Genomic DNA, 57,671 nt, shown 5'->3' with positions numbered 1-57,671 from the left:
ATTTATTCTGCTCTATTAAATTCCTAAATTATTTATATCTTTTGTAATCTTTTTTTACTAATTTGGAGAATATAAGTTTGAGGTGATTATTTTGATGAAAAAAAATTATATAAATAAAATACTTATAGTTATTATATCTATGTTGATTCTATCTCTAATTGGTTGCAATGGTAATTCTGAAAATAATCCTGAAAATGATAATAACAATAATCCTCCCGAGACACCAAAGGTTTTAGAAGAAATGGATGAAATTTTAAAACAACTCTGTTTTGACCTTGATGCTGTTCCTGGTTTAGAAGTAGCAATCGCGGAAAAAGAAGAAAGAAAAGCAGAAATATCCGAAGAATCAGATACAGACCTAGGTAGTGATGAAAAAGAAGAATCCGCAGAAGATGATGTTAATCATAGAAAGCACATATTACAAAATAGCATTTTGATCCATTCTTTATTCGAGGAAGAAATAGAGGGTCATGCTTCAGATATAGAAGTATTACCTGGAAGTATAGATGATATATGGTATGAAATAACTAAGAAGTTTAATGAGCTACATAAAAAGTGGAATATTTTAGAGAATGAATTACAAGAAATAAACCTTGCAGACACTGCGATTACAGATTTTGAATCCCTATTAGATGACGCAACCTTGTATATTCAAAATCGTGCCCAATTTGAAAGCCTAGAAGTTATTAATGATTTAACCTATGAGTTAGCTGGTTTTATGGATTTCTTCGATGATAAAGTTCCCAGTGATGTTTATAAAATGGCATCCCTAAATAGAAAGATACTTTTGTTATCCTATCTAGATGCGTACAATGAGGCAAGAAATCTTTTGGAAACTCAAAAAGAGCTGGTAAATAATTTTAGAAGTGAACTAGTACAACAAGATGAAGCGGTATTAAACATGCTTGAATTATCTATCAAAGATTTAGAACAGGAATTAGATAAAGAAGAATTTGAGTTAGTTCAAGTAAAAGCTGCAGTAGTTGTTAAAAACATTAAACTTGTTCAAGAGACCTTTGAGTCCCAAATCGCACAATAGTCTAAGGACCAATAATTTAATATTAAATGTACATTCCAGTATTGCATTTACGTCCAAAAAAAGAAGTGATTTTAGAATCACTTCTTTTTTCGTAGCATGGCTATTTCTTCTTTATATAAGTTTGTCTTTTTATCTAGCCAAGGTGTTTCTAATATGCATGGTTTTCCTTTAACTGCTTCGTGATGAACGATATTATGCAGCGCATCAAACCCGATTTGGTCTTTTCCTTTTGGATTATTCTCGTCAGCACCAATGTTTGCATGTCGGTCCTTTTTTGCTCCTCTTGGATTTAATGACCCATTAATATGGTACACCTCTATCCAATCCAGTCCGACAGTTTTATCAAAGGTTTCCAAAACACCATCAAAATCATTTACAATGTCATAGCCTGCATCATGTACGTGACATGTATCAAAGCAAACAGAAATTTTATCATTGTGCTTTATCCCATCTATTATTTTTGCTGTATGATTAAAATCATAGTTTATTTCAGTCCCCTTTCCAGCCATAAGCTCTAAAGTTATTTTTACTTTTTGGTCTTTATAAATGATCTCATTTAAACCCTTAATAATTTTTCTAATTCCTTCTTCTTCTCCTGACCCTACATGGGAACCAGGGTGAAGAATTATATGGTTAGAGCCAATAGCTTCTGTCCGCTCAATTTCAGTTTGAAGAAAATCAACGGCAAGTTTTAAGGTAGCAGGTTTAGCTGAAGCTAAATTAATAATATAAGGTGCATGAACAATAATGTCTGCTATTCCCTTCTCTTTCATAAAATCTTTACCTTCTTGAATAAATAAATCTTCTATTTTTTTTCTTCGGGTGTTTTGTGGTGCCCCAGTATAGATCATAAATGTATTTGCATCATAAGCATAAGCTTCTTGTGCTGCTGATAAAAGCCCTTTACCGGACATTGAAACATGTGATCCTAATTTCATATGCAAGTTCCTCTCTAACTGTTTTTTAACTACAATAGGACAATTAAATAAATTTATTTAATTGCCCTAATATCTTATACCCTTTTTATATAATTTATAATCTAAATCTAAAATCCAGATACAATAAGTAGTCCTAAAATAATGGTTAACAATATTGCGTATATTAATACATCACCAAAGATAATTCTTTTTTCATATTTTGTTACACAGTAATCCGAGAACTTATCGCAAAATGTTGTTATTGGCGTATAAATGTACCTTTCAGCACTTGCCCATTTTGGTAAATGTACATGGAACAAATGATACTTCCATCCAATAATAAACATTCCAAATCCAAAGGCATACACACCAATCATTGCAATAAGATCTTTTGCATTCCAAAAGTTCATTCCCATTATATAATTATCAATAAAGTTTAAATCATATTGAAAGGCAATCGCAGTTGGTGCCAATAAGTTTTCTAAAAAGAATGACGGGAATATACCGATTATTACAATAAATGTTGCTAAAATCCCCATAGCTATAGACATCCTATGAAAATCTCCCTTTACATCTTTGTGTTTTTCAGAAAGATCCCCTAAGAAAATAAAGCTAAAGAACTTGATAAAGGAACACACTGTCCCAGCACTTACTAATTTGAAAAATAGCTCAGCGTATTTAAAGGAAGAATGTCCGTATTCATATGCCTCTATTATCGCATGATGAAGAACTGATTTACTTGCAAAGCCATTAAACCCTGGCATACCTGTAATACCAAGTACAGCTATTAAACATAATATTGCGGTTATGGGCATCTTCCGCCACAGTCCACCTAGATTATACATATTAGACTCTTTCGTTCGCATGTAAACGACTCCGGCAACCATAAACAGAACGACTTTAAAGAAAGAATGATTTACCATATGGAATACACTTCCGACAAATCCCATAGCACCTTGATACCCAAGATAACCTGCTACACCGATCCCCATAATAATATAACCCATTTGACTTACACTGTGATATGCAAGCATTCGTTTCATATTTCCTTGTAAAAGTGCCATAAACACACCAACAAGCATGGTGGCAATCCCCACCCAAATAATAACTGCACCTACATTACTTCCAACTTGCCAAAGCATAATATCAACAAAATCTATATTCGTTACATCTACATAAAAAACCACTGAAAACACTTTAAGTATTCCAAAAGCACCAACCTTCATTAACATACCGGAAGAAATTGCAGCCATAGAAACCGGCGCTCCTTGATATATTCTTGGTACCCAAAAATGAAATGGTACCATACCTGCTTTAATTCCAAAGCCTGCTATTAGGAAAAATGCTATTAAATACTTTATTGCTCCCATTTCACTAAATTGTACAGCAAGGTTTGTCCATTGGAAAGTACCAGTATAAACGGAAAGCATTATTATTCCGCTCAGTATACTTAGACCACCGATAATCCCCATGTAAATGTATACATAACCGGCTTCTGCTTGTTCGTGGCCTCGGTGTGAAACCATTAGTGCATAGGAACTAAAAGTCATAATTTCGAAGAATAAGAAAAAGCTAATTAAATCTCCAGCCATCAGTGTCCCAATAGTCGCAATGTAAGTTAATGTATAGAAAAAGTAATTTATTTTTTCAAAATCGTATAACCCAATTGTCAACCAAAGAATTCCCGCTAAAATAATTAGCGTATAATTTAATAAATCTATTCTAAAAATCATACCCGTTTCAAATACTTTTCCTATTTCGTATACAATTGGCTCAGATCTGACTTCTCTAAAAGTAAGGGCAATAAATAAGGTCATTAAAAATATAAAACCTTTTACAACTGCTTTTCTAATTGTCACACTTTTTTCGCCAAATAAAGGTAAAATAAATACTTCTAGTACGATAAATCCTATGATTAATGCGGGTAGCCCGAACCGTATAACTATTTCAGATAAATTCATCATAAGCCTCCTTAAAATTCAGGTGCGTTCAAACATATCTATTTTTATTAAACAAATTTCATTAATAAAAAGATTATACCAGTCAATACACATGTGTATATAATTATATCACTTTTTATAATTGCAATTTCATAATGCTTTGTAATATTGTTTGAAAACATAATTACACCCCTAGCCATTGGTTTATAAAAAGCTGTTTCAATATTAAACCACCTTGGCAAGTGTAAGTGGAACAAATCAAATTTTGTTCCTAAAATAAATATACCAATACCTATTAGATAAATCCATAACATACCTAACACATCTTTTGCATTAAAAAAATCCATTGAAACCAAATATTCGTTAATAAAAGCTGGATCAAAGGTTAAACCCTCTGTTGCAGGGATTATAAACTGATTTAGTAAGTAATTAGGAGCCTGCCCAATGGCTATAATCATTAATGCCAGTCCTCCCATTGCTAAATCCATCATACCCTTTTCACCGTCGATGTTTTTATACTTTTCAGGACATGCACCACAAAATACATATTTAAATAATTTTATAAACGAGCATACTGTTCCTGCACTTACAAGTGTAAAAATAAATTCTGCATATTTAAAAGATGGGTGACCATACTCATATGCCTCTATAATTGCATGGTGTAATATAGATTTACTAGCAAAGCCATTAAATCCCGGCATGCCTGTAATCCCCAATATTGCAATTACACACACAAAGGCAGTAAAGGGCATCTTTTTCCACATTCCACCAAGCTTATACATATCAAGTTCTTTTGTCCTCAGATATACCAATCCAACGACCATAAATAATAAAGCTTTAAATAGTGCATGATTTACAATATGGTATATACTTCCAGAAAAGCCCATTGCTCCGTTATACCCTAAGTAAGATGCAACACCAATCCCCATAATTATATATCCCATTTGACTAATACTATGATAAGCTAACATTTTTTTCATATTACTTTGTTGTAGTGCCATGAAAACGCCTATCGCCATAGTTATAACACCAGTCCATATAATTATAGCTCCAAGCCTTTCAGAAACTACCCATAGTGAATCTCCAAAACTTACTATTTCATTAGCCGCCGGTACAAAAAAGCTTACTGCGACTCTTAACATGCCATAGGCCCCGACTTTAATTAGTATTCCAGAGAGAAGTGCACTAGCTGGTGTTGGTGCAACGGGATGGGCTTTGGGCAACCAAATATGCAAAGGTAACATGCCTGCCTTTACTCCAAAACCAAGTACAAATAAGCCTGTAATTAAATATTTACGCCATCCTAATTCTGCGAGCTGTGAAGCGAGGGGAACAAAATTTAGCGTGCCTGTATATGCGTATAAAAGCATAATTCCAAGTAAAAGACTTAACCCTCCTGCTATGCCCATATACAGATAATTATTACCTGCTAAAATTGACTCCTTCGATTGGTTATGTGCAACTAACATATATGAACTAAAGGTCATAATTTCAAAGAATAAAAACATCGTTAACATATCGCCTGCTAAGACGGTACCTAACACACCACCATAGGTAACAGACATCCAAAGATAAAAACGATTTCTATGCTCTTCAATTCCCATATAGTCATGGGCATATATTGTTACCATTAACCATAGTACTCCTGAAGTTGCGGCCATTATAAAACTTAACATATCTACCCTAAATGAAAGCCCGTGGCCAAATACACCGGGTATAAAATAATTCATTGTCCCTCTTGATACTTGTGGGTACATAGCTAATATTGCTATAAAAGTTATAAATGTCGTATCAACAACCGTTGAATCTCTTAAGTTTTCTGACTTTCTTCCTATCAGTGCTTCTAAGGGACCACCTATTAAAGGAAACATAATGATAAACAAGGGTAAAGGCTTTAACTTTAATATATATCCAATCGTTGTTTGAATGGAACCACTTCCAATAACGTTACCGTCAGATCCTGTCAAAGTTGATGCAACAAATAATAAAGTAGATACTGCTGCGACTAAAAAAATCAAAACACAATTTATCGAAAAATAATCAAAAGTCTTCTTTGTCCCCTCTTTTCTAGAGGGTTTTACTATATTCATTTTTATACTCCCTTTACTCCATTCTATAAAAATCTATCTATAAAAATGTTGGTATTGCTCTTGAAACTACATCCATCACTATTTGTGGGAAAAACCCTGTTATAATACAAAATGAGGCTATTAAGACCATTGGTATAGACATAGTTTTAGGTATGTCTTCTAGTACCATTATATTACGTTCTTCACCTTCTGTTAAAAATGCAGATATGATAATCGGTAAGTAATATATGGCATTTAAAAAACTACTTAATAGAATAACAATTAGATAAATCGGTTGGCCTTTTTCTAGAACTGCAAAGCCTAAATACCACTTACTCATAAATCCATTAAGTCCTGGTATCCCAATCATTCCTAGTGCCCCAACCGTGAATAAAATCATCGTTAAAGGCATTTGATAACCGATTCCCTTAAAGGTACGTATATCTCTTTTCCCTGTTTTATAAATAATTGCTCCTGCACTTAAGAATAATAATGATTTCATAAATCCATGACTTACTACATGGAAAAGTCCAGCAGATAAACCTAGTTCCGTTGCTAGCCCTACGCCTAAAAAAATATAGCCGATTTGGGCTACACTAGAATAAGCAAGAAGCCGCTTGATATCCCTTTGTCCAATTGCAAAAACAGAACCCATAATCATACCTACAACTGCAAAATAAGTGATAAAGCTTGGTATATTAATCGTATCTATAATCTCTAACCCAATCACCCTAAATAACAGTTTCATAGCTGTAAAAATGTATACTTTTACAACTAGGCCTGATAACAATGCACTAGATGGTGTTGGTGCCGTTGAATGGGCATCTGGGAGCCACACATGTAGTGGAAAAACAGCCGCTTTTATCCCTAAACCTGTTAACATCAGACCTAAAGCTAACAATAAATTTGTCGGATAAAGTTCCCATACCTGGTTAATTCTAATATATATCTCGCTCATATTTAAATAACCAGTAACCATATAAAGTAATGCAACACCAAACAAGAAGGATAGTGATCCTAAAGTATTCAGTATTAGGTACCTAAAGGATGCCATATAATTTTCTTTTTTACGTTTAATCGAAATAATTGCACAAGATGTAATCGCAAGTATTTCCATGAATACATAAGTATTAAATAAATCATTCGTAACGGTTATTCCTACCATGCCTAATATAAGTAATAATACTAAACTATAGTAAACAGAAATTTGTTTAAAATATATTTCATGCTCGATGTCTTTAAGCGAATAAATAATAACAAGTATAGATAAAGAAAGGATAAATAAAGACATAGATGTTGAGAATATATCAATATTAAACTGAATTCCAATTTTAGGACCCCAGTTTCCGATATTATATAAGTACGGTCCTTCTCTTAGTACATTTATAAAAGTACTAAGCATCATCCCCCAAGAAAGTACTAATGTACCTAAGATAACTGTTTTAGCTTTCATATTAAATTTTTCTGTTGTTAATGGTATAATGACAGATCCCATTAATAACAGCAGTAACACATATAAAGGAAATTGCATACTATTCAACGGCCTTTTCACTCCTTAACTCCATAATCTCATCTACTTCTATTGTTCCGTAGGCTTCATATATTTTAACAATTAAACTAAGTGAGTACGCTGTAATACTAACTGCAACAACAATTCCCGTTAGAATCATTGCAGTTGGCAAAGGATTTACATAAAGCTCTGAAGTTTGTTCTTTTGTTAGTCCCAATATAGGTGCATTACCCCCTGCGACATAACCAACTGAAACCATTAGTAAAAAGACAGCTGTCTCCATAATGTTAATTCCGATTACTTTTTTAATTAAATTCGGATGAGTTAATACAGTGTATAGGCCTATTACAAATAATATTGCAGCACCAATATAATTAATTCTGTCTATTATTGCTTGTACGATCTCCACAGTATTTATCCTCCTTAATAAAGATGTGAAAAAGGCTCATTAAAGTTACTGCAACCATAGCCCCTACCCCAATAGTTGATAAAGAGAGCAGTCCAGGTTCAAGGCGTTCTCCAACTTCAATTACATAAGCCCCGGCCTCTCTAACTTTTTGTACATCGTATCCCATAAATATCACGATAAATGCCATTAGTACAAAACATAATAATCCCTCTATATTTCTACCGAATATTCTGGTAGGGATTTTGCGTTTTGCCTTTTCTAACCCAAATACTAAGGTATATAACACAATTGCCGATCCAATGATTGCTCCTCCAGCAAAACTTCCCCCTGGTGAAACACTTCCATGTATAACTACATAAACTCCGTAAAGATAGATAAAAGGAATAACCATTCGCGCAATGGTTTTCACTATTAAATCATCCACTAACTACACCTTCTTTTCTGTTAATGTTTTATTCCCTCTTAATACTGAAATAACTGCAATAATAGAAGTAAATAACACAGCTGCCTCTAATAATGTATCTACTCCTCTATAATATTTTAAAACTGCTGTAACTGTATTAGGACTCTTTGTATCCTCTATAGCGTTCTGTGTATAATATACAGCTACCTCATTATAACTTGGATTATCAACATGCCCTATTTCTGGCATTTCCAACATGCCCATTACCATTATAATTAAAAGTCCTACTAAGACAAAAGCCATGAATATTTTATTCACCTTTCAAGCCTCCTAGTTCTACTTATAGTAGCGATTAAAAGTATTGTTGTCGCCCCTGCTCCAATAGCGGCCTCCGTTAATGCAATATCAGGAGCCTTTAATATTAGCCATAATATCGCCATCGTTAAACTATATGCTCCAAAAATAATGACCGCGCCTAATAAATCCCTTGTTTTTTCAACTGCTATTGCGCAAATAATTAAGAAAACAATTAGGACAACATTAAGTATTACCATGCACTACACCTCTTTCTATAAATCCTATAATTCTTTTTGTTTATTCCACTCCGCTTTAGCAATAATATGAGCAGCTGTTGGATTTGTTATCCATACAAATGCAATCACTATAATGATCTTTAATGAAATCAAGCTAATGCCATGATATATTGCTAATGCCAATAAAATTAACCCTGCGCCTAGTGTATCACTTTTTGTAGTTGCATGCATTCGACAAAAAACATCAGGCATTCTTATCAGCCCAACTGTTCCAACTAAAAAAAAGAAAGCTCCTACTATTAACAGCAATACCATTATCACATCTAATACTAACTCCATATCTTCACTCCTTAAAACAATTTACCCTTCTCAATATATTTCGCAACACACACGGTCATAATGAATCCAATCATGGCATATACAAGTGACACATCTACAAAAGTATCTTCTCCAGTTATAATTGCAAGTAGTGCGATCAACGTTGTAATTTTTGTTGATATAACATTTATCGAAACAACTCTATCTGCAGAAGTTGGACCAACATATGCACGATACAGACAGACTATTGTTAATAATGCTAAGAAAATCGTTATGCCTATCAACACCATATTCATTTTTCAAACCTCCTTCTTTAACTTTAGTCTCTTATATCATCCATTTTAGTACAGTAATGCTCTATTATTGAGTCTGTCATTCCATCTGCTGCATCTTTTGTCAAAGCATGTATCAAAAATCCATCTTCCTCAACATCCACCGTTAATGTACCTGGTGTTAATGTTACAGCATTTCCATAAATCACTTTAACAATATCATTATTAATTTTTAGTGGTACTTTTATAAAGCATTGACTTAAAGGTAGCTTGGGATTCAACACAATTAAAGCAACTTCAATATTCGCTTTAACTATTTCGACCAAAAGTCTTAAAACAAATTTTACGTATATTACTAAGTTCTTTAAACTATATTTAGGAATTTCTTTATTTGTAAAAGCAATATCCCTAGCATAAAAAACAATAAGTATTGAGGCAATACTACCAATTAAAATTGATTGAATATTTAATAGTGGAGATAGTATTAACCAAAATATAATTAAAAATAAAAAAACAGTTACATTGTACTTACTTTTCATAATAACACCTCAATTTACAATTTTTATCCAAAAAAAATACAATTTTCGAAAAAATTATGGATGAATGCCTATATTATTATAACAGAACACTCATCCAATACCTAGAATTGTTATTTATTTGTCAATGATTTAAGATCATTCTTGTGCATAGGCCTTAATAATATCTCTACGACTAACGATACCTGTAAGTCTTCCGTCTTTTGTAACCGGAATACGATTAACTCGTTTTGTCGTCATCAATGTAGCTACATCTTCTATAGTTGCATCTTCTTCCACTGTAAAAACTTCCGTTGTCATTATATCCTTTATTTTGTAAGCCGCCATTTTTTTTATATCTTTTTCAAGATTTTTCGTACTTTCTAGAAAAATGTAACTATCTAATATCGTAAAATATGTAGGAATTTGTAGTTTTTTACTTTTAAAGATTAAATCTCCTTCTGTTACGATTCCAATTACAACTTCCTCTTTATCTATAACTGGAACACCGCTTATATTATGTTCTAACAACAGTTTAATCACAGTTTCAACTGTCTCATCTTGAGTAACACTTATAACCTCTGTATTCATTATTTCTTTCGCTAGCATAAACATCACCCTTTCATATTTAATTACTATTTTTAAAATTTTGATTGTTATTTAAAATTTTAAAATAGTATCTTATTAAAATTTTATACCCAAATTACTCTAACTTAATAAGTTATTCGTATCTAATTATATCTTCATTTACACTTTGAATGTGTTCTTCAGCTTCTAACACATTTTGTTTTGTTGCTTCTAAGTAACTTAACGTTAACATAATAATAACAAGTAAGCTGATATACAGTAAACATCTATACTTCGAATCGATTTTTCTCATATATATCCTCCGAAAATATACGTTCCTTTCTTTTATAAAAAGTATTTTTATTTAATGTACCCTATTTTTTTTATGCCATACTGGGGGAATGTTTTTAGATTGCATCATACTTCATACCTTTTTAAAAAGTAGAATAATCTAACCTAGATTATTCTACTCTAATAGCTTTGTCTATATGAAACATATAAAGATAGCTCTCTTTAACCTTTTTATTTAATATTTTTTCTAATGCTGTTTTATAAAAGTGTAGTTGATCTTTGTAGGCATTTACGATTCTATCTAAATTATTTTCTGTAATTTCATTGTTTTTGTAATCTACTAATACAATTTCATCATTTTCTTCAAAATAACAATCGATTGTTCCTTGTACCAATAAAGTCTCTGTTGATTTATCCAGTCCATGTATCACATCTTGTGCATTACATTTCATATTAAAAGGCACTTCCCTATAGACCTTATTTGAGGCTAACATTCGTCTACCAATAGGACTTTCAAAATAGTTTTGGATCTTAGTCAAGTTTACTTCGTCTACCTCTTCTTCGCTTAATAATTCTTTTTGGATCATTTCATTTACTTGTATTTTTATTTCATCCAAGCTGTTGATCCTGTTGTGATCAATATGTTGCATAATAAAATGTATGATCGTACCTACTTCAGCAGATGTAAAATTTTTAGCGCCTTTATCTAAAAACTTAGGTTGAGAGATTAAACTAGGTATGTTATAACCTAAATGGTCTAGACCCTTAACATTGGTTTTCTTTATTTCTGAAACAGAAAGTTTAGAAGGTATTCCAACACCAGCTTCATAAGCATATTGCCAATTTAATCGTTTTGCTATTGTTTCGCTATACTTCGTTGTATTTTTATGACAATAATCTAATAATGTATCTTTTAAGATTGCATCTTTTTTCTCTTCTTCTAGTGTCTTATTTAGAACATCTTGCCTTGAGTACAGATTAACTGTCCATTTCGAGTCGTCCCTTAAGTAATTCTCAGAAGGCATTGAAACACCTCCAGCTTTTCTTAAAACTTCGCTAGAAGGGTGCTTTGTTAAAACCATCCCGATCCAATCCATGTAGCTTTTTGCTGAGGACAATCCATAATGGTTGATTGGTCTACTCCACTTATTTATTTTACCTTCTAATCCCCTGGTGGATCCGAAAATAATCAATTTATCTACAGGCCTTGTTAAAGCAACATAAAGTATACGCATCTCTTCAGATAAGCTTTCAATTTTCAGTCTATCCTTCATGGCAAGCTTACTAATCGTATCTCTATATACTCTCAGTTTAAGGTCTACAAATTTGGGTCCTAATCCTAAATCTTTATGGAGCAACACATCGGAACTTGTATCTCTTAGATTAAAATTTTTACCCGTCCCACATAAAAATACAACTGGAAACTCCAAACCTTTACTTTTATGAATACTCATTATACGTACAACATTATCATTTTCACCTAAGGTTTTTGCATCCCCCATATCACCTTTACTATTTTGAATTTTTTCTATAAACTTTATAAAATTAAACAATCCTCTAATAGATGTCTTCTCAAATTGCACAGCCCGGTCAAGCAGTATCCTTAAATTTGCCTGACGTTGTTGTCCCCCTGGCATTGCACCAACATAATAGTAATAACCAGTATCTCTAAATAATTTCCAAATAAAATTGTCAATTTTCATATATCTACTTTCTCTAGCCCACAATTTTATTTTTGTTAAAAATTCATTTAATTTTATCCCAAGTAGTTCATGTTCTTTTTCTTCCTCTACAAACTTAGTCATGGCATCAAAAAAACTGCCATGCTTCTGTGTCATTCTAATTTGTACTAATTCTTCTACAGTAAATTTCCCAATTGGCGATTTCATTACACTTATTAAGGGCAGGTCTTGTCTTTTATTATCAATTATTTTTAAAAGGTTCAGAAAAATACCAATCTCAATAGATTGAAAGTAACCAGAGCCTGTATCTGCATAAGTTGGTATGTTTTCCTTTATAAGCGTTTCTAAAAATACATGGGCCCAGTTTTGAGTTGTACGCATTAATATAACAATATCTTTATACTGAACTTCTCTGTAAACTTCCTCTTTTGTATCATAGATTTTCGTTTTAAGGATATCCTGTATTCTTTGTGCTACCATTTTTGCTTCTACTTCAATATCACTTAGTTCTTCTAAGTCCTCTGACAATTCTTCTGTAGCCTCTTCATCAATGGCTTTTTCAATTAAGTTCAATTCAATTGAAGGATCTTCTATAGGCTCAAAACTGCCTCCGGGATAAAGATATGCCCGCTCATCATAATCTATTTCTCCAAGTTGCTTCGACATAATGTTTTTAAAAATATAATTCACACCGTTAATGATTTCTTCTCTACTTCTAAAGTTTTTAGATAAATCAATCCTTCTATTTCGTTTTCCTTTTTCTGAGCTAAATGTTTCATACTTTTCAATAAATAAAGATGGATCAGCAAGTCTGAATCGATATATACTCTGTTTTACGTCACCAACCATAAATCGATTATTTTCTCGTTTTATATAGCCAATAAGTGTTTCTTGTACGATGTTACTATCCTGATACTCATCAATAAATAAATATTCAAACTTGTCCCGATAAGCATTAGCTACATTTTCATTTGCTAATATCTCTAAAGCATAGTGTTCCAGATCATTAAAATCAACTAAGCCCTTATCTTTTTTCTTTGCCATAAATATATTGGCATAGTTAGAAACCAAACTAGCTAAATATTGCATCAGTGGATATATACTAGTCAAATCATCAATATATGCCTCAGGGCTACGACTGAAAATTCCTTCTGTTATTCCTTTTATTAGCGCTTTAGCCTTATCCCTTTGGTCTTTTGCCTCTTCTTTTAGGTCTTGATCTGTCTCCTTCGATACACGACCTAGTCTCTTAAAGGTTACTTGATTAACTGTTTCATAAAACACTTCGATATTATGATGTAAACTAGATTTTAAATGGTTAACTTGATTAAGATCATCATCTATCGCATCAATATATCCTTCCGGCCCAGCAGGTTTCATACATAATTTTTTAGCATTAACTAAAAGGTCACATGCTGCTGTTAAATGGAGATCTATGCTTTTTAAAATTGTATCCGCCCAAATACATTCATTAAAATCCTCTATATCTATATTAAAGGCCTCCACTTTTTCCGAAAGCCAATCAAAGGGCTTAGGCTGACTTTGGATAAAATTAAATATTTTACTGATTAGGTCTTTTAATGGTTCATCGTCTTTACTTCCAGCAAAGCTTTCGACAAGATCTAAAAATAATTTATCTGCTTTTTCATATTCCTTATCTAACAGTTCTTCCATTGCTTCCATCTTCATAATATTAATTTCAGATGTATCCCCTATTCTAAAAGAAGGATCAATATCAATCACATGAAAATACTGTTTAACAACTTCTATACAAAATGCATGAATGGTTGTTATTGAGGCACGGTTAATTAATGTCATTTGTTTTCTTAAATGAGCTTCATTTTCTTGGTTATTATCCAGCGCTTTCAAAATTGCAGCGGAAATACGTTCTCGCATTTCACCTGCAGCTGCATTTGTAAACGTTACAATTAGAAGTTTATCTATATCGATTTTATCTTCAATAATCAAACGTATTATTCTTTCTACTAATACCGCTGTTTTCCCTGATCCTGCCGCTGCGGCTACTAATAGATTACTTCCCCGATCTTCTATCGCTTCCTGTTGCTGACTTGTCCAATTAGGCATTATCATCACCGCCTTTTTTATCTTGAAGTATCTTGATAACCTCTTCGTCCTTTAATTCTTTAATATGCTTATACTGATTATCCTCAAATTTTTGATCGAACTGACACATCGTACTAAATTTACAGTATTGGCAAGCATCTTGTTTGCCTTTTTTAACCGGTTCTATTTTAATGTGTCCTTCTGTTATTTGATGTCCTGCGTTTTTAACCAAATCCTTTGTATGATCAAGTAGTATTCTAAATTGCGCCTCTGTGGCTACACTAGAACTTTTCGTTACGCCTCTATCTTTGTTTAATGCTACTGGAATAATATCAGAATGTTTTTCAATACTTCGGTCCATCCGCTGTATTAAATTTACATCATTTAATACTAATCCCTTCATCTTAAGCTTTTTGTTGATTTCTTTAAGAATTTTATCTTGGTCATACTCTACTGATTTGATCATTGGATCATCTATTTTGAAGTAAAACAGCCCTCCCGGCTTGATATTTCTTTCATCGTGAGACATAACTGCGTCTAAATAAATCATCAATTGTAATTGAAAGCCATAATAAATATCTGATAAATTTAAATCTTTATTACCAGATTTGTAATCAATTACCCGATAGTATACCTCTCCAGATTCATCCTCAAACACATCCACTCTATCAATTCTTCCCTCTAAATATAGTACTTCTCCATTTTCTAACACAACTTCAATTGGAGGGATACTTTGATTTTCTCCAAAGCGCACTTCATGTCCATAGGGCGTAAAGTCTCCCCGTTTTATATGTTCAATTAAAGTCCATATGGCACGCTTCGAAATCCTTTCTAAACGTTTTATCAAGTACTTATAACTATAAGTACTGTGTAAGAGACCATTTTCAAATTGGTCTGCAACTTCATTTATTATTTCTTCTATAAACAGATAACACTGTTCTTGGCTAATATGCTTCCAGTCTATCTCTTTTTCTTCTGTAATTGCAGCAAAACGATCTATTGTTTCATGAAAGATCATTCCCATATCAGGGGTTTTAAGCTGATATTCTTTTCGCTCTTGGGGTTTAAGTCCGTACTGAACAAAATGTGCAAAAGGACAGTTCATATAAGATTCTAGTCTTGATACACTAGTCTTAATAGGCTTATCATAGAACAACCCTTTTTGCTTTCCATCAATAGAATAAACTTGATTTTGGTAAAACAATGCAGAGACAATGTTTAGAACTTCGTCCTTCCACTTTGGATGCGTAAAGTACCATTGATACACTTCCCACCAAAATTCAAAAATCTTCTCATCATCTACCGCTTTTCTTATATTCTCTATTAAATATTTAAATGTACTTTCCGGTTTTGATACAAGTTGTAATTGTTGATCCTCATTAGGGATAATATCCCCTCTACTTTTTAAATTAGGAAATAGTTTTTTAACTTGATCTATTAATATTGAAGCCCTTAGTGCTTTGCCTTCGCTATCTGCTAAAGGATAGCTTAACCACAGATAATTTGTTGGCTTAGATAAAACTGTATAAATCGCAAACTTTTCTTCAAGCATTTTCATATCACTATTTGGGCTCAATACGAGTCCATTTTCTTGTAGCGTGTTCTTTTCTTTATCTAAAAGAATACCTGCTTCATCATAAACCCCTGGCAAAACTCCGTCATTTACACCAACTACAAATAATGCTTTTATGTTTTGACTTCTAGACCTTTCTAAGTTACCTACTAATATTTGATCTACTGTAGAAGGAATAACACCTACTTCACTAGCAGCAAAACCTGATTCCAATATTTTATAATATTCATCTAGTCTAACTTCCGTATGTCCTAAAATTTCAGAGAGCTGATTAAATAGATCCATCACAATGTTCCAAATTTGCGAGTTTTCATGGGCATAATCATAGTACCCCTTGTACTTTAACTCTTCAATCCATGTTTCTAATGCATCTTTAATTTCGATATTTTTCAAAAAGTAAAATAATGCTTCAGTAATCTCTCTAACGGATTTTTTCCCTTTTACCTTTGTTTCAAAATCTCTAAAAGGTTCAATTAACTTCACTCTAATTTGATTTAAGGTTGATAAATCTTTCCCTTCTGGAATTGAAAAATCCTTAAACCATAGGGTACCTTTAATCCCGTATCTAAGTACATAATTTTCTAGAACTTCCCCCTCATCTTTACTAATAGATGAAAACCCGGTTTTTATAAATCGAAAAACATTTTCATATTGATATCCTGTTGAGACCATTTTTATTGATGTTAGTATGAATTCTATAATTGGATTTGTCATAATATCTCGTTTTTCATCAATAAAAATAGGCATATGATACTCATCAAAAATTCGTTTAATAATGGGTCCATATATATCCATATTACCTGATACAATAGCAATATCCCTATAGCGGTAATCTCTATCCCTTAAAAGACTTATAATTTTAGAAGCTACATTTTCTACTTCACTGTATAAGTTGCTTGCTTGAAAAATTTCTATATTAGATACATTCTCCGTATATGGTTTAATTGGAAAATTAAATAAGCGCTTTTCAATATGGTTAATTTCTGATGACCCAATAGGCCGCTCTTTTACTTTCTTGTTTAAATCAATAACTCGTTCTTTCGTGTTATTTTTGTTCGCTTTTTCTCTTAATTTTGACAAAGTGTTCAGTGGTGTAAAAAATAAATCATTATCACTGCTATTTAAATCTACTGTAGCAGTAATATATATATCTTTTGATACTAACATCATTTTATCGATAATTCGTAATGTTTGAGGTGTAAAGGTATGAAACCCATCGATAAATACTTCCTTACCTTCTAAAAACCTTGACTTTTCAATTGATTCTATAAGTAAATCCATATGATCTTCATTGTCAATATACTTCCCTTTTAAATATTCGTTAAAGCCATTATATATTAATGCCAAATCCTGTAGCTTAAATTTTAATATGTTATCATAGGCGTCACTATTTTTATTTAAATCATAAGGCATGATATCGTATTGTTTAAATTCAGTAATTGTTTCGTTCAATTTATCAATAAACCCATTTTGGTTAACCGCTTTTTTATAAATTGTAAGTTGGTCCTCTAACTCTTTTACTACTTTCTTTAATACCATACTTTTTCCGATCTCATTTATCTTAACTTTCTTTAATCCCCCAACTTCCTGCAGCACATGGTAAGCTAATCTTGTAAAACTTAATATTTCAACTTCCATGATCCCTTCTACCTGTAAACGTTCTATTATGTCTCTTTCTGCCTGAAGGGTATATTGCTCAGGTACTAAAACAATTATCTTGTTCTCTCTTTCTTTTACTAGCTTTTCTTTTACTTTTTTATATAGGTAAGCACTTTTTCCTGTGCCACTTCTACCCACAATATACGTGATCCCCATAATATCACTCCATTTTTATTTATTGAATCTATTATAACATTTAGGCGTAAAATATTTATACCTAATGACGGAGAAAAATTACATGAGTTAATATAAATACAGGTTTAAACGATTTTGAAGTCTAGATCTGTTTCATAAAAAAACCCAACAATTGTTGGGTTTTATGTAGATAATTATTTATTTTTGGTGACAAATCCAAGTATCATACTGTTTAATGTATTAGGTTTTTCAAAAATTGTCACGTGTCCACAGTCTGGAATAATTGCTAGCTCTGCGTCTTCAATATTATTAGCAATAATCTCTGAAAATTTTCTTGTTTTTAAAATATCTTGCTCTCCACATACAATAAAAGCAGGGCATTTAATTTTATGTAGCTCTTCGGTCATATAAACATCTTGTTCAAAAGTATCGTACAAGTAAACTTGTCCTGTAAAATATTCCGCCGGAGCCTTTTTAAGCGCCTCCGCTCTTTCTTTAAGTGTTTCTATATTTTTTTCTAAAAATGAATTGTGGTAAATGGTTGGTGCCATCCCCCAATAAAACTTCTCTGGATCTTTCTCAACAGCGGCTGTTCTCCATCCTTTAACGAATAATTTTAATACTTCATCAAGTTCGCTAACGGAGTCAATTACAGATATACTTTTCACACAGCCTGGAAAATCAATTGCTAATCGCATAGCTACTTCTCCACCGTATGATGTACCAATAATATGCGCCTTCTCTATTCCTAGCTTTTCCATCAATATTTTTGCTTCTTCCGCATGTTCTCTAAAGGTATACGGCCCTTCTGGCTTATCGGATAAAAGCTGTCCCTTAAAATCATGTAATAAGATTCTATAATCTTTTTCAAATACAGGAACTTGCATTGCCCAGCTATTTGTAGAGGCCATCACCCCGTTTAAAAAAACAACTGTTTCCTCTGCCTCTAAGTTCCCTTTTAATTCGTAATACAGGTTTACACCGTTAACGTCCATGTATGCCATTTAAATCTTCCTCCTCTCCTAATAGGTTCACGCCATCTTTCATTACTTCTACAAATACTTCTACAAGGTTAGGATCAAATTGCGTACCTGCACATCTTCTAATTTCTTCAATCGCTTCCTCATGACTAACTCCTTCTTTATATACTCGTCCATTTGTCATTACATCGTATGCATCAACAATTGCTAATATCCGAGAAAGCTTAGGAATATCCTCTCCTTTTAGTGCTTGGGGATAGCCCTGACCGTCCCATCTCTCATGATGGGTTAAAATATACTCAGAAATATGGGATAACTCTTTAGATGACTGGGCAATTCTATATCCTATTTCAGGATGCTGCATCATTTTTCGCCACTCATCTTCATCTAATCTAGAGGGTTTTGTTAGAATAGAATCAGAAATGGCTATTTTACCAATATCATGTAAAATACAAAATAACCCTAATTCATCTAATTGACTATTATTTAATCCCAGATGCTTGCCGATTTTTTTTGAAATTTTATACATACGTCTGGTATGCTCCTCAGTTTCAAAGCTCTTTTCAAATAAAGACTTTTCCAATGAAGAGATAATCGCTCCCCGAACACTACTACTAATTAAAAGTTTTTGCCTATACATGCGATCTTCTGCTTCTTTTATTACTATATTAATGTCTTCCCCCTTTTCTATCTTTGTACTACAACCCAAAGAAATACTCGGCTGTATCGGTTTTTTATCTGCTTTTTCACATGCTTCTGTAATACGATCACATATCTCCAGAGCCGTATTATATTCTGTATTAGGCAAGACAATGGCAAACTCGTCTCCACCCCACCGGGCAACAATATCCTCTTTTCTAACTGATTTTAATAAAATTTTCGATATCACCTTTAATAACTTGTCACCCTGCTTATGCCCAAAAACATCGTTGGCTAATTTCAATCCATTTACATCTCCTGTAATAATAGATAAAGGTAAGTACTTTTTATCCTTATACTCCTTAATTTTTTTCTCAAAGTAAGCCCGATTATACAAGCCTGTCAGTTTATCGTGATAACTTAGGTAAATGATTTCTTCTTCCGCTTTTTTTCTATCTGTAATATCTGTGTGGGTTCCAACAAATCGCAAAGGTTTGCCATCTTTCGTCCATTCCATTACTTTTCCCCTAGCTAAGAGCCACTTATAGCTTCCATCTTTACAACGGGCACGAAATTCATGTGTATATAGAGGCGTCTCACCTTTAAAATGCTTGTCATACTTTTCATTACCTTCGTCAAGATCTTCTGGATGTACAAATTTTGTCCAATCATTTCGATGATTTCCAACTTCCATCCCTTCATAACCAAGCATATCTGTAAACCTACGACTAAAATACACCTCATCGGTTTGTATATTTAAATCCCATACACTAACGTGACTTCCTTCTAAGGCAAACTGCCATCTTTCTTCATCTTCTCTTATTTTTTGTTCCATCTTTTTACGGTCAGTAATGTCAAAGGCGGATGCAATAATTGCGGGCTTACCCCGATAAGTAATTGTTGTAGCAGAAATATCCATCCATATTGGTTTTCCATTTCTTGTAACAACTTGCATTTCATAACGCTTTGGTATGTTCTTAACACCTTTTTCTCTTGCTGTAGCCCGTATTTTAGCAGTTTCTTTGTAATCTGGATGATTTACATCCCATAAATCCATTTTATAAAATTCTTCTTCACTATAACCTAGAAGTTCTTGATAGTAGGGGTTCGTATATACATATTTTCCTTCTTGACCAATGAATATTACTGTTGCTGTTGAATCGGCAAATGCCCTGAATTTCTCCTCAGCTTCCTGTAGTGCTTGAAGTAATTTTTTATTCACAACAACTTTTCCATCACAGTTTATCTTATTCAAAGCTTTGTATTCTCCCATATCTTTCCCCCCTTCTTTCATTAACCTTTATAATAGTCCGTTCCCATATTCCATAGCTTCCCTGTAAACATTTCTTCATCTTCTGAATGATCTTCTATAAATGATAAAATACTTTCTATATCTCCCGACAATTTATCAATTTGATGCAAAATCTGGGCTTCGACTGTTTTTGGTAAAACTGGAGAACCAAATTCTAATGAGCCGTGGTGTCCAAGAATTCCATTTAAAATAACTAATTTATCATTATGATTAAAATTAGGAATAGTATTAATCGCATTTAACGTATAATGTGCTCCCATAAATATATGTCCTAACATTGTTCCTTCTTCAGTAAATCCTATGTCCGGAAGCGCTTTATATTCTAGTGTTTTTGCCCAATCATGAAGCATACACATTACAATCAGACGTTCATATTGATGTTGAGTCAATTTTTTAACCTTTGCAACGGTCTGGGCATAGCTTAATAACTCTAAAGTATGATGGATTAACCCATGATAAAAATTATGATGCACCTTTTTTGCAGCCGGATATGTCATAAACTTATTAAAGTTCTCTTCCTCAAAAATCATCTTATCTAAAAGCACCTTTAAGTGTTCACTTTGTACTTTATTGTAATAGCCCTTTAATCCATTGATCATACTATCAATTTGTACGTTACTTGTAGGTATAAAGTCTTTAATAGATATGTCAGCTTTTTCGTATTTTTCAATTTCTTTAATTGTCAATTGTAGCTGGCTTTGATACTCTCCCACTTGCCCATGTACTTTAACAATGCTGTTGTTATCTAAACTTTGGAAAAAATCACTATATTTTTCATAATCCCAAAGTTTTACTTCCATCGCTTTAGAACGATCTTGTATAATAATATCCGCATATTCCTTACCATTTCTACTTACTTTAATTTTCACATCAGATAATAATACAATGCATTCTACTACTGTATGTAAATGTTCCTTACCAATATCTTTTAATTTATTTATAAACATTTCTGTCCCCCTATAAATGACGTCTAGTTAACAACGTCAAATTACCATTATTATATAATAATATAACTTTTATTCAAAATTTTAAAGGGTTGTCTTTTATAATTAATATATTATTGTTGTGACTTAAATATGAACTCTTGACTATTTCTCCATATTCCTTGAATTTCCTTTGTTATGTAAGAAAAATATTACTATTTTGTTTAAAAAAGATAGAACAGGGTAAATGTACTTTTGGAAAACTTTAATTTTAAAATTAATTAGGGGGAATAAAGCTTATGAACGCAATAACTGAAACTAACTTAAAATCAGCATTTGGAGGAGAAAGTATGGCCCACATGCGTTATATCCAGTGGGGAAATGCCGCAAAGAAAGAAGGGTTCCCAAACGTATCAAATTTATTTAAAGCCATCGCCTATGCTGAGCAAGTTCATGCTAGTAATCATTTTAGTGAATTAAAAAATCAAGTAGGGGAAGCTGCAGTGACAGCCGGAGCAGGTTTTGGTTTAACAACTACTTCAGAAAACTTACAAGGAGCAATCGAAGGAGAAGATTATGAAGTAGAGCAAATGTATCCTGCTTTTATGGCAGTAGCTGAACTTCAAGGGGAAAAAGGCAGTATGCGCTCCTTTAAATATGCTATTGAAGCAGAAAAAACCCATTCTGCACTATTTACAGTAGCCAAACAAGCTGTAGATAATGGCCAAGATTTTACTTATGATACTGTCCATGTCTGTGATGTCTGTGGATATACGCTAACAGATGATGTTCCTGATAACTGCCCTATTTGTAGAGTTAAAAAAGAAATGTTTACTGTTTTTAATACAGAAAAATAAGTTAAAATAAAGAAAGATACCTGTTTACATATTTGGTATCTTTCTTTATATAGTAGGAAAATTCTGCTTTTCTAGTTTGTCACTATTTTTTATATGCTTTATTTTAAAATTTCCTTAATTTAATCTTTTCCCTATTGTCTCTCCCATATTTACTCTAGTTTCCAGTCCATCCTCTGTATTTTTTAAAATATCCTCATCAACTTTTACTTGTCCTTTTTTCAAGAACAGTATAACAGTAGATCCACCAAATTTAAAATAGCCTTTTGGGCTTCCTTTTTTAACTCTGTTTTTAGGATTATAAGTCTGCTTTATCGTACCTACACAAGTTGCTCCTACTTCCAGCATAGTGATCTCACCAAAATTATCTGAATCAAAAACTGTCAATTCTCTTTTGTTTTCACAATATAAAGATATTACTTTCTTTAATGCCAGTGGGTTTACAGAATAAAGACTCCCATCAATATGCCTGTGTTTTTTTACCTGCCCGCTGTCTGGAAAATGGTATCGATGATAATCCGCTGGTGATAATCTAACAACAATGCATACACCACTATCAAAGGCTTCTGCTAGTTTATTGTCACGAAATAGATCTGATAACTTATAGGTCATTCCTTTTACTTGTATAACTTTATTTATATCAATATTTTCATAGGCTAACACCCTACCGTCTGCTGGGGATATAAGATCTTCTTTTTTTTCGCTTATATACCTAGCATCCGGTTTTAACTCCCTAATAAAGAAATCATTAAAACTACTATATTTATCTAAGTTTTCTTCTAGAGCTTCCTCCATATTTATCGATAATGCTTCGACAAATTTTTGAATTTTCTTCGTACTACTAGGCCGATCCTGTAGCTTTCCATAAATAATTGATGGTAACTTCCTTTTAAAAAGTATTTCTAATAAGGATTTACCTAGTTTAGTATCATAACCCCACTTTAAATATTTAAGTCCAGCAACGGTTTCTAATTTTTTTTCTCCAGTTTTCCTGTCTATATAATAAACTTTCATAAGATCCTTCCTCTCAGATACTGCTGAAAACTTTCTTATTAATGAATTACCTAAATATATTTCTAACTCAACCATTTTTTTATACTACTTATAATACTACATTTTCTATATTTTTTAAACGAAATCCCTTTGTGTATTTTTATATACTAATGTAAAATTAAAAAGTGTGAAGAATTCCATAAATAAATTTTATAAAAGCAAGAAGGTATGTTTTTTTATTTATTGGACTGAATAAATTATTCATATAATTCTATTAAACTATGTCAATCAAACAAATAAATACACTTTTTACTTTTTTCTTAAGGAGGTATTATATGATTGTTCAAAAGAAATCTTTAACCTTACCAAAACCCTTTATAACAGAACACGGAGAGAAAATAGAAAACCCTGTTGTTACATACGAAGCGTACGGCAATCCAGAAGGTGATGTTATAATGGTTTGCCATGGTGGACTTAGTAGTCAACATGCAGCGGGAAAATATACTAATCAAGATGCAGTTCCTGGTTGGTGGGATGATATCATTGGTGATGACAAAGCCATTGATACAAGAAAGTATCGAGTTATTAGTGCCAATGCATTAGGGAGTATGTTTGGTACCAGTTCACCCTTAAGTTTAAATCCTAAAACAGGCACTCATTATGGGCCTGACTTTCCATTTATAACATTAATCGATATCACTCGATTTAATAAAGCTTTTCTAGATGAGCTTGGCATTAAGAAGTTGAAATTAATAGCCGGTCCTTCAATGGGATCCTTAATAAGTTTACAAATGGCAGCCCTTTACCCAACCTTTGTTGAAAATGTTGTTGCTGTTGCAACAGCAGGACGTATGACGCCTTCTGGGATGGCCATCCACCATTTTATGATGAATACAATCAAAATGGATTCAGCATTCAATGAAGGTTGGTATTCTCTTGATAAACCTTTACCGGCTTTAAGATTGATCCATCAAATTTCTCGGATATATTACACACACGAGAGACTGCTACAACATACCTACTGGGATAATGTCCCTGAAAGTAGTAGCTCCCAATTCACTAGAAGTGAAAACTGCTTAAATTATCTAACAGATCAAATGGAAAAACAAATTCAAAGAAGAGATCCAAATTGCTTTATTTCAATATTGAGCGCAATTAATACCTATGATCTTGGTCGCGATGCAGATAGCTATGAAGCTGGTGTACAAAGGATCCAATGTCCTACCCTACTAATAAATATTAATACCGATTCTGAGTTCTCCCCTAAATGGGCACAGGAAGTTGCCAATATCCTCAATCAAAAACAAGAAGGCCAAGCAAAGGCTGTTGAGTTAGATTCTATGTGGGGACACTTGGGCTGTGTTCAAGAAGCTAAATCTATCGGGGAGGAAATTAAAAAGTATATTCATTTATAGAAAGTAAATCCTTTTCATCTATTATTAAATACTAGTACAATTTGATAATCCAACTTACTTCGTGCTGTTGAGTTCACAGGAAACAAAGCCAAAACACACCTTCTAAAAAGAAGGTGTGTTTTAATTTTACTGAACAACAAATCTTGTAATTAACTCTTGTACATCCTCCGGTCTATCTACCAATGGGGAATGACCGCATTTTTCTAGTACAATCAATTGTGCATTTTCTCCTATATCTTGGACAATTGTTTTAGCCATATCCATTGTAACAACCAAATCTCTGTCCCCTTGTATTACTAAGGTGGGGGCTTTTATATGATCTACTTCTCCAGTGCCTTTAACAGTTCCATTATGTTCGTTAGATATATTAAATAAAGTCAATGCATAGTTGATATCTATTAGATTTCTTTGCTTCGTCATTTCATCAATATAGGCTTCATATTTATCTTCAGGTGGTTTCTTATGCAAGTACATAGCTATATCTGATAATTTCCTCAATAACCATCTATTACTGTTACTTTGCATTAAATTCTTAAAAAATGGTATAATTCCATCTTTAATAGAAATACAACTACCTACATCTCCAATTCCAAAAAAAGTATTATTATACCCTCTTGTACTTGCAGATTCAATTAAAATAAGCTTTTCCACATATTTCGGATAATTTGCTGCAAATTGCATTGTTACTGCACCACCTGCTGACCAACCAACTAAAGTAAACTTTTTAAGTTTTAATTTATCAACAAAAAGCTTTAGATCGTCAGAAAAATCTTTCATATTGGTAATTGGTTTGTTATAGGTAGATTCACCAAATCCCCTTAGATCTACAGCATAAACCTTAAAACGAGAATCTAAACTTTCCATTAGAATATCCCAATTTTTTGATGAGCTTAAGTTTCCATGTACTAATACTATTACATACTCATGATGCATTGCTTCGCGATAGCTTAATGTTTCTCCATTTTTAAGATCCACTGATTTAAGTACAATTTGATTGCTCATATAACTCCCCCAATTAAACCTTTTGCTAATAGGTTTATACAATTCTCCTGATCATAGGGACTACTGTAAATTGAAATGTATACTTTATATCATTATATTTTTATATAGTTTTTCTGCTTCCTGGCTTTATTGCAGGTAATTTACCTTCTTTACAAATCGGACATTCTGCTGGGTCATAAGATATCACTTCTGTTGTTAAAGCTGCTGCAAGTTTTGTACCAAAATCAATTGTTCCATTACTTCGATCTACTAGAACCGCAACTCCCGCTACTTCAGCACCTTGCTCTTTTACAATATCCATAACTTCTCTAACTGAACCTCCTGTAGTAATAACGTCTTCTGCTATCAGCACTCGAGCTCCTTTAGGTATAGAGAATCCTCTTCTAAGCACCATTTTCCCATTTTCTCTTTCTGCAAATAAGTTTTTTACTTTTAACTGTCTTGCTATTTCATAAGATATAATAATTCCACCCATTGCAGGTCCGATCACTACGTCAATATTATCCTCTCTAAAGTTATCTGCAAGCCCTTTTGATATTTCCTCTGCATATTCCGGGTACTGTAGTAATTGTGCACATTGCATATACTGGTTACTATGTCTCCCTGAGGTTAGTAAAAAGTGTCCTTTTAATAGTACATCGGCTTTCTCTAGTATTTCAATAACTCTTTCTTTTGTTAACATTCAAATCCGCTCCCCATCATTTTAATTTAGTCTTTCAACAAATTATATATATGATAATTCTCCAACAATATGATTAATATCCTTAACATTGTACTTCTTCATATATGCTTCAATACCTTCTTTTACATCCATTGTAGCCCGAGGGTTATAGAAGTTTGCAGTACCAACTGCAACTCCAGTTGCCCCAGCTAACATAAATTCAATCGCATCTTCCCCAGTAGCGATACCTCCCATACCGATTATAGGTACAGAAACTGCTTGAGCTACTTGATACACCATGCGAACTGCAACGGGCTTTATAGCAGGTCCTGAAAATCCTCCCATAATATTTGCTAATACGGGTTGTCGCTTATGAATATCAATTACCATCCCTAATAAAGTATTTATTAAGGATATCGCATCCGCCCCACCAGCTTCTGCACCCCTAGCAATCTCGGCAATATCTGCAACATTCGGACTCAATTTTACAATCAAAGGCTGTTTTGCATATTTTTTTACCTCTTTCGTTACTTGTTCAACGGTTTTTGCATTCGTACCGAAGGATACACAACCTTCCTTTACATTAGGACAAGATATATTAAGTTCAATCATATCTATATCTGCATCTCCTAAGGTTTCTACAACTTCACAGTAATCCTCCACGCTTCGTCCCGCGATGTTTACGATGATCTTTGTATCAAATTTTCTAAGAAAAGGAATGTCTTCTTTTATAAATACATCTACACCAGGATTCTGTAGTCCAACACTATTTAACATGCCACCATATGTTTCAGCAGTTCTTGGACTTGCATTTCCCTTCCAGGGTACATTAGCCACCCCTTTTACTACCACTGCACCTAATTGATTTAAATCTACAAACTCACTATACTCTTTACCAGATCCAAAAGTTCCTGAAGCCGTCATAACTGGATTTTTCATTTCTACACCGGCAATATTTATTTTGGTATTTAAACTAGTCATCCCAGATCACCTCATCTCCATTAAATACAGGTCCGTCTTTACACACACGGCGATTTTCCCAATCAACCTCTTGTTCTCTTTGTATCTTACAAGTACAAACTAAACATGCACCTATACCACAGGCCATTCTTTCTTCAAAGGATAACTGAGAAGGTATATTCTTCTCCTTAGCCCAGTTATATACCGCTTTAAGCATTGGTTTTGGACCACAGCTGTATACAATGTCCCCTTGTGGCTCAGTTTTTGTTAATATATCCATTACATTACCTTTTGTGCCAAAACTACCATCTTCTGTTGCTACGTGTACCTCTGCGCCATGTTTTTCAAAGGCTTCTACAAGTATAGGATTTGTTCTAAACCCTAGGTATACACGTTTTTTACCTTTTAAATGCTTAACAAGCTCTAATAGAGGTGGCGTTCCTACGCCGCCACCGATGATAATATGATCTTGTTCTTTTCCTACTTTAAAGCCATTACCAAAAGGTCCCATAACCTTAATGGTTTCCCCTTCTCTCATCTGCGAAATTTCTTCTGTTCCTTTTCCTACAACAGCATATATTAATTTTAGGGTTTCGGCTTCTTTATTAATTTCACATATACTAATTGGACGGGGTAAAAGTCGTGATTCTGATTTACAGTATAAATTCATAAACTGGCCAGGTTCAGATATTTGTGCCATTTTTGGTGCTAGAATATCTAATTCATACATTCCTGGAACAATCTCTTTGTTGCTTAATATCTTTACATTTTTCCATCTATTCATTACTTCACCCCCAAGTCAATTACATCTAAATTGTAGTCTATTACTTTAGATTCAACAATATCCATCATTGCTTGTACTGTATCTAACGAAGTCAAAACATTAACAGAGGATTCAATAGCTGCTCTTCTTATTCTAAATCCATCCTTTTTCTCATCTCTCCCTTTTGTTGGGGTATTAATTACAAGATCGATCATGCCACTTCTAATAACATCTAGAATATTTGGTACTCCTTCGCTTATTTTTTTGACTTTCGTTACAGGAATATCATTTTGTTCTAAGAACGCTGCAGTTCCCATGGTAGCCATTAAATTATAGCCATTATCTATCATCTGTTTTGCTATTGGTAAAAAGCCTTTTTTATCGAAGTCTTTTAGTGTTACTAATATGTTTCCGTTCTTTTTCGGTATATCCATATCAGCTGCTAAAAAGCCTTTATACATTGCTTCTTCTAATGTTTTAGCAACTCCAAGCACTTCTCCTGTAGAACGCATTTCTGGTCCTAAGCTAACCTCTACTTTTGGAAGTTTTTGCGTAGAGAAAACTGGAACTTTTACTGATATAAGTTCAGGTTCTTTAAATATCCCTGTTCCATATCCAATATTTTTAAGCTTCTCTCCTAACATTACCTTAGTTGCTAATAAAATCATCGGTACCCCTGTTACTTTACTAATAAATGGTACTGTTCGAGAAGATCGTGGATTCACCTCTATAACATAAAGTTCATCTTCAAACTCAATAAATTGTATATTAATCATACCACTTACTTTTAGGGCCACTGCAATCTTTTGTGTATAGTCTAAAATTTTTGTTTTTACTTTAGATGAAATCTGTTTGCTTGGATATATGGAAATACTGTCACCCGAGTGTACTCCTGCTCTTTCTAAATGTTCCATAATTCCCGGTATAAAAACATCTTCTCCATCACATATTGCATCTACCTCGATCTCTTTTCCTAATAAATAGCGATCAATTAATACTGGATTATGCTTATCTCTATTAAATGCATCTTTTAAATATCTGTGTAATTCTTTTTCTTCATAAGTGATTTCCATTCCCTGTCCACCTAAAACATAGGATGGTCTTACTAAAACCGGATACCCTAGTTTATCCGCTTCTTTCATTCCTTCTTCTACTGACCATACCGCCTTACCTTTTGGACGTGGTATATTCAGTGCTTCCATAATCTCATCAAATTTTTCTCTATCTTCCGCAGCATCTATTTGTTCTGGTTTTGTTCCAAGTATTGGAATATTCATCTGTCTTAGAAATTTAGCTAATTTTATTGCTGTTTGTCCACCAAACTGCAGAATTACCCCGTCTGGTCTCTCTTTTTCAAGTATATTTAGTACATCTTCTTCAGTTAATGGCTCAAAATATAATTTGTCCGAAATATTAAAATCTGTACTTACGGTTTCCGGATTATTGTTTACAATAATTGTTTCTATTCCTACCTGTTTTAGCGCTAGTACACAGTGTACAGAACAATAATCAAATTCAATCCCTTGTCCGATTCTGATTGGACCTGACCCTAATACCATTACTTTTTTCTTTTCACTCACTTCTACTTCATCTATCTGGTCATAGGTTGAATAATAATATGGGGATATCGCATCAAATTCACCGGCACAAGTATCTACCATTTTATACACTGCTTTTATGTTTAGTTGTTGTCTTTTCTCATAAATTTTTTCTGGACTGCAATTTATAAAATCTGCAATTCCTTTATCTGAGAAACCTCTAATTTTTAATTCTCTAAGCCATTCAGGCGTCAGCTTTTCTACACTTGCTTCTTTGAGTTGTTCTTCATGTAATACAATATTTTTAATTTTTTCTAAAAAGAACATGTCTATTCCAGTAATCTGGTTCACTTTATCCGTTCTATAATTCCTTCGCAGCAACTCAGCTACGTGGAATATTCTTTCATCATCTGGTACTTGTACTTTTCTTTTTAATTCTTCAAGGGATAGTTTTCTGGAAGATTCCAATTGCATAGAGTACTGTCCAATTTCCAAAGAACGAATCCCTTTTAATAGAGCAGACTCAAAGTTATTTCCAATGGACATCACTTCTCCAGTGGCCATCATTTTTGTTCCTAAAGACCGATTTGCTTCACGGAATTTGTCAAAGGGCCATTTTGGTATTTTTGCTACAATATAGTCAATTGTTGGCTCAAAACATGCAAAAGTTTTCCCGGTAACTGCATTTTTAATTTCATCTAATGTATACCCTAGTGCAATTTTAGCCGCAACTCGTGCAATAGGGTACCCTGTTGCTTTCGAGGCAAGTGCCGAAGAACGACTTAAGCGGGGGTTTATTTCAATGATTACATACTCATAACTTTCAGGGTTTAAAGCAAACTGAACATTACAGCCCCCCTCTATTTCTATTGCATTGATGATATCAATAGCTGCTGTTCTTAGAAGTTGGTTCTCTCTATCAGATATGGTTTGTACTGGCGCAACTACAATACTATCCCCAGTATGCACCCCTACAGGGTCTACATTCTCCATATTACATACTGTGATACAATTTCCATGACTATCTCTAATTACTTCATACTCGATTTCTTTCCAGCCCTTTATACTTCTTTCTAAAATGACCTGCCCAACTCTACTTAATTGTAGTCCTTGGGTTAAAATTTCCTTTAATGCCTCTTCGTTATCAACGATACCCCCGCCTGATCCCCCAAGGGTATAGGCTGGACGAACAACTAAGGGATATCCTATTTTTTCCGCAAAATCAATACCTGCTTCCAAATTTGTAACGATTGCACTTTCAATCACCGGCTGATTGATTTGTCCCATCATTTGCTTAAATAAATCTCGATCTTCACCTTGTTTTATGCCATTTACTGACGTACCTATTACGCTTACATTGTACTGTTCTAGTATACCTTTATCTTCAAGGTCAACAACTAGGTTTAATCCTGTTTGACCACCCATACCTGCAATTATGCTGTCTGGTCTTTCTTTTGCAATTACTTTTTCTACGAATTCTAAAGTTAGAGGTTCTATATATATCTTATCTGCAATTTCCCGATCAGTCATTATTGTAGCTGGATTACTATTAATGAGTACAACTTCAACGCCTTCTTCCTTAAAGGACTGACAAGCTTGCGTTCCTGCGTAGTCAAATTCTGCAGCTTGGCCTATTATAATTGGTCCTGATCCTATAACAAGTACTTTTTTTATTCGATGATCCTTTGGCATATATCTTTCTCCCCTCTTTGTGCTATTTCTACAGTTTATCTATAAATTTATCTAAAATATAGGCGGTACTATGTGATCCTGAACTTAACTCTGGACGAAATTGAACACCTAAAATCTGTTGTTTTTCATAGACTAAACCTTCCATTGTACCATCATTCATATTCCTATGGCTTACTTTCACCTCTTCTGGAAGGCTACTTTCTTCTACAACGTATCCATGGTTTTGAGAAGTAATATATACTTTATTCGTACTTAAATCTTTCACTGGATGATTTCCTCCACGATGGCCGTACTTCATTTTCAATGTATTCCCACCTAAAGCTAGTGCTAGCAACTGATATCCTAAACAAACACCCATCATCGGTTTAACCCCGATTAACCTTTTGATATTTTCTAAGACTTCTGGTATATCCTTTGGATTTCCAGGTCCATTTGATAAAAAGATACCATCTGGATTTACATTTAATATATCCTCTGCGGTAGTATCTGCTGAAAAAATTGTTACTCTACAGTTTTCCTTTGTAAAAGACTTTAATAAATTTTTATTTAATCCTAAATCTATAATTGCTACATGAGGCCCTTCACCTTCAATTTCCACAGTTTTATTAGTTGAAACATCCATAACCCCGGGCTTGTTATTAAACGTACTCAGTTTTTTCTCAAGGACTTCTTGAGACATTTCAACATCTGTCGTGATAATGCCTTTCATCGTTCCTGCATTTCGAATCAGTTTTGTTAATGCCCGAGTATCTATCCCTTCTAGACCTACCACTTTATTAAGTTTTAAGTAGCCTTCTATGTTCATTTCACATCTCCAATTGCTTGGATTTTTTGCAGCTTCTCTTACAATAAGTGCATTCAGTTGTGGTTTTGTAGATTCCATTTCTTCTGTATTAATCCCATAATTCCCGATCATTGGGTATGTCATATTTACAATTTGTCCGTAGTATGATGGGTCAGTAAATACTTCTTGGTAGCCAGTCATACTTGTATTAAACACAACTTCCCCAACTATTTCTTCATAATAACCAAAGCTTTCACCTAAAAATCTAGTGCCATCTTCTAATATTAATGCTGCTTTCATTACTTTCACCCCTACTTATCCATTTTATTTTATAAAACACCTAATAAGTCCTTTTGCATTTCTATTACTGCGTCTCGGGCAGCATCAGCAAAGTTTTGCTCAGCATACTTTTCATCCTTTTTATAAGCTGCGATAATTCCTCTAGATGAGTTAACTATTGCCCCTAAGCCATCTTTATTAAAACATGCCTTCAAATCTTGTGCCGTTCCTCCTTGAGCACCATAGCCAGGAACAAGGAAATAGTTATTTGGCATGATTTTTCTTAATACTTCAGCTTGTTCTGGATGGGTAGCCCCTACTACCGCACCAATTGAACTATAACCACAATCTCCGATCAACGCTTCCCCCCACTTATTTACTAAAGATCCTATTTTCTCATATAGTTTTTGTCCACCTAAATCTATATCCTGAATCTCTCCGCTATTTGGGTTGGATGTTTTAACTAATATAAACATTCCTCTATCGAATTTTTTGCAATTTTCCATATAAGGTTCAATAGAATCATAACCTAAATAAGGGTTTAAAGTAATTGAATCTTGGTCAAACACCATGTGTTGCTTTTCTTCTATACTAACTTCACCGATGTGTCCATTGGAATAAGCTTCCGCTGTAGAAGCAATATCGCTTCTTTTTATGTCACCAATGATCACTAGTTCTTTTTCTTTCGCATACCGGATTGTATCTATATATGCTTGAACACCTGCTGCACCGAACTGTTCATACATTGCTACTTGTGGCTTGACAGCAGGGACAAGGTCGCATACAGCATCGATAATTCCTTTATTAAATTCATAGAAAGCTTGAGCAGCTCCTTTTGGCGTTTTCCCATACTTATTAAAAGCTTCTTCTTTAATAAAAGTAGGAACAAAATTTAACCTTGGATCTAACCCTACTACTGTCGGGTTATTTTTTTCTTGTATTTGCTTTACTAAACGATCTATCACTTAAATATCCCCCTTTATAAGCTTATAATCTTTTAATACAAAGTCTCCATTTACTAAGGTATGTCTGGCTTTACCTTGTACTTTTTTACCCTGGAACGGAGAATTCTTACTTTTAGAAACAAAATCATTTACTTCTATTTCATATGCCAATGTAGGGTCAACCACTGTTATATCTGCCATCTCTCCTACGCTTAATGTGCCTTTATTAATCCCTATCATTTTTGCTGGATTTATTGTCATTTTCGCTATCAGTTCTATTGGCGTTAATACTTTCTTATTTACAAGCTCTGTAATGCCTAGGGCTAAAGATGTTTCTAAGCCAACAATTCCAAAGGGCGCTTTTTCATAAGGTGCGTCTTTATCTTCTGCACTATGGGGGGCATGATCTGTGGCAATAATGTCAATCGTACCATCCTTTAAACCCTTAATGATGTGATCTACATCTTCCTTTGTTCTTAATGGTGGATTCATTTTTGTATTTGTATTATCTGACGCTACAATTTCATCAGATAGTGTGAAATGATGTGGTGCAACCTCTGCCCATACTTTTTCCCCCCTTGCTTTTGCTTCTCTAACAAGCTGGGTGCTTCCCTTTGTACTGATATGACATATATTTAGTTTTGTATTACTTTCCTGAGCTAATATAATATCCCTAGAAACAATTACTTCTTCTGAGTCTGCAGATATTCCTTTTATATTTAGTTCTTTAGATCTTTCCCCCTGGTTCATTGCACCACCATTTTCTACGAGATAGTGGTCCTCACAGTGGGACAATACAGGGATATTATATTTAGATGCTTGTCTTAATGCCTCTTTCATTAAAGCGGTATTCATGACGGTTTTTCCATCTTCACTTAAGGCACAAATCCCTGCCTTTACCATCGCTTCAACATCTACTAATTTTTCTCCTTTTTGCCCCTCTGTAATTGCACCAACCGGCAACACATGAACTACTGCTTCTTTTTCCGCTTTGTTATTTATTTGATTTACGATCATTGCATTGTCCACTGGCGGATTTGTATTCGGCATACAACAAATAGTTGTAAATCCACCCTTCGCTGCGCTATAACTACCAGTTTGAATTGTTTCTTTATACTCAAATCCCGGTTCTCTTAAATGTACATGTACATCAATTAGTCCAGGAACAACCCAATGGTCTGTAGCATCAATTTCCTCATCAACTGCTGCTGTAATTCCTTTTTGAACCTGCTTAATTATCCCATTTTCTACTAAAATATCTTTTACTTCATCGGTTTTACTGCTCGGATCTATGATTCTTCCATTTTTAATTAATATTCTCATGAATGTACCTCCTTCATTGATATACTTGTAAATAAAAAAGACAATAAAAAGATGCGTTCATTCATCCTTTTACTGTCTTCATATTTAGAACTAAAAAATAAGGGTAAAGTCTATTAAAAACACTTTGCCCGTATCCAAATTCTGTTTTTGTGTTGTTTTGTGCATAGCAAAAAATTGGAGTCATCTTATTCATGCTCTTCACTTCCTTCCTGGCCTCTCTGGACCAATTTAAAGGTTAATTTACATTTGAATAATTTTACCACATTTTCTGTTATTTTGTCAAATCATTATTATTAAATTGTTTTCTCTAACTAATACTCATTTTGTCTTTGCCTAACTAGGATTAATATCATCACTTTTCTTATCTGTATAGAGAAAACCTTTACCCTAACTTATCACCCTTCGTAACCTTTTGGTCCGGTTGAATTAACGCAACCCCATCTTTTGTATATACGCCTAACACTAGAACCTCGGAAATAAAATTAGCAATCTGTCTTGGCGGAAAATTTATCACTGCTAATACTTGTCTTCCAAGTAACTGCTCTTTATTGTACAACTCCGTTATTTGTGCACTAGATTTTTTTATACCTATGAACCCGCCAAAATCAATATATAGCTTATAGCTAGGGTTTCTCGCTTCCGGAAAGTCCTCTGCTTGGATAACTTCTCCCACACGAATATCTAAATCATTAAAATTTTCTATTGTCGCCATAAAGCAAACTCCTTTCAATTTATCTAATAAAATAATTATCTCCTAAGTTTAAATTAAAAAATGCTAATATCCAGAATGATATTAGCATTTTTTTAATTCTATTTACACATGTTTATAAAGTAATTATGCAAAGTTATATCATCTGTTAACTCAGGATGAAATGAAGTTACGAGCATATTTTTTTGCTTTGCCGCAACAACTTGACCATCTATTGATAAAAGTGTCTTCACGTCGTTACCCGTCTTCGTAATATAAGGTGCTCTAATAAATACTAATGGTATTTCTTTAGAATCAACGTCCTCTATTACTTTTTTTGTAATAAAACTATTTAGCTGAGCTCCATAAGCATTCCGTTTTACAGTAATGTCCATAGAACCGATATGAACAATGTTCTCACCTTCTACTTCTTTTGCTAATAAAATCATTCCTGCGCATGTACCCCAAACAGGAAGTCCTGATGCTATTGCATTTTTTAAAGGTGCTAACATATCCCTATCCCTAAGAATTTTTCCAATGGCGGTACTCTCCCCACCTGGAAGAATAAGTCCATCTATATCATTTATCTGTTCAATTTTTTTCACTTCAACTGCTTCGCAGCCCACTGCTTCAATATGCTTAATGTGTTCAATTACGCCGCCTTGTATTGATAGAACACCTATTTTCATGCTTACCAGCCTCTCTCTGCATACCTTTCATTTACTTCTTTAATTTCCAAACCACTCATTGGTTCTCCTAAGTCTTCAGAAATTTCTGCGATAACTTTTGGATCGTTATAGTAAGTTACTGCTTGTACAATCGCTTTCGCTCTTCTTTCTGGATCTCCGGACTTAAATATACCAGAACCAACAAAAACACCTTCTGCACCTAATTGCATCATTAATGCCGCATCTGCTGGTGTTGCTACCCCACCTGCTGCAAAGTTTACAACTGGTAACTTCCCTTCGTTCCAAACATACTCAATTAAATCAAAAGGAGCTGCCATATCTCTTGCAATTGTCATTAGTTCATCTTTTGGTGCATTTTTAACAAATCTAATGTCTTCCATAATCTGTCTCATATGTCTAACTGCTTCAACAACGTTACCAGTACCAGCCTCACCTTTTGTTCTTATCATGGCTGCACCTTCACCAATTCTTCTTAAAGCCTCTCCAAGATTTCTTGCTCCACATACGTAAGGCACTTTAAAATCTCTTTTATTTATATGAAAATCTTCGTCTGCTGGTGTTAATACTTCACTTTCATCTATATAGTCAACACCAATTGCCTCAAGAATTTGCGCTTCTACAAAATGACCAATTCTAACTTTTGCCATAACAGGTATAGAAACCGCCGCTTGTATTTCTTTAATCATTTTAGGGTCTGACATTCTAGCAACCCCACCATCTCTTCTTATATCAGATGGTACTCTTTCAAGTGCCATAACCGCACAAGCTCCAGCCTTTTCTGCAATGATTGCTTCTTCTGGATTTACGACATCCATAATTACCCCGCCCTTTAACATTTGTGCAAGGTTTTTGTTAACTGTGTATCTTTCCATTAATGTATCCTCCCTTAATGCTGTTTTTTATATTTTACCCTTATTTGATTTTATATGTAACACAAAAAGAGTGTAAATAAGGTTATTATAATACTAATGTCAGTATTCGTCAATATTCGTACTAATTCAAATAATCAAAAATATCAAACCACTTAATAATATATAGTGAAATATAATTTTCAGATTAATTTTTCCTCATTGATCGTTTGATCTAATAACCTCGCTGCTTCAAACACAACCTTATTACATTTGATTTCTGGGTTACGATATGCGATCTTTAATGGTCTACAATCAATTTCCCCCATTAATTCCGTATATGATTTTAAAAAGTTCCGAGATAAAGCTTTGATTTTTTTACTTTCATGGGCTACATCATCAACAACTAAATGACTTAATACCATAACCGACGCGGTTAACGCACCACAAACACTTTGAATTCCCATTCCACCCCCAAAACCTGCTGAAAGCTTCAGAGCCTCCTTTTCAAGTCCTAAGTTATATGATTTATTTGCCCCATATAAAATTTTTTCTGCACAATTAAAATCCTCATCTTCTCCATATCCTTGCTTTAGTAATTCATATAGCATTTTGTCATCCCCCTTTAGTGTCTAATAAGTTAGTGAAAATTACTCAATTTAAAAGGCTTTATGTTAATATTTTCATTAACTAAGCCTTCTTTATACAAAATATTTATTTAATTGTATTCCCTTTTATCTTTCGTGTAATTGTTTAATATTTTATCATAAAATTTCAAACTTTTCTGTTTATTAAAAATTAAATAACCAACAATATTATTTAGTTTGATAAATAACCTCATCACAAACAAAATATTTAATTTTATCTTTTTCTAAGTAGATTTGCACAGGCATACCTTTTTTTACATTTATAGGTGCAGGTATTTCATAGTTTTCTTTTTTATAATTACCAGAGTAAATCGATATAACTGTTTTATGAGAATGGTTTCGCCCGCCAAAATCTGATAAGTTTGCACCTAATATCAGTCCTTCTCCTAAGCTCATGGCGCTAGTCTGATGAATTGGGTAGTCTACTACTTTTGCAAATATTGGTTTTTCATTTGCTATAATGCTATCTTTGATATAATCCACTTCATCTTCGATTACAATCCGATCTCCTTTTAAATTAATCTTACTCCTATCTTGTAATAAATACCCTTTCTCATTTAAATCCTGTAACGATACCCCTAATGTTTTTTCGATGTTATCTGTTGTTTTTGTGTAAGGCTGTTTTAAAAATATATATTTCATTAAAACATCTATGTCTCTAACCTCTAAATCACTATATGTATTTTTTAACTCCATATTTAGTTTATCTGTTAACTTTTCTTCATTAACTTTTCCCAATAAGGTTTTACACTCAAGTGTCGTTGCTACATTTTGTTTTAAACTGTCTAAATCAATATCAACCTCATCTATCGTCTTATCCGTAACTGCAATTAAAAACAAATTGTAGTCATTAGGATATGATTTTACAACTATACCTAAGTGGTTTCCTTTATTATCTACTACATTAAAAGGCATTCTAATCCCCCTTTTCTCCTTTTTTTTATTAATGATGTGTGCTATACGATCTTTTAAAGTGGAACTTTCTATTACCCCCATCGTCTAATTATAATACAAGGAGGTAGATAGCATGATGAAAAAAAGATTACTTGTTCTAATTTTGGGTCTTTTCGTACTTTTCTTTATGGGTTGTCAAAAACCTATTACAGAAGATCCGGATATAACAGGAAAGATTTTTGAACAGGGTAGTAATACTATCCTAGTTGTATCCGATATTGACGACGTAAATGTATCTTATGAAACTTGGTTTAATGAAGGCAACAATGCCATCCAGTTTAGTGTAAATGATGATACAGTTATTATGAAGAATAATGCATCAGTGGATGCTAGTTATTTAGAAGTAGGCCAAACAGTTAAGGTCTGGTCCACGGGAGTGCTAGCTGAGTCTTATCCAATGCAGGGTACTGCTAGACAAATTATTATTTTAAAATAATTGAAATTGACAGTTAAATATTGATTCTATTTCATTTGTTTAACTGTCTCTATCCTTATATTCTCAGCTTTATTAATGGTAATTGCAAATGCCCCTCCTGCATCTTTACCTACAATTTTTAGCCAACTCTTACCTTCAACTACATCCAATTCTAATTTTCCTTTATCTGTGCCATCAAATAAGGTGATCACTTCATTTTCCGGTGTAACTAAAACACATCTGAAGCTACCTTTTTTTAAGTTAGACTCATATTCAAGAAACAATTTTCCTTCAGCTTCTGCATCCATTTCCCATAAAGTTTCTACACCATAAAATGTATCAAATGTCATTGCATAGTTTTCATCTTCATCTTGATAGCTTCTATTTGTAAATGTGTAATTATCTTTTTCCTGTAAAATATATTGATCATCATCGTAAGCTTTTCTTTGAGTAGTTGTTAAAGACATGCAGCCACTCAGTATAATTACTGACATAACAATTACTAACCATCTAACTTTATTTTTCAAATTAAATACCTCCTATAAATAAATATAAATACTGTAATATTATACCATTATCATACTATATATAGTACACTGTATTTAAATTTCTTTTTATATATATAACTTTTACATAAAATTTAAGGATAGTCTTAAATATGAATGGGTAAAAATAACATGAAGGAGGGATTTATTTTAATATGAAATGGTCATTAGAATCATTATACACATCTTTCGATTCAGAAGCTTTTAAACAGGATTTAGATTTAGTCTACAAACAACTAGACGAAATTAATCAGTGGATCAGTTCAAATTTATCAACCACAGATAATGCAGTAGAAAAGATTGAAGCCTATATCAATATGTTAAATGATTTTAGCACGAGATTTACCAAGGTTATGTCCTACGTTAGCCTTACTTCTAGCGTTGATGTAAGAAATGAAGAAGCACTTCAAATCATGGATCAGTTAGATGAAAAATATACAGAACTGACGAAGCCTATGGTTATCTTTCAAAAATGGTTAGCTTCTTTAAATAACATCGATGTACTCATTGATTCATCTGAAACAGCTAAGACCCATGCTTTTTTTCTGCAAGAAATGGTTCAAAAATCTCAGTACTTATTAAGTGAAGAACAAGAAATACTTATTTCAAAAATGTCTAATACAGGATCTAGTGCTTGGTCAAAGCTACAAGAAAAGCTATCATCCACGCTACTAGTCGAAATTGATAAAGAAGGTAAGGTTGAACAATTGCCTCTTCCTATTGTACGTAATATGGCATATGAAAAAGATGCTGACACAAGAAAAAAGGCTTATGATGCTGAATTAAAATCCTATAAAAAAATTGAGGAGTCCTCTGCCAGTGCACTGAACGGAATTAAAGGCGAAGTACTCACTGTTACAAAAATGAGAGGATTTCCGTCTCCTTTAGAGGAAACGATTATAGATTCACGAATGAATGAATCAACACTTAGGGCAATGCTTGAGGCTATTGAAGAAACACTTCCTGAATTCCAAAAATACTATAAAAAGAAAGGAGAGCTACTTGGACATAAAAATGGACTACCTTTTTACGATATTTTTGCACCTCTCGGTGAAGTGGATATGAAATTTACATATGAAGAAGCAAAGGATTATATCGTAAAACATTTTAGATCTTTTAGTGACCGATTAGCTGACTTTACGGAGAATGCCTTTGAAAAGCAGTGGATAGATGCCGAGCCTCGTGATGGCAAAAGAGGAGGGGCTTTTTGTTCAAACTTACATCCGATAAAAGAGAGTCGTATTCTTTCTAACTTTACTGGAAGTTTTAGCGATGTTACAACTTTAGCCCATGAGCTTGGTCATGCCTATCATGGTTTATGTCTTTCAGATAATACGATTATTAATAGTCATTATCCAATGCCTGTAGCAGAAACAGCTTCAATCTTCTGTGAGACAATTATAAAAGAAGCTGCTTTAAAAGACGCCACAGAGCAAGAAGCCTTTAGTTTATTGGAGAGTTCTATATCAGATGCTGGTCAGGTGATTGTAGACATCTATAGTCGTTTTATTTTTGAAAGCGAACTTTTTGAGAAACGTAAGGCCCATTCATTGTCTGTGAATGAATTAAAAGATATTATGTTAAAATCCCAAGAAAAAGCCTATGGTGATGGGTTGGACAAAAATTTCTTGCACCCTTATATGTGGATCAATAAACCTCATTATTATTATGCAGGATTAAATTTTTATAACTTCCCCTATGCTTTTGGTTTGCTTTTCGCAAAAGGCGTATATGCCAAGTACCTAGAACAGGGAGATGCTTTTGTTAAAGCATATGATCAGCTTCTTGCAGCTACTGGTACAAACGACATTAAAGCAGTTGCACAAATGGTAGATATTGATATTACTTCTAAGCATTTTTGGAAAACTTCTCTAGACCTTGTTGTTCGAGACATTCACAAATTTATGGAATTAAGTACGGCTTATTAGCTATAGTGTAATTGTCAATTTATCAAATCCAAATAAATAAAATATTTAATTTTAATGAAATATAACACCATTATGCATTCAACTAAAACAGGACCCTCTCGGGTCCAATTTTCTTTTATTTCATTATGCTAACTGTTCTATTTCTGTAGTTTTCCCATCCTCTAAGGTCATTGCATATTGATTTAACTTTTTCCATTCTTTATATAACCAAAAGCTTGTTATTGAAAATGCGATAAAGTCTGCAACTGGACCAGCCAATAAAACACCATTAAGATCAAAGAATAGTGGTAATATTAGCACTGCTGGAATTAAAAATAGTACCTGTCTTGATAAACTTAAAAAAGCCGCTTGTTTTGGTTTACCAATAGCTTGAAAGAAATTAGCACCGGTTACTTGGAACCCAACAACGGGTAATAACCCCATGAAGATTCTTAAGGATCTTGCTCCAAAAGTGATTAACTCCTCATTGTCCTTATTAAATAGGTATACTAGTTGTCTAGGAAATAACTGTATTCCAATAAACCCTAAAGTTGAAAAGATCGTTGCAACTAACAGACCCTTTTTTAGTGCATCTTTCACTCGGTCATATCTTCGGGCCCCATAATTATATCCAACAATAGGCTGTAACCCCTGAGTTACCCCAAATATGGGCATTAATATTAAACTCATAATACTCATAACAATCCCCATAGCCGAGAGTGCAATGTCATCACCATAAGCAACTAGACTTCTATTCATAATTAAGTTAAATACACTTGTTCCTAATTGTAGAATAAATGGCGCCCACCCCATCAGTAATATTTTACTCGTTGTATCAAGTCTTAGTTTTAAATTGTTAAGTCGTAACTTTAATATACTTCTACCACTGAAAAAGTAATGTAGCACCCATGCCGCTGACATTCCTTTTGCTATAACAGTAGCTATAGCTGCACCTCTAATTCCCCAATCAAAAACAATGATAAATAAATAATCTAGCACAATATTTGTAATTGCACCAATCATCATCGTCCACATCGCTATTCTTGGACTACCCTCTGCACGAATTGGATGATTCAAACCGATCCCAATAATAAAGAAAAAAGAACCCAGCAGTACAATTCCAGTATATTCTTTTGCATAAGGCATCACTGCATCACTTGCTCCAAAAATGCTTAAGAGGGGTTCAAGAAAAATTAGAGATCCCACTGTAATTATTATAGATATAACCGTTATTAAAGTAATTGCATTACCTAATATAGATTCAGCTTCTTCTTCTTTTTCTTGCCCTAATTTTATCGATATTAATGAACTTGAACCCACTCCTATTAATAAAGCACAGGCTAATAAAACAAGTAAAATTGGAAAAGCCACAGTAATCCCTGCAATTCCTAAGGCACCAACACGATTGCCTACAAAAATTCTATCTACTATATTATATAAAGCGTTTACTAACATCCCCACAATTGCGGGAATAGAAAACTTAATTAGCAATTTGGTTATATTTTCTTTACCTAATTCATTTGGCTGTCTCATCTAATCATCCTCTGTCTAAAAATATACCTTCCCTACTTCTAGTTTGTAGACTTATTTTGAATATGCTTTAGCAAAATTTTTAACGATTCATTATCGCAAACAAAATATCCTCATTTAATCGCTATATTATATAATATCACATTGTGACTTTTTAAAAAACTCATAAAAAACCAATAAAAAACCACGGCACTAGCCATAGTTTTTATTGGTTACTCTGTATCTAATGTATGAACAAACAATCCACTTCTAAGCTTTGGTTCAAACCAAGTTGACTTCGGTGGCATCACTTCACCTTGATCTGCTACAGTTAATAAATCATCTATTGTTGTTGGATATAGTGAAAAAGCTACAGTCATGTCTGTATGAACTCTTTTTTCTAATTCCTCTAGTCCTCTAATCCCACCAATGAAATCGATTCGTTTATCTGTACGGGGATCTTCAATCCCTAAAATTGGACTTAATATGTTATCTTGCAAAATTGATACATCTAACTTAGCGATTACATCTTTGTTTTTATATGTATCTTCCTTTGCAGTTAGCTTATACCACTGCTCGTTTAAATACATTCCATAGGTGTATCTACTTGTCGGTGTGAATTTCTCTTCTGACTTTTCAACCAAAAATTGCTTTTCTATTTCTTCTATTAATTCTTTTTCTGTTAAGCCATTTAAATCAGTCACTGCTCTATTGTAATCCATAATATATAGATCCTCATCTGGAAATATAACCGACATAAAGTAATTAAATGCTTCTTCTCCAGTAAAATCCGGATTTGCTTCCCGTCGTTTTAATCCAACCTTAACAGCTGATTCTGTTCGATGATGTCCATCTGATATATACAGCGCAGAAACCTTCTTAAATCTTTCTTTTATTTGCTCTATTACACTTTGATCTGTTAAGCACCAGAGTATATGTTTAATACCATCATCGGTTACTAAATCATATTCAGGCAAATGGTTTGTAGCCCATTGGTTTATCACATTTTTTATTACCGCATCAGACCGATAAGTTAAAAATATAGGCTCCGTATTTGCATCACAATAATCAAAATGATTAATGCGATCAATCTCTTTTTCTACCCTTGTGTACTCATGCTTCTTTATTTTTCCTTCTAAATAATCATCAATAGATGTACATGCTACAAGGCCCGTTTGTACTTTGCCATTCATTTCTTGCCTGTAAATATAAAAGTTTTGTTGAGGATCCCGTATTAGTATATCTTCTTTTTCAAACCTCTCTAAATTTTCCTTAGCCTTTTCATAAACCTCAGTACTGTATACATTGTCTATGCCTTCTAAATCTATTTCGGAACGAGTTACACGTAAAAAGCTGTATGGATTTCCCTCCGCCATTCTTTTCGCTTCTTCTTTATTCATAACATCATAAGGTAAGCTGACTACTTTCTCAACCAGCTCTTTTTTAGGTCTTAGTGCTTTAAAAGGTTTAACTGTAATCATTAGGCTCACTTCCTTTTGTTAAGAGAACTACCCCTCTATTGTTTTTGTTAATTTTGCTGCATTCTACTTTAAACCCCAGATTCTTATCTTATTAATTCAAACCCGAGATTCTTCACTGACGTTCAGAATGACAACTTTAAAACTTAAGATCCTTCACTATCGTTCATAAGCAGATGACCGAAGAGTAGTTTCGTGTCAGTCGCTTACACAGCGTGCAAGCAGATGACCGAAGAGGACTTTCGTATCAGTCGCTTGCACAGTAGGGAATGACAAACCTATTTCGCTGTCATCCTGAGCCTGCGAAGGATCTCGGTTTTGACTTTTAAAATTGTGTTGCATTCTAGTTAAAACCCGAGATTCTTCACTTCGTTCAGAATGACAACCATGAAACCGTCAGATGCGTTACTATCATTCAGCATGACAAACCCATTTCACGTCATCCTGAGCTTTGGGAAGGATCTCGGTCTTGACTTTTAAAATTGCTTCATTCTAGTTAAAACTCGAGATTCTTCACTTCGTTCAGAATGACAACCATGAAACCGTCAGATGCGTTACTACCATTCAGCATGACAAACCTATTTTGCCGTCATCCTGAGCCTGCGAAGGATCTCGGTTTTGAATTTTAAAATTGCTGCATTCTAGTTCAAACACGAGATTCTTCACTGACGTTCAGAATGACAACTTTAAAACTCAAGATTCTTAACTAGCGTTCATCGTATCAACCACTACGTCATCCTGATGTTTAGGATACTATTTAAGCTCTAACATCTCATCAATTATATTTAATAATTCCTTTATTTGTTCTACGGTTGTATCTGCCATATGGGCAATTCTAAAAGTCTTTTCCTTTAAATCACCATATCCATTAGAAATCATATAGCCTTTTTCGGCTAACTTTTTATTTAAATCAGCCACACTAATCCCTCTTGTATTTTTAATTGTCGTTAGTGTGTTTGAGCTATATGACGTATCACAAAATAAATCGAAGTTTTTCTTCGCCCATGCTCTTACAACCTCTGCCATTTGGATATGACGATTAAATCGCTCATCCAGTCCTTCTTCTAAAATTTTATCTAGCTGATAATCTAATGCAAACATATGGGATAAAGATGGTGTTGAAGGATACTGATAATCTTTTTTTTGTATATAGTTATACAACGCTAATAGGTCTAAATAAAATCCTCTATGCTTTACATTTTTTGCTGCCTCAATAGCTTTTTCTGAAATAGAACAAACTGCTAGTCCTGGAGGTAAGCCGAGTGCTTTTTGCGTTGAGGCAATACAAATATCTACACCTAAAGCATCCACATTAATTTTACTACCTGCTAAAGAACTAACTGCATCTAAACAAAAAACAACATCAGGATACTTCTTAATAACTTCGGCAATGGCTCCTACAGGGTTCATGATACCTGTAGAAGTTTCATTATGGGTAATTGTCACTAAATCATAATTTCCTGTTGCTAAAACTTCATCTACCATTTCTGGTGTAGTTGGCTCACCCATATCCGACTTAAACAAATCAGCGGATACATTGTTAGCAACTGCCATATCATACCATCTGTTTCCAAAAGCACCAACAGAAAATACTGCAGCTTTCTTTCTAGTGCAGGAGCGTATTGCCCCTTCCATCAATCCACTTCCAGATGAAGTTGAAAGTAAAATCTCATTTTTTGTGTACATTAACTGTCTTAATTTATCAGAAATACTTCTTTGTAATTTAGATGCATCCTTTGTTCTATGTCCAATCATAGGAGTTGCCATTTTTGATAGTACATCTTCTGCAACATCTACAGGTCCAGGTATAAATAATTTTTTATGCATTTTAATCCCCCTTTAATTATAAATTCAAACCCGAGCTTCTTACTTCGTTTATAATGATAATCTCAAAACCCGAGATTCTTCACTTCGTTCAGAATGACAACCATGAAACCCTCAGATGCGTCACTATCATTCAACATGACAGAGCAATTCCACTTCTGAACTTTGGGAAGGATCTCAGTTTTGCTGTCATCCTGAGCTTTGCGAAGGATCTCGGTTTTGCTGTCATCCTGAGTCCGGCGAAGGATCTCGGTTTTAACTTTTGAAATTGCTTCATTCTAGTTTAAACCCGAGATTCTTCACTTCGTTCAGAATGACAACCATGAAACCGTCAGATGCGTTACTTTCATTCAGCATGACAAACCCATTTCACGTCATCCTAAGCTTTGGGAAGGATATCGGTTTTAACTACAGAAATTGCTTCATTCTAGCCTAGACCCGAGATTCTTCACTTCGTTCAGAATGACAACTCCATAACCCGTGATTCATACCTGAGGTTTAGAATGAGATTTTATATTGATATTAGATACAAAAATCCAAAAATCTCAAGAGATTTCTGGATTTTGTTTTTAATCGTATCTATTTATTAAATCTAGCTTTTAATTTTTCACAAATCGCGTCTCCAACCTCTTGTGTAGATGCAGATCCTTTTAAATCACCTGTTAAAGTTTTTCCTTCTACTAAAACATCTGTAATTGCATTTACAATTTCCTCTGCTTGTGGGTCTTCTAACATATGATCTAGCATCATTTTCGCAGTCCATATCATAGCCATTGGATTAGCAAGGCCTTTTCCTACTATATCAGGTGCTGATCCATGAACCGGTTCGAACATGGATGGAAATTCTTTATCAATGTTTAGATTTCCACTAGCTGCAAATCCTAACCCACCTTGTAATGCCGCTCCTAAATCTGTAATAATATCTCCAAATAAGTTAGAAGCTACAACTACATCATAGTACTGAGGTTTTTGAATAAAGAACATTGAAATTGCATCAACATGAATTGTTTCTGTATCAATATCTTTATAATTATCAGCAATTTCATTAAATAACTTATCCCAAAATACCATACTGTAATTCAAGGCATTGGATTTTGTTGCACTAGATACCTTATTCATTTTATTTCGTTTTTGAGCAAGATCAAAGGCATATTTCATTATCTTTTCAGTGTTTTTTCTTGTAAATACAGAAGTTTGAATTGCAATTTCCTCTGGTCTATCTGGAAATCTAATTCCACCTACGCCAGAGTACTCTCCTTCTACATTTTCTCTCACCACAATAAAATCAATATCCTCCGGTTTTTTATCCTTCAAAGGACATGGTGCACCAGGTAGCAATTTAATAGGTCGTAAGTTAACACATTGATTAAACCCTTGACGAATTTTTAAAAGTAACCCGTGCAATGATATATGATCGGGAACTGTAGGATAACCTACTGCTCCAAGTAATATAGAATCAAACTTTTCTAATTTATCTAAACCATCATCGTCCATCATTTTGCCTGTTTTAAGATAGTACTCACATCCCCAAGGAAAATGCTCATAAGTAAATTTTATATCTCCTTTTAATTCTGCAAAGGTATTTAGTACTTTAATTCCCTCATCCATAACCTCTGTGCCAATACCATCTCCTGGTATGACAGCAATTTTATACTCCTTCATCCTATGTCCTCCCTTTTTATATTAAATCTTAACAAAAGCGACTTTTTCTACCCCGTCTATATTGTTAATAACTTGCTGTGCTTCTTTAGTGACATCAGTATCAACACTTAGTAACATTAGTGCCCTTCCACCTTTAGAGTTTCTACTAACCTGCATTGTTGCAATATTCGTTTTATGAACACCCAGTAATGTACCTACTTGACCAATAACTCCTGGTCTATCATTATTTTTAACAACAATCATATATTGTGTTGGAGTAAAGTCTAACTCGTAATCATTTATTTCAACAATTCTCTCTTGTCCTTTACCAGACACAGTTCCAGAAATGGTAAATACTTTTTCTTTTGAATGTACAACGACTTTAATTAAATTCAATAGGTTCCCTGCGTCTTGCCCTTTAGATTCAACGACTTCAATTCCTCTATTTTGAGCTGTAACACTAGCATTTACATAATTAACTTGCTCTCTTAAAATTGGTTCAAATAATCCCTTAAGAACAGATAATGTAATAACGGAAGTTTCATAATTTGTTACATTTCCACTGTAGTGTATTTCAACTTTATTAATAGAGTCTTTGCGTACTTGGTGGTAGAACTTACCTAAGGTTTCTCCTAGGAACAAATATGGTTTAATATTTTCTAAATCGTGATGTTTTAATGCAGGTAGGTTAACAGCATTCGGTACCATTTCACCTTTAAGTGCGTTCATAACTTCCTTTGCTACTGTTACCCCAACATTATCTTGTGCCTCATAAGTATCTGCCCCTAAATGTGGTGTTAAGATCACATTTTCAAAATCAACTAATGGAGAATCTGGATTTGGTTCTCCAACAAGAACATCAATTCCCGCACTTGCAACTATGCCTTTTTCTAAAGCCTTTGCTAAAGCATCTTCATCAATGATTCCACCTCTAGCACAATTAACTACTCTAACACCTTTTTTCGCCATTTCAAATTCTTTTTCACCAATCATTCCAAAAGTCTCATCTGTCTTAGGTGTGTGCACTGTTATAAAGTCTGATTCTTTCACTAATTCCTCTAATGTATCTCTTTTTTCTACCCCAAACCTTTTAAAACGCTCATCCGTAATATACGGGTCGTATGCAATTACTTTCATTCCAAAGGATTGTAGTCTAGTTGCTACTAATGAACCAATTCTTCCTAAACCTACAACTCCCACAGTCTTACCTAACAACTCAACCCCAGTAAATTTACTTCTATCCCACTCTCTATTTTTAAGCAAAGCATTCGCTTGTGGAATATTTCTTCCAGAAGCAAGTAATAAACCAATTGAATGTTCTGCTGCAGATACCGTATTTGCATCAGGCGTATTTACAACAATAACACCTCTTTTTGTTGCCCCATCCATTTGTATATTATCTACACCATTTCCTGCTCTACCAACTACCTTTAGATTTGTAGCATGCTCATAAAACTCTTCGTCTATTTTAGTCACACTACGCACTACAATAGCATCATAATTCTTTATAATATCTAGTAATTCTTCTCTTGGTAAGCTTAGTTTAACATCTACGTTCATACCAGCTTCCACCAATGTATCGATCCCTTTTTGTGCTATTTTTTCAGCTACTAATATTTTCATTTTTTAGTCCTCCCTTTTTTTGCATCATAAATGCTTCGAATAAATAAAAAACTCCCGTCCTAGCTAATAAGCCAAGGACGAGAGATATGCTCACGCGGTGCCACCCTGATTTGCTATTGTTACCAATAGCCTCATTGAAAATAACGGTTTCCTACCGGATAGGCTTTTATTCCCATCTGCTTCAGAGCGGATTCAACAGTGTTCAGTACCAATTTCCACCAACCATTGGCTCTCTATAACTGTAAGCTGTTTACTTTTCTCTTTCATAGCATTTAGATTTTTAATTTTCTAAAAAATATAAATGTTTTTAATATTAATGTATATCCTACTACGAGATTATTTTTTTGTCAATCATAAATTAAATAATTCTGAAAACTTTTTTAAATTTTGCTGAAATTTCTTTAATCTTGTAGAAATTTCAGCGTTGCTTAAAGTATTTCTAGATTAAAATATTATACCGAATACACCAGAATTAGCAATTAGTTATAATAATATGTTTAGAAATAGCATTTATGCTACTTACTTTTTCTTTCTACATATCCTATCTAACTTTAGCAATATAACTATTGTTAAGACTTTTCTAAGTCGGTCTCATACTGTACATACAATCTTCTACTAAATCTTTTTAAAATTACGATCAAATCCTTTCCCATCACCCACATAAATATCCCGTTACATAGTGCATGGATCACATCAAAGGAAAGACTACTTAAATTAATTGCAATAAATGTATCTAAGTTTAATGGATAAACAAAAGCCAACCAATTCCAAAGATTCATAATCCAACCATAAAAAAAACCCCAACCAATAGCTACTATTACTAATATCATGTAAACTTGTTTCGTTTTAATTAATCTAATCAATCCTCCTGTTAATCCTACACATCCCCATGCAATCATTTGCCATGGTGTCCAAGGTCCATGACCTAAAAATATATTTGAGGAAAAGGCAGCTAAAGATCCTACCATAAAGCCTGCTTGACTACCAAAAACATAGCCTGTAATTAGTACAATAAATGATGTGGGTTGTGCTGCTGGGATAACTGCAAAAGGAATACGACTAATTGCAGCAAACCCTGCCATTGTAGCAATTAATGCCAATTCTTTTGATGATCCTCTCTTTTTTTCATAATATATATAAAAAGAGAGGATTACAAAAATAACCATCACTAAACTAATAGTTGACCAATAGTTGTTGATCATAAAATTCCTCTTTCCTAGCACCTAAAACTCTACTCACTTATTGATTTGTATTATTTAATTTTAATACCAAATCAAGTTGCCTAATTTAAAGTAGAGAAGGTATATATTTTGTATTAATTCCTTTAATTTAATTATGCAATTTCCTCATCTTAATAAGCTGTGTAAAAATTTCTTCCCTTCTTCTAACCTAAGTGCCTGCTGGCTATAATCCCTAAACAACCGATTTACCTGAGAAGTATAATACAGAGATTTAGTTAAAATATTGTCTGGGGTATCATCTGCTATTATTTCACCGTTTGACATCATAATCACACGATCAGCTATTTCCGTTGCAAACTCAATGTCATGGGTAATTAAAAATACACTTTTACCTTGCTGTTTGTATGCTACTAAAGATTCTCCTAACTGCTTTTTTAATAACGGATCTAATCCTCTTGTAGGTTCATCCAATAATATTATTTCAGGGTTTGTCACAAGGACAGATGCAAGGGCTACCCGCTGTCTTTCACCACCGGATAGATCTCTTGGAAAACAGTCTTTCGATTTTAGAAGATCTAGTGTCTTTAATACACCTTCTATTTTTACTCTTCGATTGGGTAGTTTTTTGTCTAAAGTAAATCCCACTTCATCGTATACTGTTTCATTAAATAAATAATCATTAGGATTCTGAGAAAGAAAACCAATAAGCTTACTCCTATTTTGAATGTTTTGTTCTAATAAATTGACATTCTGGGACATAATTTTCCCTTTTTGTGGCATCAGTACGCCAATTATGTTTTTGAAAAGTGTGGACTTGCCTGCACCGTTTTCTCCAACTAACACGGTAATTTGTGTTTTAGACAAATTTAAATTAATGTTCTTCAAACTATCTTTTCTATTTGGATAATGAAAACTTAAATTATTTATTTCTAATATACGTTGTTTATAATTTTTTTCTCTGTGAAATATGTGGGCTTCTTTTTTAACTGTTTTTTTTGACAATATCTCTCTAGCTTTACTTACTGTTGAAGGTACTTCATCTAAGTCAACAGCTTTAAATATTTGAGTAATTGGAGGTAAAAAAGCAGTAGATTCACCTAAATCTTTATAAACGAGATGATCCATTTTTCCAAAGTATTTAACCTTACTTTTATCCATAAGTAGTACTTGATCTGCTAGATGAAAACATCGATCAATTCTCTGTTCAATCAAAACAACAGTAATTCCCCATTCCTTATTTAACCGATATATAAAACTCATAATTTCATCCGCCATTAGTGGATCTAACTGTGAGGTCGGTTCATCTAATAAGAGTACCTTTGGCTGCATAGCTAATAATGCGGCAATAACAAGTTTTTGTTTCTCTCCACCGGATAAATTAAAAACATTTTCATGTCTAAGCTTTGTTAAGTTCAATAGAGTAAGCACTTCAGTAATTCGCCGTTTCATCTCACTTTTTTCAATGCCTAAATTTTCTAACCCAAAGGCAATCTCTTGCTCCACTGTTGTCATAACAATTTGTTGTTCAGGATCTTGAAAGACATATGCAATTTTAGCTGCGATTTCTTTCTTATCCCAATCACTTAAATTTTTATGATCATATTTAATCTTTCCTTTAATCCTTCCACCATAATAATCAGGAAGAAGATTTGCCAAAGCTAATAAAAGTGTAGACTTTCCACTTCCAGAGCTCCCCATAACAAGGGTAAAGGATCCTTCTCCTATATTAAGGTTTACATGATCCAAAGCCGGATTATTTTCATCGGGGTACATGTATGTTAAATTTTCTACTGAGAATCCTCCGATTTTGAACACCTCCAGCCTAATAATTGAGGAAATAGTAAAAGCAAAACCAACCCAAATAAAATCTTTATCTCTGATGGACTATTAATTAATACTGTTGTTCTAGGATAAATTTGAAAAGATAGGGTTTGGGTAACCACAAGGTAGAGCATAAACAGAACAGTTGCAAAAGTTGTTGATAAAATAATCCAATCCTTAGAATACAGTTTCATATTATGATAACAACTACGTTTTCCGATTCCATATGCTCGTCCTTGAATACTTTGTCCAATATTAAAACTATCTTCTAATGCAGAATATAATAGTATTTTTATTAAAGCTATCCGTTGTACTATTTTTTTAAGAAGGCTTCCTTCATTATAATCAACCCCTCTTACTTGCTGTATCTCTTTTATTCTTTGTAGTCGTGCTTTAAGTGATGGTAACGTTTTTGTTGTCAATGAAATCAATAATGAAGAATTAGGCATAACCCTTGCCCATAAGCTTAGTGCTTTGTCTGGATTGACTGTTATATTATAAAGCATAAAAAGGCCGTAAATAATTAAAAGCCTTAATCCTACTATCAAACTAAATATAATATTTTCTAATGATACAATTACGATTCCCAATACAGGAATAGATGGACTAATATATAATCGTGTTCCACCTAAATCATTAAAAACAACATTAACAACAGTAGTTATAAAAAACATAATAAATATAAACTTAGCACTACTTAGCCAAATCTTTGTTGATTTAATATTATAAAAATTAATTGCTATAACTCCTAGTAAAATCAGTAATTGGAAAGGATGCTGAAATACTAAAGCGCCAATTAACATCGTTAAATAATAGATCGTTAATGTTAAAGGATGTAATCCTTGAAAAAAATTATTTTTTTCTTTGCAATAATACATTATTTTCTCTCTCCATTTATATAAGGTAGCCTTACAACCTCATCATCCTTTATTAAGACACTAGTACTCAAACTCAAAGGATCTTGTTCTTCAATCATTTTCACCGCGTTAGAAAGATTTATTGAATCAGAAGCAGTCACTAACCAAAGGGGGAAATCATCCCCGGTTCCAGTTCCAATTGCTGTAATTAAAGCAAAGTTCTCGTACATTATTTTTCCTTTGTTTCCTGAAGGACTTAAAGAGTAGAGTCCTTGATTATTTATTTCAACAAACCATCCAACTCTATGCCAATTTTTTTGTATTCCTTCCCAGAATTCATCTCCACTTAGTTGATCCCAAGTTGCAAGAACAATAGTTGGATTGGTCCTTTGCTCTATTTTCATTTTATTATAGATGTCTGTGATAACACTGATGTCTTTGTCCTTCAACATTGTAGACAAATCTAAAGCATCTTTTTCTTCATGATCCCCATATAAAATCAACGTTTCAACTTTATTGTTACGATAACTACTAACAAAAGGTTGAGGGTATTGACCAATCACTGAAGAAACTGCGGCTGCATCTTTCCAAGGGCGGTAATCCCACCATATATCATCCCCTGACTTAAGAAAATAACTACCAGCACCTATATTTGACATCCCACCATTTACATAAAAAAACCAGTCATATCCCCTTGGATTTTTTAAATCTTTTGCTGTATCATTGATATCAATAATAAAGGCTCCGCCATAACCTGTTTCTATATTAAGATGATCATCAATAACATCTAAAACCGTTTGGTTTCTTCCCATTAATGGAACCTTCTCAGAAAAAACCACTTCTTCACCGTAGTTTTTTGTAACATGCACTCTTATTTCTCCATTTTGAGGTTCAACATTTTTAGAACAACCGACAACTAAAACAAGTAGTAATAAAGCTCCTATTAAAAACTGGTTATTTTTCATTTTCATGCACTCACACACCTTATTCGATTACAAGCGGAATAGCTTTTGTTCTTACAATACTAGGGTAACGATCAGCATTATCTTTACTGACATTTATATAATATGTCCCAGCGACTGTAGTACCTGACAGCTTCACCATGCCTTCACCATCTGTATAATATTTTTCACCGTTAAATACAACTTGCGCATTTTCTATATTTATTTCTTTTTCGATCTCATTTTCCCAATCAAAATAAGTTGATTTAACATGTAATGCAATCTCTTGACCTTTAGCCAAGTCTGAGATTATCTCCACTTCTGGTATTAGGGTATCTGGAGGAAATTGGCCATAGTAAAAAACTAATACATCTTGATTATTAACAATATAGCTATCTACACCAACCGAGGCTAACTCCCCATTCACCTTATATACCCAAGCATCACTAACACCATTAATTTCTTGTATATATGTACCCCACTCAGATTCAGCTAACTCATACGGTATTTCAGCACGCTCAAGAACATCAACAACAACTGCCAACGCCGTAATGTCTTCTTCGTCCCAAAGATTTATGCTGCTTTTTTCAAAAACTGTTTCTTGAGGCCCCTCTATTCTTATTGTTACATAAGCTTGATCTGTATTTTCTACTCCACCATAAGGCTTAATTCTATCCCATAATGTTATTCCTGTTTTTACTTCCCCTAGGGCAAGTAGTGCTTGGTTCGTTGCCATTATATTTGGCTCTAATGGATCTTTCAAAAAGGATATTGCACCTTCTTCCGTTTGATAATTAATAAGGGCATCAACAATGCTCCCTTTTTCCTTAACCCATGCTTCACCATATACATCTTCATCCACTGCAATTAAAGCAGATAAAACAACAGCTGTACTATTGGCGTTTTCACTGCCCCAGGATGAAAAACCTCCGTCTTCTAGCTGATTGACTTTTAAGAAATCTATTGCCTTATTAATCCTTTCTTCGATCACACTGTCGTGGCTATAAGGTGCAAAGGCTATCAAAGCCATAGCAGTCATATCTATATCGCCACTATTTCCAGAAAAGGCAAATCCACCGTCATCTAATTGTTGAGAAATTAAATATTGTAGGGCTATTTCTTTATTATAATTTGCCTGAGCAGTATCTAGGGCAATCATTGACCACATGTGGCTATTGATATCTCCAAAACTACCCTCATCATCCTGTAAATCACTTAGTGAATCAACTAAATTAATGCCTCCTATGTTGTAAGGATTTTGACTTAAGGCTAATTTAGCAAGGATATAGCCGGCATGTTCCGCAGCATTCATTTGATTACTAATATCCCACTTTGGTAATGTCCATTGATCTTGTGTTATGTCCTCTTTAACACTTGCTAATGCGACAACATCCCACCAGGATTCTAATTCATTTCTGTTTTCTTTATAATAGCTTAAAATCTCATCAATTTTATCCTCTAATAATTCCTGCTCTGAAAGTGATGCTTTATTACCTGAAGTACCCCCAGTACATCCAGTGATAAGCACACTAACTAGTATAATAACACTTAGCGTTAGTACCCAATTCTTTCTTCTTATTAAGTCTGAAATTCTAATCATTTATTTACCTCCAAAATAATATTCAATAAAAAAAGACCTTCTCTGGAAGATCTCTAGCATTTAGACACAAATATATTACGTCCTATTATTTTGGCATTGCCAACTTTTTAGCTTGATCCCCTCCCACCGAGAGAAATTTTTATATAATAGGCAGGTCTCCTGGCTTTGAATCATTTTACTCGCCATCCCTTCCCGAAGTAGCCTTCAGTGGTATTTATGGCTTTCATCATCATTACAGTAACGGGGGTTGCAGAGGATTTACACCTCTTTCCCTTTTCATTCTTCTCAGAACACCTATTACAGTCTTTTTAAATTGTAACTATTATTTTATCACAACTTTAATGTTTTAATCCAGTGATATGTCACTTAATCAAATTGTATAATTACATTATTAAAGGTTTTCATAGAATAAATTTCAAAAATGTTACCTGAGGTGGCGCCTCATTTGTTGACTTGTATCATTGAATTTATAGCGAAAAGACAAGTCGACAAATTCGAAGCAGGGAAGGTATATTTTTCATATTTATTCTACTAAATTTCATTATGCAATTTCCTCAATTATTTAAGTTTATGAAAATAAAAAAATGCACGCTTCTTTGCGTGCATTTTTTCTATACTAAAATCCTCTAAGTTTAAAACGTTCTTTAAGACTTTTTTTATCTTGCATCTCATGCATAATATTTTGATATTCTTCTTTTAACATTACCACAGACGTTTTTAATTCACTTTGTTCTGATTTTAATTTTTCTGTTGAAGTCGTCAGTTCTTCTTTTTCTTCCCTTAGTTTTTCTATCGTTAAAATCAACTCTTCATGTTCTGCGTTTGTATCGCTTATGAAAGTTTGAAGGTCCAATTTTGTTTCCGTTAAAGCTAACTTCTCTTTTGTTAATTCATCAACCTGTTTCGTTAGATCAGAAATAAGCATTTCATTTTTCTCTGTTTCTGCTCGAGTCTCACTTAGCACTGTCTTTAAGCTATCAAGTTCAGCTTGTAAGTTTTCTTTTTGGTTTTTTAAGGATGTAACACTCTCGGTATGTTCAGTAACTTCTTTACTTAACGCATCTCTTTCTGTCGCTTTTGTCTCAACTTCAGTTAAAAGATTATCTCTTTGAAGTCTCTTATTCTCCATCTCCAAAGCAATTTTTTCCGTTTCAACTTCTGCTTTTTCTTTTTGTGTCATTAACTTATCCAGAGCAAGTTCTACTTTTTCTTTCTCTATCTTAATTTTTTCAAGTTCAAGCTCAAGTTTTGCTTTTAATTCTCGATTTCTTATTAGATCTCCATCTTGTTTATTTACCTTTTTAGCTCTTTCTGCAAGATTATTTAGAAAATCAGTGTTAAAATCCAAATTAAAATCATCCTTAGACACGTGAACATACCTCCTCAGTAAGAGATTCATAATCTTTGACACCTGTACTATTGGAATCGTATTCTAGTATCGTTTTGCAAAAAAATGGTGCTTCTATAAATTTTGCATTTTTTCTTATAGCTGTGTTAAATAAAAGATTTCCTAGTTTCTCCTTTAACTGCTTTCTCATTGATTTC

Annotated in this window: 50 protein-coding genes, 1 riboswitch and 1 other annotated feature (1 of these 52 only partly in view); of the genes, 5 read left to right on the top strand and 45 right to left on the bottom strand. The window is 33.5% G+C overall.

The window, feature by feature from the left end:
• Positions 1-94: 94 nt before the first annotated feature.
• Positions 95-1,039 carry a hypothetical protein gene (locus RH915_RS07575; RefSeq protein ID WP_310479036.1) on the top strand — a complete coding sequence of 315 codons (945 nt, stop codon included), beginning with the start codon at positions 95-97 and terminating at the stop codon, positions 1,037-1,039.
• 77 nt (positions 1,040-1,116) lie between these two features.
• Here RH915_RS07575 and RH915_RS07570 read toward each other — a convergent pair whose 3' ends face one another.
• From RH915_RS07570 to RH915_RS07485, 18 genes are all read right to left on the bottom strand, one after another.
• A complete protein-coding gene (locus RH915_RS07570) occupies positions 1,117-1,977 on the bottom strand; it encodes a deoxyribonuclease IV (protein WP_310479034.1) in 861 nt (286 codons plus the stop codon).
• Between the two features lie 107 nt (positions 1,978-2,084).
• Positions 2,085-3,917, bottom strand: a complete 1,833-nt coding sequence (locus RH915_RS07565) for a complex I subunit 5 family protein (protein ID WP_310479033.1) — start codon at positions 3,915-3,917, stop codon at positions 2,085-2,087.
• A gap of 47 nt (positions 3,918-3,964) precedes the next feature.
• On the bottom strand, positions 3,965-5,986 hold the full coding sequence (locus RH915_RS07560; RefSeq protein ID WP_310479032.1) for a complex I subunit 5 family protein: 2,022 nt from the start codon (positions 5,984-5,986) through the stop codon (positions 3,965-3,967).
• Between the two features lie 37 nt (positions 5,987-6,023).
• Positions 6,024-7,496, bottom strand: coding sequence for a complex I subunit 5 family protein (locus RH915_RS07555; protein WP_310479080.1), 1,473 nt, complete (start codon positions 7,494-7,496; stop codon positions 6,024-6,026).
• Between the two features lies 1 nt (position 7,497).
• Positions 7,498-7,884, bottom strand: coding sequence for a cation:proton antiporter subunit C (locus tag RH915_RS07550; RefSeq protein ID WP_310479031.1), 387 nt, complete (start codon positions 7,882-7,884; stop codon positions 7,498-7,500).
• Positions 7,850-8,308 (bottom strand): MnhB domain-containing protein, encoded by a 459-nt coding sequence (locus tag RH915_RS07545; RefSeq protein WP_310479030.1) that lies wholly within the window; start codon positions 8,306-8,308, stop codon positions 7,850-7,852. Before RH915_RS07545 ends, RH915_RS07550 begins: the two co-directional genes overlap by 35 nt.
• A gap of 3 nt (positions 8,309-8,311) precedes the next feature.
• Entirely contained in the window at positions 8,312-8,605 is a 294-nt protein-coding gene (gene mbhE / locus RH915_RS07540; RefSeq protein WP_310479029.1) for a hydrogen gas-evolving membrane-bound hydrogenase subunit E, read from the bottom strand.
• Entirely contained in the window at positions 8,602-8,841 is a 240-nt protein-coding gene (locus RH915_RS07535) for a hydrogenase subunit MbhD domain-containing protein (RefSeq protein WP_310479028.1), read from the bottom strand. The genes mbhE and RH915_RS07535 overlap by 4 nt, the downstream gene beginning before the upstream one ends.
• 24 nt (positions 8,842-8,865) lie before the next feature.
• Entirely contained in the window at positions 8,866-9,159 is a 294-nt protein-coding gene (gene mnhG / locus RH915_RS07530) for a monovalent cation/H(+) antiporter subunit G (RefSeq protein WP_310479026.1), read from the bottom strand.
• 11 nt (positions 9,160-9,170) lie between these two features.
• On the bottom strand, positions 9,171-9,434 hold the full coding sequence (locus tag RH915_RS07525) for a monovalent cation/H+ antiporter complex subunit F (RefSeq protein WP_310479024.1): 264 nt from the start codon (positions 9,432-9,434) through the stop codon (positions 9,171-9,173).
• 23 nt (positions 9,435-9,457) lie between these two features.
• Positions 9,458-9,949: a Na+/H+ antiporter subunit E gene (locus RH915_RS07520; RefSeq protein WP_310479023.1), complete on the bottom strand. Its 492-nt coding sequence runs from the start codon at positions 9,947-9,949 to the stop codon at positions 9,458-9,460.
• A 135-nt stretch (positions 9,950-10,084) separates the two neighbouring features.
• On the bottom strand, positions 10,085-10,534 hold the full coding sequence (locus RH915_RS07515) for a CBS domain-containing protein (protein WP_310479020.1): 450 nt from the start codon (positions 10,532-10,534) through the stop codon (positions 10,085-10,087).
• A 112-nt stretch (positions 10,535-10,646) separates the two neighbouring features.
• Entirely contained in the window at positions 10,647-10,805 is a 159-nt protein-coding gene (locus RH915_RS07510; protein ID WP_310479018.1) for a hypothetical protein, read from the bottom strand.
• Positions 10,806-10,953: 148 nt separating this feature from the next.
• On the bottom strand, positions 10,954-14,550 hold the full coding sequence (addA, locus tag RH915_RS07505; protein ID WP_310479017.1) for a helicase-exonuclease AddAB subunit AddA: 3,597 nt from the start codon (positions 14,548-14,550) through the stop codon (positions 10,954-10,956).
• Entirely contained in the window at positions 14,543-17,917 is a 3,375-nt protein-coding gene (gene addB / locus RH915_RS07500; protein ID WP_310479016.1) for a helicase-exonuclease AddAB subunit AddB, read from the bottom strand. The genes addA and addB overlap by 8 nt, the downstream gene beginning before the upstream one ends.
• Positions 17,918-18,090: 173 nt before the next feature.
• Positions 18,091-18,900 (bottom strand): alpha/beta fold hydrolase, encoded by an 810-nt coding sequence (locus RH915_RS07495; protein ID WP_310479014.1) that lies wholly within the window; start codon positions 18,898-18,900, stop codon positions 18,091-18,093.
• Entirely contained in the window at positions 18,881-20,788 is a 1,908-nt protein-coding gene (locus RH915_RS07490; protein WP_310479012.1) for a sensor domain-containing diguanylate cyclase/phosphohydrolase, read from the bottom strand. Before RH915_RS07490 ends, RH915_RS07495 begins: the two co-directional genes overlap by 20 nt.
• Positions 20,789-20,808: 20 nt before the next feature.
• Positions 20,809-21,774 carry a 3'-5' exoribonuclease YhaM family protein gene (locus RH915_RS07485; RefSeq protein WP_310479009.1) on the bottom strand — a complete coding sequence of 322 codons (966 nt, stop codon included), beginning with the start codon at positions 21,772-21,774 and terminating at the stop codon, positions 20,809-20,811.
• A gap of 275 nt (positions 21,775-22,049) precedes the next feature.
• Here RH915_RS07485 and RH915_RS07480 point away from each other — a divergent pair, with 275 nt between their 5' ends.
• Positions 22,050-22,607, top strand: a complete 558-nt coding sequence (locus tag RH915_RS07480) for a rubrerythrin family protein (RefSeq protein ID WP_331618348.1) — start codon at positions 22,050-22,052, stop codon at positions 22,605-22,607.
• A gap of 114 nt (positions 22,608-22,721) precedes the next feature.
• On the opposite strand, the gene RH915_RS07475 is transcribed toward RH915_RS07480, so the two are convergent.
• Positions 22,722-23,618 carry a phosphatidylserine decarboxylase gene (locus RH915_RS07475; protein WP_310479006.1) on the bottom strand — a complete coding sequence of 299 codons (897 nt, stop codon included), beginning with the start codon at positions 23,616-23,618 and terminating at the stop codon, positions 22,722-22,724.
• A 314-nt stretch (positions 23,619-23,932) separates the two neighbouring features.
• Between RH915_RS07475 and RH915_RS07470 the strand changes: the two genes are divergently transcribed.
• Positions 23,933-25,012: an alpha/beta fold hydrolase gene (locus RH915_RS07470; protein WP_310479005.1), complete on the top strand. Its 1,080-nt coding sequence runs from the start codon at positions 23,933-23,935 to the stop codon at positions 25,010-25,012.
• Positions 25,013-25,138: 126 nt separating this feature from the next.
• Here RH915_RS07470 and phaZ read toward each other — a convergent pair whose 3' ends face one another.
• The 13 genes from phaZ to RH915_RS07405 form a co-directional block, all read right to left on the bottom strand.
• Positions 25,139-26,014: an intracellular short-chain-length polyhydroxyalkanoate depolymerase gene (gene phaZ, locus RH915_RS07465; protein WP_310479004.1), complete on the bottom strand. Its 876-nt coding sequence runs from the start codon at positions 26,012-26,014 to the stop codon at positions 25,139-25,141.
• A gap of 100 nt (positions 26,015-26,114) precedes the next feature.
• Positions 26,115-26,696 (bottom strand): orotate phosphoribosyltransferase, encoded by a 582-nt coding sequence (pyrE, locus tag RH915_RS07460; RefSeq protein ID WP_310479003.1) that lies wholly within the window; start codon positions 26,694-26,696, stop codon positions 26,115-26,117.
• Between the two features lie 42 nt (positions 26,697-26,738).
• Positions 26,739-27,656, bottom strand: coding sequence for a dihydroorotate dehydrogenase (locus tag RH915_RS07455; RefSeq protein ID WP_310479002.1), 918 nt, complete (start codon positions 27,654-27,656; stop codon positions 26,739-26,741).
• A complete protein-coding gene (locus RH915_RS07450) occupies positions 27,649-28,419 on the bottom strand; it encodes a dihydroorotate dehydrogenase electron transfer subunit (RefSeq protein WP_310479001.1) in 771 nt (256 codons plus the stop codon). Before RH915_RS07450 ends, RH915_RS07455 begins: the two co-directional genes overlap by 8 nt.
• Positions 28,419-31,628, bottom strand: coding sequence for a carbamoyl-phosphate synthase large subunit (gene carB, locus RH915_RS07445; protein WP_310479000.1), 3,210 nt, complete (start codon positions 31,626-31,628; stop codon positions 28,419-28,421). The genes RH915_RS07450 and carB overlap by 1 nt, the downstream gene beginning before the upstream one ends.
• Positions 31,629-31,656: 28 nt before the next feature.
• Positions 31,657-32,712 carry a carbamoyl phosphate synthase small subunit gene (locus tag RH915_RS07440; protein ID WP_310478999.1) on the bottom strand — a complete coding sequence of 352 codons (1,056 nt, stop codon included), beginning with the start codon at positions 32,710-32,712 and terminating at the stop codon, positions 31,657-31,659.
• Positions 32,713-32,741: 29 nt separating this feature from the next.
• Entirely contained in the window at positions 32,742-33,656 is a 915-nt protein-coding gene (gene pyrF, locus RH915_RS07435; protein WP_310478998.1) for an orotidine-5'-phosphate decarboxylase, read from the bottom strand.
• Entirely contained in the window at positions 33,657-34,958 is a 1,302-nt protein-coding gene (locus RH915_RS07430) for a dihydroorotase (protein ID WP_310478997.1), read from the bottom strand.
• Positions 34,959-35,340: 382 nt separating this feature from the next.
• Positions 35,341-35,670 (bottom strand): tRNA-binding protein, encoded by a 330-nt coding sequence (locus RH915_RS07425; protein WP_310478996.1) that lies wholly within the window; start codon positions 35,668-35,670, stop codon positions 35,341-35,343.
• A 98-nt stretch (positions 35,671-35,768) separates the two neighbouring features.
• Positions 35,769-36,335 (bottom strand): pyridoxal 5'-phosphate synthase glutaminase subunit PdxT, encoded by a 567-nt coding sequence (gene pdxT, locus RH915_RS07420; protein ID WP_310478995.1) that lies wholly within the window; start codon positions 36,333-36,335, stop codon positions 35,769-35,771.
• Positions 36,336-36,337: 2 nt separating this feature from the next.
• Positions 36,338-37,207: a pyridoxal 5'-phosphate synthase lyase subunit PdxS gene (gene pdxS / locus RH915_RS07415; RefSeq protein ID WP_310478994.1), complete on the bottom strand. Its 870-nt coding sequence runs from the start codon at positions 37,205-37,207 to the stop codon at positions 36,338-36,340.
• Positions 37,208-37,386: 179 nt separating this feature from the next.
• Positions 37,387-37,794: a C-GCAxxG-C-C family (seleno)protein gene (locus RH915_RS07410; RefSeq protein ID WP_310478993.1), complete on the bottom strand. Its 408-nt coding sequence runs from the start codon at positions 37,792-37,794 to the stop codon at positions 37,387-37,389.
• Between the two features lie 204 nt (positions 37,795-37,998).
• Positions 37,999-38,745 carry a hypothetical protein gene (locus RH915_RS07405; RefSeq protein WP_310478992.1) on the bottom strand — a complete coding sequence of 249 codons (747 nt, stop codon included), beginning with the start codon at positions 38,743-38,745 and terminating at the stop codon, positions 37,999-38,001.
• A 112-nt stretch (positions 38,746-38,857) separates the two neighbouring features.
• Here RH915_RS07405 and RH915_RS07400 point away from each other — a divergent pair, with 112 nt between their 5' ends.
• Positions 38,858-39,220, top strand: a complete 363-nt coding sequence (locus tag RH915_RS07400) for a DUF3221 domain-containing protein (RefSeq protein ID WP_310478991.1) — start codon at positions 38,858-38,860, stop codon at positions 39,218-39,220.
• 26 nt (positions 39,221-39,246) lie between these two features.
• Here RH915_RS07400 and RH915_RS07395 read toward each other — a convergent pair whose 3' ends face one another.
• Positions 39,247-39,726, bottom strand: a complete 480-nt coding sequence (locus tag RH915_RS07395) for a hypothetical protein (RefSeq protein ID WP_310478990.1) — start codon at positions 39,724-39,726, stop codon at positions 39,247-39,249.
• A 173-nt stretch (positions 39,727-39,899) separates the two neighbouring features.
• Between RH915_RS07395 and RH915_RS07390 the strand changes: the two genes are divergently transcribed.
• Positions 39,900-41,672 (top strand): M3 family oligoendopeptidase, encoded by a 1,773-nt coding sequence (locus RH915_RS07390; protein ID WP_310478989.1) that lies wholly within the window; start codon positions 39,900-39,902, stop codon positions 41,670-41,672.
• Between the two features lie 123 nt (positions 41,673-41,795).
• On the opposite strand, the gene RH915_RS07385 is transcribed toward RH915_RS07390, so the two are convergent.
• The 12 genes from RH915_RS07385 to RH915_RS07330 all read right to left on the bottom strand — a co-directional run.
• Entirely contained in the window at positions 41,796-43,184 is a 1,389-nt protein-coding gene (locus RH915_RS07385; protein WP_310478988.1) for an MATE family efflux transporter, read from the bottom strand.
• 209 nt (positions 43,185-43,393) lie between these two features.
• Positions 43,394-44,641, bottom strand: a complete 1,248-nt coding sequence (locus RH915_RS07380; protein ID WP_310478987.1) for a DUF1015 domain-containing protein — start codon at positions 44,639-44,641, stop codon at positions 43,394-43,396.
• Between the two features lie 750 nt (positions 44,642-45,391).
• Positions 45,392-46,465, bottom strand: a complete 1,074-nt coding sequence (locus RH915_RS07375) for a pyridoxal-phosphate-dependent aminotransferase family protein (protein ID WP_310478985.1) — start codon at positions 46,463-46,465, stop codon at positions 45,392-45,394.
• Between the two features lie 576 nt (positions 46,466-47,041).
• The gene (locus tag RH915_RS07370; RefSeq protein WP_310478984.1) at positions 47,042-48,124 is read right to left on the bottom strand and encodes a tartrate dehydrogenase; all 1,083 of its coding nucleotides are present in this window, start codon (positions 48,122-48,124) and stop codon (positions 47,042-47,044) included.
• 21 nt (positions 48,125-48,145) lie between these two features.
• Positions 48,146-49,726 carry a phosphoglycerate dehydrogenase gene (gene serA / locus RH915_RS07365; RefSeq protein WP_310478982.1) on the bottom strand — a complete coding sequence of 527 codons (1,581 nt, stop codon included), beginning with the start codon at positions 49,724-49,726 and terminating at the stop codon, positions 48,146-48,148.
• A gap of 70 nt (positions 49,727-49,796) precedes the next feature.
• Positions 49,797-50,002: a binding site (T-box leader), on the bottom strand.
• 293 nt (positions 50,003-50,295) lie between these two features.
• Entirely contained in the window at positions 50,296-50,928 is a 633-nt protein-coding gene (locus RH915_RS07360; RefSeq protein WP_310478981.1) for an ECF transporter S component, read from the bottom strand.
• 144 nt (positions 50,929-51,072) lie between these two features.
• Positions 51,073-52,722, bottom strand: a complete 1,650-nt coding sequence (locus tag RH915_RS07355) for an ABC transporter ATP-binding protein (RefSeq protein ID WP_310478980.1) — start codon at positions 52,720-52,722, stop codon at positions 51,073-51,075.
• Positions 52,695-53,606, bottom strand: a complete 912-nt coding sequence (locus tag RH915_RS07350; protein ID WP_310478979.1) for an energy-coupling factor transporter transmembrane component T — start codon at positions 53,604-53,606, stop codon at positions 52,695-52,697. Before RH915_RS07350 ends, RH915_RS07355 begins: the two co-directional genes overlap by 28 nt.
• The gene (locus tag RH915_RS07345) at positions 53,606-54,556 is read right to left on the bottom strand and encodes a DUF4430 domain-containing protein (RefSeq protein WP_310478978.1); all 951 of its coding nucleotides are present in this window, start codon (positions 54,554-54,556) and stop codon (positions 53,606-53,608) included. The genes RH915_RS07350 and RH915_RS07345 overlap by 1 nt, the downstream gene beginning before the upstream one ends.
• A gap of 13 nt (positions 54,557-54,569) precedes the next feature.
• Positions 54,570-56,126 carry a DUF4430 domain-containing protein gene (locus RH915_RS07340; protein ID WP_310478976.1) on the bottom strand — a complete coding sequence of 519 codons (1,557 nt, stop codon included), beginning with the start codon at positions 56,124-56,126 and terminating at the stop codon, positions 54,570-54,572.
• A gap of 132 nt (positions 56,127-56,258) precedes the next feature.
• Positions 56,259-56,439, bottom strand: a riboswitch (cobalamin riboswitch).
• 303 nt (positions 56,440-56,742) lie between these two features.
• Complete coding sequence (locus tag RH915_RS07335; protein WP_310478974.1) at positions 56,743-57,495, bottom strand: hypothetical protein; 753 nt, start codon at positions 57,493-57,495, stop codon at positions 56,743-56,745.
• Positions 57,488-57,671, bottom strand: partial view of a ParA family protein gene (locus tag RH915_RS07330; RefSeq protein ID WP_310478972.1) — the end only. It continues 563 nt past the right edge of the window; only the last 184 of its 747 coding nucleotides appear in the window; its start codon lies beyond the right edge, outside the window; the stop codon is at positions 57,488-57,490. Before RH915_RS07330 ends, RH915_RS07335 begins: the two co-directional genes overlap by 8 nt.

Origin of the sequence: Serpentinicella sp. ANB-PHB4, assembly GCF_031432315.1 — a bacterium.
Lineage (GTDB): Bacteria > Bacillota > Clostridia > Peptostreptococcales > Natronincolaceae > Serpentinicella.
This window is presented reverse-complemented; position numbering and strand designations above follow the sequence as displayed.

Excerpts from the sequence above, each read along its gene's own strand:
- carB (WP_310479000.1), bottom strand. The coding sequence starts at position 31,628 with ATGCCAAAGGATCATCGAATAAAAAAAGTACTTGTTATAGGATCAGGA.
- RH915_RS07570 (WP_310479034.1), bottom strand. The coding sequence starts at position 1,977 with ATGAAATTAGGATCACATGTTTCAATGTCCGGTAAAGGGCTTTTATCA.
- RH915_RS07510 (WP_310479018.1), bottom strand. The coding sequence starts at position 10,805 with ATGAGAAAAATCGATTCGAAGTATAGATGTTTACTGTATATCAGCTTA.
- pyrE (WP_310479003.1), bottom strand. The coding sequence starts at position 26,696 with ATGTTAACAAAAGAAAGAGTTATTGAAATACTAGAGAAAGCCGATGTA.
- RH915_RS07495 (WP_310479014.1), bottom strand. The coding sequence starts at position 18,900 with ATGGCATACATGGACGTTAACGGTGTAAACCTGTATTACGAATTAAAA.
- RH915_RS07555 (WP_310479080.1), bottom strand. The coding sequence starts at position 7,496 with ATGCAATTTCCTTTATATGTGTTACTGCTGTTATTAATGGGATCTGTC.
- RH915_RS07360 (WP_310478981.1), bottom strand. The coding sequence starts at position 50,928 with ATGATCAACAACTATTGGTCAACTATTAGTTTAGTGATGGTTATTTTT.
- RH915_RS07405 (WP_310478992.1), bottom strand. The coding sequence starts at position 38,745 with ATGCCTTTTAATGTAGTAGATAATAAAGGAAACCACTTAGGTATAGTT.
- RH915_RS07455 (WP_310479002.1), bottom strand. The coding sequence starts at position 27,656 with ATGACTAGTTTAAATACCAAAATAAATATTGCCGGTGTAGAAATGAAA.
- RH915_RS07535 (WP_310479028.1), bottom strand. The coding sequence starts at position 8,841 with ATGGTAATACTTAATGTTGTCCTAATTGTTTTCTTAATTATTTGCGCA.
- RH915_RS07380 (WP_310478987.1), bottom strand. The coding sequence starts at position 44,641 with ATGATTACAGTTAAACCTTTTAAAGCACTAAGACCTAAAAAAGAGCTG.
- phaZ (WP_310479004.1), bottom strand. The coding sequence starts at position 26,014 with ATGAGCAATCAAATTGTACTTAAATCAGTGGATCTTAAAAATGGAGAA.
- RH915_RS07490 (WP_310479012.1), bottom strand. The coding sequence starts at position 20,788 with ATGGGAGAATACAAAGCTTTGAATAAGATAAACTGTGATGGAAAAGTT.
- RH915_RS07525 (WP_310479024.1), bottom strand. The coding sequence starts at position 9,434 with ATGAATATGGTGTTGATAGGCATAACGATTTTCTTAGCATTATTAACA.
- pdxT (WP_310478995.1), bottom strand. The coding sequence starts at position 36,335 with ATGAAAATAGGTGTTCTATCAATACAAGGCGGCGTAATTGAACACATT.
- RH915_RS07425 (WP_310478996.1), bottom strand. The coding sequence starts at position 35,670 with ATGGCGACAATAGAAAATTTTAATGATTTAGATATTCGTGTGGGAGAA.
- RH915_RS07470 (WP_310479005.1), top strand. The coding sequence starts at position 23,933 with ATGATTGTTCAAAAGAAATCTTTAACCTTACCAAAACCCTTTATAACA.
- addA (WP_310479017.1), bottom strand. The coding sequence starts at position 14,550 with ATGCCTAATTGGACAAGTCAGCAACAGGAAGCGATAGAAGATCGGGGA.
- RH915_RS07575 (WP_310479036.1), top strand. The coding sequence starts at position 95 with ATGAAAAAAAATTATATAAATAAAATACTTATAGTTATTATATCTATG.
- addB (WP_310479016.1), bottom strand. The coding sequence starts at position 17,917 with ATGGGGATCACGTATATTGTGGGTAGAAGTGGCACAGGAAAAAGTGCT.
- RH915_RS07410 (WP_310478993.1), bottom strand. The coding sequence starts at position 37,794 with ATGCTATATGAATTACTAAAGCAAGGATATGGAGAAGATGAGGATTTT.
- RH915_RS07345 (WP_310478978.1), bottom strand. The coding sequence starts at position 54,556 with ATGAAAATGAAAAATAACCAGTTTTTAATAGGAGCTTTATTACTACTT.
- RH915_RS07375 (WP_310478985.1), bottom strand. The coding sequence starts at position 46,465 with ATGCATAAAAAATTATTTATACCTGGACCTGTAGATGTTGCAGAAGAT.
- mnhG (WP_310479026.1), bottom strand. The coding sequence starts at position 9,159 with ATGGAGTTAGTATTAGATGTGATAATGGTATTGCTGTTAATAGTAGGA.
- RH915_RS07440 (WP_310478999.1), bottom strand. The coding sequence starts at position 32,712 with ATGAAAGCAGCATTAATATTAGAAGATGGCACTAGATTTTTAGGTGAA.
- RH915_RS07370 (WP_310478984.1), bottom strand. The coding sequence starts at position 48,124 with ATGAAGGAGTATAAAATTGCTGTCATACCAGGAGATGGTATTGGCACA.
- RH915_RS07385 (WP_310478988.1), bottom strand. The coding sequence starts at position 43,184 with ATGAGACAGCCAAATGAATTAGGTAAAGAAAATATAACCAAATTGCTA.
- RH915_RS07400 (WP_310478991.1), top strand. The coding sequence starts at position 38,858 with ATGATGAAAAAAAGATTACTTGTTCTAATTTTGGGTCTTTTCGTACTT.
- RH915_RS07430 (WP_310478997.1), bottom strand. The coding sequence starts at position 34,958 with ATGAGAATATTAATTAAAAATGGAAGAATCATAGATCCGAGCAGTAAA.
- RH915_RS07485 (WP_310479009.1), bottom strand. The coding sequence starts at position 21,774 with ATGTTTATAAATAAATTAAAAGATATTGGTAAGGAACATTTACATACA.
- RH915_RS07390 (WP_310478989.1), top strand. The coding sequence starts at position 39,900 with ATGAAATGGTCATTAGAATCATTATACACATCTTTCGATTCAGAAGCT.
- RH915_RS07450 (WP_310479001.1), bottom strand. The coding sequence starts at position 28,419 with ATGAATAGATGGAAAAATGTAAAGATATTAAGCAACAAAGAGATTGTT.
- RH915_RS07565 (WP_310479033.1), bottom strand. The coding sequence starts at position 3,917 with ATGAATTTATCTGAAATAGTTATACGGTTCGGGCTACCCGCATTAATC.
- RH915_RS07515 (WP_310479020.1), bottom strand. The coding sequence starts at position 10,534 with ATGCTAGCGAAAGAAATAATGAATACAGAGGTTATAAGTGTTACTCAA.
- RH915_RS07560 (WP_310479032.1), bottom strand. The coding sequence starts at position 5,986 with ATGAATATAGTAAAACCCTCTAGAAAAGAGGGGACAAAGAAGACTTTT.
- serA (WP_310478982.1), bottom strand. The coding sequence starts at position 49,726 with ATGAAAATATTAGTAGCTGAAAAAATAGCACAAAAAGGGATCGATACA.
- RH915_RS07350 (WP_310478979.1), bottom strand. The coding sequence starts at position 53,606 with ATGTATTATTGCAAAGAAAAAAATAATTTTTTTCAAGGATTACATCCT.
- pdxS (WP_310478994.1), bottom strand. The coding sequence starts at position 37,207 with ATGGAAAGATACACAGTTAACAAAAACCTTGCACAAATGTTAAAGGGC.
- RH915_RS07520 (WP_310479023.1), bottom strand. The coding sequence starts at position 9,949 with ATGAAAAGTAAGTACAATGTAACTGTTTTTTTATTTTTAATTATATTT.
- RH915_RS07475 (WP_310479006.1), bottom strand. The coding sequence starts at position 23,618 with ATGAAAGTTTATTATATAGACAGGAAAACTGGAGAAAAAAAATTAGAA.
- RH915_RS07340 (WP_310478976.1), bottom strand. The coding sequence starts at position 56,126 with ATGATTAGAATTTCAGACTTAATAAGAAGAAAGAATTGGGTACTAACG.
- RH915_RS07480 (WP_331618348.1), top strand. The coding sequence starts at position 22,050 with ATGAACGCAATAACTGAAACTAACTTAAAATCAGCATTTGGAGGAGAA.